47 protein-coding genes and 3 pseudogenes are annotated in these 49,754 nt (G+C 32.6%); 30 read left to right on the forward strand and 20 right to left on the reverse strand.

Annotated elements, in window-relative coordinates; all coding sequences use genetic code 11:
• Nucleotides 1-338 precede the first annotated feature (338 nt).
• The 6 genes from H602_RS0108260 to H602_RS0108285 all read left to right on the forward strand — a co-directional run bounded on the left by H602_RS0108260 (nt 339) and on the right by H602_RS0108285 (nt 7,371).
• The gene (locus H602_RS0108260; RefSeq protein ID WP_026977594.1) at nt 339-734 is read left to right on the forward strand and encodes a hypothetical protein; all 396 of its coding nucleotides are present in this window, start codon (nt 339-341) and stop codon (nt 732-734) included.
• 367 nt (nt 735-1,101) lie between these two features.
• A complete protein-coding gene (locus H602_RS18420) occupies nt 1,102-2,226 on the forward strand; it encodes a cysteine desulfurase family protein (RefSeq protein WP_035759213.1) in 1,125 nt (374 codons plus the stop codon).
• 1 nt (nt 2,227) lies between these two features.
• Entirely contained in the window at nt 2,228-4,444 is a 2,217-nt protein-coding gene (locus H602_RS0108270) for a DEAD/DEAH box helicase family protein (RefSeq protein WP_026977595.1), read from the forward strand.
• A gap of 10 nt (nt 4,445-4,454) precedes the next feature.
• The gene (locus H602_RS0108275; RefSeq protein ID WP_026977596.1) at nt 4,455-4,688 is read left to right on the forward strand and encodes a hypothetical protein; all 234 of its coding nucleotides are present in this window, start codon (nt 4,455-4,457) and stop codon (nt 4,686-4,688) included.
• Nucleotides 4,685-6,832, forward strand: coding sequence for an AAA family ATPase (locus H602_RS0108280; protein ID WP_026977597.1), 2,148 nt, complete (start codon nt 4,685-4,687; stop codon nt 6,830-6,832). Before H602_RS0108275 ends, H602_RS0108280 begins: the two co-directional genes overlap by 4 nt.
• Nucleotides 6,833-6,834: 2 nt before the next feature.
• Nucleotides 6,835-7,371 carry a hypothetical protein gene (locus H602_RS0108285; RefSeq protein ID WP_026977598.1) on the forward strand — a complete coding sequence of 179 codons (537 nt, stop codon included), beginning with the start codon at nt 6,835-6,837 and terminating at the stop codon, nt 7,369-7,371.
• Between the two features lie 114 nt (nt 7,372-7,485).
• Here the strand turns inward: H602_RS0108285 and H602_RS0108295 are convergent, their stop codons facing one another.
• Nucleotides 7,486-7,668, reverse strand: a complete 183-nt coding sequence (locus tag H602_RS0108295; RefSeq protein ID WP_026977599.1) for a hypothetical protein — start codon at nt 7,666-7,668, stop codon at nt 7,486-7,488.
• A 57-nt stretch (nt 7,669-7,725) separates the two neighbouring features.
• Between H602_RS0108295 and H602_RS18425 the strand changes: the two genes are divergently transcribed.
• A complete protein-coding gene (locus tag H602_RS18425) occupies nt 7,726-8,190 on the forward strand; it encodes a hypothetical protein (protein WP_035759217.1) in 465 nt (154 codons plus the stop codon).
• 149 nt (nt 8,191-8,339) lie between these two features.
• Here the strand turns inward: H602_RS18425 and H602_RS0108310 are convergent, their stop codons facing one another.
• The 9 genes from H602_RS0108310 to H602_RS0108355 all read right to left on the reverse strand — a co-directional run bounded on the left by H602_RS0108310 (nt 8,340) and on the right by H602_RS0108355 (nt 21,860).
• Nucleotides 8,340-10,307 (reverse strand): ParB N-terminal domain-containing protein, encoded by a 1,968-nt coding sequence (locus H602_RS0108310; RefSeq protein ID WP_026977600.1) that lies wholly within the window; start codon nt 10,305-10,307, stop codon nt 8,340-8,342.
• On the reverse strand, nt 10,307-10,900 hold the full coding sequence (locus H602_RS0108315; protein WP_026977601.1) for a GIY-YIG nuclease family protein: 594 nt from the start codon (nt 10,898-10,900) through the stop codon (nt 10,307-10,309). The genes H602_RS0108310 and H602_RS0108315 overlap by 1 nt, the downstream gene beginning before the upstream one ends.
• Nucleotides 10,901-12,028, reverse strand: a complete 1,128-nt coding sequence (locus H602_RS0108320; RefSeq protein ID WP_026977602.1) for a phosphoadenosine phosphosulfate reductase family protein — start codon at nt 12,026-12,028, stop codon at nt 10,901-10,903.
• Complete coding sequence (locus H602_RS0108325) at nt 12,025-15,255, reverse strand: P-loop NTPase family protein (RefSeq protein WP_026977603.1); 3,231 nt, start codon at nt 15,253-15,255, stop codon at nt 12,025-12,027. Before H602_RS0108325 ends, H602_RS0108320 begins: the two co-directional genes overlap by 4 nt.
• A complete protein-coding gene (locus H602_RS0108330; protein ID WP_026977604.1) occupies nt 15,245-16,132 on the reverse strand; it encodes a DUF4007 family protein in 888 nt (295 codons plus the stop codon). Before H602_RS0108330 ends, H602_RS0108325 begins: the two co-directional genes overlap by 11 nt.
• Nucleotides 16,133-16,632: 500 nt before the next feature.
• Nucleotides 16,633-17,385: a hypothetical protein gene (locus H602_RS0108335; RefSeq protein ID WP_026977605.1), complete on the reverse strand. Its 753-nt coding sequence runs from the start codon at nt 17,383-17,385 to the stop codon at nt 16,633-16,635.
• A gap of 632 nt (nt 17,386-18,017) precedes the next feature.
• A complete protein-coding gene (locus H602_RS0108345) occupies nt 18,018-18,947 on the reverse strand; it encodes a carbohydrate kinase family protein (RefSeq protein WP_026977607.1) in 930 nt (309 codons plus the stop codon).
• Nucleotides 18,948-19,060: 113 nt separating this feature from the next.
• Nucleotides 19,061-20,386, reverse strand: coding sequence for an MFS transporter (locus H602_RS0108350; RefSeq protein WP_026977608.1), 1,326 nt, complete (start codon nt 20,384-20,386; stop codon nt 19,061-19,063).
• Nucleotides 20,387-20,396: 10 nt separating this feature from the next.
• The gene (locus H602_RS0108355; RefSeq protein ID WP_026977609.1) at nt 20,397-21,860 is read right to left on the reverse strand and encodes a mannitol dehydrogenase family protein; all 1,464 of its coding nucleotides are present in this window, start codon (nt 21,858-21,860) and stop codon (nt 20,397-20,399) included.
• Nucleotides 21,861-22,033: 173 nt separating this feature from the next.
• Between H602_RS0108355 and H602_RS0108360 the strand changes: the two genes are divergently transcribed.
• Nucleotides 22,034-23,056 carry a LacI family DNA-binding transcriptional regulator gene (locus H602_RS0108360; RefSeq protein WP_026977610.1) on the forward strand — a complete coding sequence of 341 codons (1,023 nt, stop codon included), beginning with the start codon at nt 22,034-22,036 and terminating at the stop codon, nt 23,054-23,056.
• 438 nt (nt 23,057-23,494) lie between these two features.
• Here the strand turns inward: H602_RS0108360 and H602_RS0108365 are convergent, their stop codons facing one another.
• The 3 genes from H602_RS0108365 to H602_RS0108375 form a co-directional block, all read right to left on the reverse strand.
• On the reverse strand, nt 23,495-25,108 hold the full coding sequence (locus H602_RS0108365) for a hypothetical protein (RefSeq protein ID WP_026977611.1): 1,614 nt from the start codon (nt 25,106-25,108) through the stop codon (nt 23,495-23,497).
• Nucleotides 25,105-25,737: a hypothetical protein gene (locus H602_RS0108370; RefSeq protein WP_026977612.1), complete on the reverse strand. Its 633-nt coding sequence runs from the start codon at nt 25,735-25,737 to the stop codon at nt 25,105-25,107. The genes H602_RS0108365 and H602_RS0108370 overlap by 4 nt, the downstream gene beginning before the upstream one ends.
• A 69-nt stretch (nt 25,738-25,806) precedes the next feature.
• On the reverse strand, nt 25,807-26,358 hold the full coding sequence (locus H602_RS0108375) for a hypothetical protein (protein WP_026977613.1): 552 nt from the start codon (nt 26,356-26,358) through the stop codon (nt 25,807-25,809).
• 183 nt (nt 26,359-26,541) lie between these two features.
• Between H602_RS0108375 and H602_RS0108380 the strand changes: the two genes are divergently transcribed.
• Nucleotides 26,542-26,949, forward strand: a complete 408-nt coding sequence (locus tag H602_RS0108380) for a helix-turn-helix domain-containing protein (RefSeq protein ID WP_026977614.1) — start codon at nt 26,542-26,544, stop codon at nt 26,947-26,949.
• 110 nt (nt 26,950-27,059) lie between these two features.
• Here H602_RS0108380 and H602_RS20420 read toward each other — a convergent pair whose 3' ends face one another.
• Entirely contained in the window at nt 27,060-27,191 is a 132-nt protein-coding gene (locus H602_RS20420; protein ID WP_281170776.1) for a hypothetical protein, read from the reverse strand.
• Nucleotides 27,192-27,281: 90 nt separating this feature from the next.
• Nucleotides 27,282-27,686: a winged helix-turn-helix transcriptional regulator gene (locus H602_RS18430; protein WP_084404226.1), complete on the reverse strand. Its 405-nt coding sequence runs from the start codon at nt 27,684-27,686 to the stop codon at nt 27,282-27,284.
• A gap of 225 nt (nt 27,687-27,911) precedes the next feature.
• Here H602_RS18430 and nfsB point away from each other — a divergent pair, with 225 nt between their 5' ends.
• From nfsB to H602_RS20465, 5 genes and pseudogenes are all read left to right on the forward strand, one after another.
• A complete protein-coding gene (nfsB, locus tag H602_RS0108400; protein ID WP_026977615.1) occupies nt 27,912-28,571 on the forward strand; it encodes an oxygen-insensitive NAD(P)H nitroreductase in 660 nt (219 codons plus the stop codon).
• Nucleotides 28,572-28,746: 175 nt separating this feature from the next.
• Nucleotides 28,747-29,037, forward strand: coding sequence for a putative quinol monooxygenase (locus H602_RS0108405; protein ID WP_026977616.1), 291 nt, complete (start codon nt 28,747-28,749; stop codon nt 29,035-29,037).
• A gap of 287 nt (nt 29,038-29,324) precedes the next feature.
• The gene (locus H602_RS18435) at nt 29,325-29,672 is read left to right on the forward strand and encodes a hypothetical protein (protein ID WP_211224060.1); all 348 of its coding nucleotides are present in this window, start codon (nt 29,325-29,327) and stop codon (nt 29,670-29,672) included.
• Nucleotides 29,673-29,850: 178 nt separating this feature from the next.
• A pseudogene (gene ribB / locus H602_RS18440) lies at nt 29,851-30,517 on the forward strand (3,4-dihydroxy-2-butanone-4-phosphate synthase).
• Nucleotides 30,514-30,807 (forward strand): Crp/Fnr family transcriptional regulator, encoded by a 294-nt coding sequence (locus H602_RS20465; RefSeq protein WP_342663490.1) that lies wholly within the window; start codon nt 30,514-30,516, stop codon nt 30,805-30,807. Before ribB ends, H602_RS20465 begins: the two are co-directional and overlap by 4 nt.
• Nucleotides 30,808-31,216: 409 nt before the next feature.
• Here the strand turns inward: H602_RS20465 and H602_RS0108425 are convergent, their stop codons facing one another.
• Complete coding sequence (locus H602_RS0108425) at nt 31,217-31,636, reverse strand: winged helix-turn-helix transcriptional regulator (RefSeq protein ID WP_026977617.1); 420 nt, start codon at nt 31,634-31,636, stop codon at nt 31,217-31,219.
• An 89-nt stretch (nt 31,637-31,725) separates the two neighbouring features.
• Between H602_RS0108425 and H602_RS0108430 the strand changes: the two genes are divergently transcribed.
• The 3 genes from H602_RS0108430 to H602_RS0108440 all read left to right on the forward strand — a co-directional run bounded on the left by H602_RS0108430 (nt 31,726) and on the right by H602_RS0108440 (nt 34,103).
• Nucleotides 31,726-32,418 carry a hypothetical protein gene (locus H602_RS0108430; RefSeq protein WP_026977618.1) on the forward strand — a complete coding sequence of 231 codons (693 nt, stop codon included), beginning with the start codon at nt 31,726-31,728 and terminating at the stop codon, nt 32,416-32,418.
• A gap of 8 nt (nt 32,419-32,426) precedes the next feature.
• A complete protein-coding gene (locus tag H602_RS0108435; protein ID WP_245574935.1) occupies nt 32,427-33,227 on the forward strand; it encodes a hypothetical protein in 801 nt (266 codons plus the stop codon).
• A gap of 99 nt (nt 33,228-33,326) precedes the next feature.
• Nucleotides 33,327-34,103 carry a hypothetical protein gene (locus H602_RS0108440; RefSeq protein ID WP_026977620.1) on the forward strand — a complete coding sequence of 259 codons (777 nt, stop codon included), beginning with the start codon at nt 33,327-33,329 and terminating at the stop codon, nt 34,101-34,103.
• Nucleotides 34,104-34,190: 87 nt separating this feature from the next.
• Here H602_RS0108440 and H602_RS18450 read toward each other — a convergent pair.
• Nucleotides 34,191-35,420, reverse strand: a pseudogene (locus tag H602_RS18450) (IS4 family transposase).
• A 480-nt stretch (nt 35,421-35,900) separates the two neighbouring features.
• Between H602_RS18450 and H602_RS0108455 the strand changes: the two are divergent.
• The 12 genes from H602_RS0108455 to H602_RS0108510 all read left to right on the forward strand — a co-directional run bounded on the left by H602_RS0108455 (nt 35,901) and on the right by H602_RS0108510 (nt 46,695).
• The gene (locus H602_RS0108455) at nt 35,901-36,212 is read left to right on the forward strand and encodes a hypothetical protein (RefSeq protein ID WP_051224300.1); all 312 of its coding nucleotides are present in this window, start codon (nt 35,901-35,903) and stop codon (nt 36,210-36,212) included.
• Between the two features lie 463 nt (nt 36,213-36,675).
• Nucleotides 36,676-37,434: an MlaE family ABC transporter permease gene (locus H602_RS0108460; protein ID WP_026977624.1), complete on the forward strand. Its 759-nt coding sequence runs from the start codon at nt 36,676-36,678 to the stop codon at nt 37,432-37,434.
• Between the two features lie 3 nt (nt 37,435-37,437).
• The gene (locus H602_RS0108465; RefSeq protein ID WP_026977625.1) at nt 37,438-38,172 is read left to right on the forward strand and encodes an ABC transporter ATP-binding protein; all 735 of its coding nucleotides are present in this window, start codon (nt 37,438-37,440) and stop codon (nt 38,170-38,172) included.
• A gap of 23 nt (nt 38,173-38,195) precedes the next feature.
• Nucleotides 38,196-39,149 (forward strand): MlaD family protein, encoded by a 954-nt coding sequence (locus tag H602_RS19335; RefSeq protein ID WP_051224303.1) that lies wholly within the window; start codon nt 38,196-38,198, stop codon nt 39,147-39,149.
• A gap of 26 nt (nt 39,150-39,175) precedes the next feature.
• Nucleotides 39,176-39,667 carry a hypothetical protein gene (locus H602_RS0108475; protein ID WP_026977626.1) on the forward strand — a complete coding sequence of 164 codons (492 nt, stop codon included), beginning with the start codon at nt 39,176-39,178 and terminating at the stop codon, nt 39,665-39,667.
• 150 nt (nt 39,668-39,817) lie between these two features.
• On the forward strand, nt 39,818-40,078 hold the full coding sequence (locus H602_RS18465; RefSeq protein ID WP_051224306.1) for a hypothetical protein: 261 nt from the start codon (nt 39,818-39,820) through the stop codon (nt 40,076-40,078).
• Nucleotides 40,079-40,322: 244 nt separating this feature from the next.
• A complete protein-coding gene (locus H602_RS0108485; RefSeq protein WP_026977627.1) occupies nt 40,323-40,700 on the forward strand; it encodes a hypothetical protein in 378 nt (125 codons plus the stop codon).
• A gap of 139 nt (nt 40,701-40,839) precedes the next feature.
• Nucleotides 40,840-41,907 (forward strand): mechanosensitive ion channel family protein, encoded by a 1,068-nt coding sequence (locus H602_RS0108490; RefSeq protein WP_035759224.1) that lies wholly within the window; start codon nt 40,840-40,842, stop codon nt 41,905-41,907.
• A complete protein-coding gene (locus tag H602_RS19340; protein ID WP_051224308.1) occupies nt 41,900-43,930 on the forward strand; it encodes a sensor histidine kinase in 2,031 nt (676 codons plus the stop codon). The genes H602_RS0108490 and H602_RS19340 overlap by 8 nt, the downstream gene beginning before the upstream one ends.
• Nucleotides 43,923-44,993, forward strand: a complete 1,071-nt coding sequence (locus tag H602_RS0108500) for a response regulator (protein ID WP_026977629.1) — start codon at nt 43,923-43,925, stop codon at nt 44,991-44,993. The genes H602_RS19340 and H602_RS0108500 overlap by 8 nt, the downstream gene beginning before the upstream one ends.
• A gap of 490 nt (nt 44,994-45,483) precedes the next feature.
• Entirely contained in the window at nt 45,484-46,248 is a 765-nt protein-coding gene (locus H602_RS0108505) for a sigma-70 family RNA polymerase sigma factor (RefSeq protein WP_026977630.1), read from the forward strand.
• Between the two features lie 87 nt (nt 46,249-46,335).
• The gene (locus tag H602_RS0108510) at nt 46,336-46,695 is read left to right on the forward strand and encodes a hypothetical protein (protein WP_026977631.1); all 360 of its coding nucleotides are present in this window, start codon (nt 46,336-46,338) and stop codon (nt 46,693-46,695) included.
• 85 nt (nt 46,696-46,780) lie between these two features.
• Here H602_RS0108510 and H602_RS18475 read toward each other — a convergent pair.
• From H602_RS18475 to H602_RS0108525, 3 genes and pseudogenes are all read right to left on the reverse strand, one after another.
• Nucleotides 46,781-47,677, reverse strand: a pseudogene (locus H602_RS18475) (3-hydroxyacyl-CoA dehydrogenase).
• 89 nt (nt 47,678-47,766) lie between these two features.
• Nucleotides 47,767-48,435 (reverse strand): BON domain-containing protein, encoded by a 669-nt coding sequence (locus H602_RS0108520; protein WP_084404227.1) that lies wholly within the window; start codon nt 48,433-48,435, stop codon nt 47,767-47,769.
• Nucleotides 48,436-48,668: 233 nt separating this feature from the next.
• Nucleotides 48,669-49,145: a Dps family protein gene (locus H602_RS0108525; protein ID WP_026977633.1), complete on the reverse strand. Its 477-nt coding sequence runs from the start codon at nt 49,143-49,145 to the stop codon at nt 48,669-48,671.
• Nucleotides 49,146-49,544: 399 nt separating this feature from the next.
• On the opposite strand from H602_RS0108525, the gene H602_RS18480 reads away from it, so the two are divergent.
• Nucleotides 49,545-49,754: transposase (locus H602_RS18480; RefSeq protein WP_035759226.1), on the forward strand; the 210-nt coding region annotated here is incomplete at its 3' end.

Genomic DNA, 49,754 nt, shown 5'->3' on the forward strand with positions numbered 1-49,754 from the left:
CGATATTGGTTTTTGATACCAGAGGTCCACCGGCTTGGTATCTTGGCGTTAGCCAAAAGGCAAAGTCCCACCAAAATTAACTTGGAATGGGTAAGGGCACTGTGCTCAAAAGTGAAGGTAAACACTAAAAAATGATCCAGATTTTACTGCATAAAAAAAGAGGATCATCTAATCCTCTTGATATTCTTCAAAACGCTTTACGATAACTCCATAAGTGTTGACGGCATGTAATCGGTTCCGTTCAACACAGGTTTCATTGTTCGTTCTCCGAACGCAACGAAACCTTAGCTGGCAGCCGAAGCGTTTGGACGGGATTATCCACTCCTTCTGGTACTCAATTGCTTACTGATTTTTTATTTACACCCAAGCAGGATGTGTTTTCGCTTTTTGATGGTGTTCCTGTAGTGTCTGATTTTGGTGGAAGGTGTGATTTTACTGGTTTTCAATTGAATGCCCGTGCGTTTAAGAAGTCGGCTACTCATGTGGTGCTTACTTATTTTGTGGTGGATTATACTATCGATACTTTGGAATTTGTTCGCTATGTCGCACCGGAGCTTAGTGTTGCCAAAGCCAATTTGCCGGTTGCATTAGGTGCTTTTGAGGTTGCAAGCTTACCTCCTGCTTCTTCGTTTCGGATGGCTTATTTGGCGGTGCAGTTTTATCAACAGGGTAATGGTGGATTAGTGGTGTTAAAAGAACAGGGCATGACGGGGTTAAGGGGGTTGGGGGTTTGAGGGTTGTAGGTTTTGGGTAAAAGGTGTGAGGTGGAAGGTTTGGAACGCGGATTTGGCGGATGATGTTGGTTGGGTAGATTTTTGAAGGTTGTGGTTTATAATTGTTTTTTTTACGGCTCAGATAAGTCTTATTAAAAAATGACTACTTTACTTTTTACCCAAAAAATTATTGCTGTTTTAATTTTTTTTGGAATTTTACGTTTCATGTAAATTATATATTAGCATTTTGTACAGCTAATTGGGGAGTATTTATCGGGCGTGACACAGTAAGTACTATACATATATTTTTTATAGTTGTCTTTTTACGGTTTCCCGTATAAATTATTGATTTGCTTTCTGTATTATTGTAATCACAAAAATTAAATTAATGTCTCATCATTATTTCGATAACGCAAGTACAACAAAAGTAGATTCTAGAGTTCTAGAAGTTATGTTGCCCTATTTCACAGAGTTTTATGGCAATGCTTCTAGTAACCATGATTTTGGTAAGATATCCAAAAATGCTATAGACAAAGCACGAGTTCAAGTTTCGGAACTGATAAATGCAAATGAGAACGAAGTTATATTTACCTCAGGAGCTACTGAATCTATCAACTTTGCCCTAAAAGGATTTGTTGAGTCCAATTTTGAAAAGGGAAATCATATTATTACTGTAAAAACTGAACACAAAGCTGTCTTAGCCACTTGTGAATACTTAGAAACAAAAGGAATTGAAGTCACTTACTTAAATGTTGATAAAGAAGGTTTAATTTCTTTGAGTGAATTACAAAATGCCATTCGACCTGATACATTTCTGATTTCCGTAATGTATGCAAATAATGAAACGGGAGTTTTACAATCTATAAATGAAATTGGTAACATTGCAAAGGACAATGGTATTACGTTTTTCTGCGATGCCACACAGGCAGTTGGAAAGATTAAAGTTGATGTTGAAGCAGACCACATAGATATGTTGTGTTTTAGTGGACATAAGGTAAATGGTCCTAAAGGCATTGGTATTTTATTTAAAAAACAAAAAATTGAATTGACTCCTTTAATTCATGGTGGTGGACAAGAAATGGGTTTACGAGCTGGTACTTACAATACTCCATTAATCGTAGGACTAGGAAAAGCTTGTGAAATTGCTAAAAATGAATTTGAAAGCAATAATGATACAATAGAAAGCAGAAGTAAATTATTACTTCAAGAATTGAAGAGTATCAAAGGTGCTTCTATCATCGGTAATGAAAGTTCTAAAGTTGAAAATATTATTGATGTTATATTACCTGGTTTAGATTCCAATATATTTATATCTAAAGTTAACGATTTTGCCTTAAGTAATGGTTCTGCATGTACTTCTCAGATTATAGAAAGTTCACATGTCTTAAAAGCAATGGGATTAATTGAAAGTGAATGTAATCAATCGATTAGAATTTCATTTAATAAAGATGTAAGTGAAGGAAGTATTAAATTACTTATAGAAAATATTAAAGCCAAACTAAAAAACATGTAGTATGTTGAAGGATGTTAATTGGGCAGACCATAGAAATTATAAGACAGGTAGTGACAACGAACCGCTTCAGTTTTATCTAGATGCGTTATGCAGTAGTAAGTCATTTGATTTACTATTAGGTTATTTTAGCTCTTCAGCTATTAATGTTTTATCGTTAGGTTTTGCGAACTTCATTTATTCTGGAGGAAAAATGAGAGCAGTTATAAATAATGTAATATCTGAGCAGGATAAAAAAGCCATAACTAAAGGTCAAGAAAAAGAAGCATTTTCGACCTTATATGATTTTAATAATATAAGAGAGTTAAAAAATTCATTAGATGAATATGGCCTTCATTTTTTTGAATGTTTTGCATGGTTAATAGCCAATGATAAAATTGATTTGAAAATTATAAAACCGAAAAATGGGGTAGGAATTGCTCACTATAAATCAGGGGTTTTTAGTGATGGTGAAAATGCGGTCAGTTATAAATCGTCATGCAACTTTACTTACTATGGCTTTATTGAAAATCTTGAGGAATTAGAATGTCGGTTATCTTGGGAAGATGCTAGCTCTAAAAGATCGGTGGAAAATCAAGTTAGAGATTTTGAAACCATCTTTTCCGGTAATTCTGAGAATGTTGAATATTTAAATATTGTTGACATAAAGGCCGCGATTCTAAATAAATTTGGAGATAAAAATATTCACGACTTATTAATCCAAGAAAAAAGTCTTTTAAATAAAAGGGATGCGATTTTTAGTAATTCTAAAATCAAAAAATCTATTAAATTTGCTATTCAGAAGATAAACAAGTTTGATAAAATAGAAAAGACACCTAAGTTTCCCTACTCAGAAGGCCCAAGACCTTACCAAATTGAAGCTTATGATAAATGGACTGCAAATGGTAAAAAAGGCATTTTTGCTATGGCGACCGGAACTGGAAAAACACTAACATCATTAAATTGCCTCTTAAATCAGTATAAAGAATATAACTCATACAAAGCTGTAATTGTAGTTCCAACTATTGCGTTACTAAATCAATGGAAAGACGAATGCCGGAAATTTAACTTCAACAATGTTATTACGGTTAGTTCTCAAGAAAAATGGCCTCAAAACATTTCATTTCTTAATTCAGCTAGTAACTTTATAGATGTTTCATTTGTAATTATTGTGACTTATGCATCTTTTTATAGAAGTAATTTTCAAAGCCATTTTCAAAATTTACCGCAAGAGACATTACTAATTGCTGACGAAGCTCATAATTTAGGTTCATTAAATATTGCTAAGGTTTTACCTAAAATTCATTTAAGAAAAAGAATTGGACTATCAGCAACGCCTGACAGAAAATTTGATGAAATAGGAAACAAAAGTATTGAAGAGTTTTTTAATGATAAACCCCCATTTGTTTATAGTTATTCAATGGAAGAAGCAATGAAGATGGGGTGGTTATGTAAATATAAATATTACCCTCATATTGTTAAATTAACCGACATCGAGCTAGCCGAATATGTAAAAAAATCAAAACAGTTAATTAAATATTTTGACAATAAGACTAAGCGCTACAAAGAATGTAAGGAAGTAGAGATGTTATTATTGGAAAGAAAAAGAATAATTCATAAAGCACACAATAAATTAGATATTTTTAAAAAAATACTAGAAGACGAATTTGCTAGAAAAGGCAACTTAAAATATACTCTAGTTTATGTTCCCGAAGGTATTGAAGCTAATTATGATAGTATAGATGAATATGTAGAAGATCAGGAAGACATTAAATTAATAAATGAATATACTAGAGCGGTAAGCAGTACGGATAGTTCGATAATGGTTAAACAATATACCTCGAATACTAGTGATAGAAATGATGTGATTTTGGGGTTTCAAAAGGGGAAAATAGATGTTTTAACTTCAATGAAATGCTTAGATGAAGGAGTTGATGTTCCACGTTCTGAATTAGCCATATTTTGCGCAAGTACAGGAAATCCTCGGCAGTTTATTCAAAGACGAGGAAGAGTCCTTAGAAATCACCCTGACAAAATGTATGCTGTTATTCATGATTTAGTAGTCGTTCCAAATATTGATGATGAATCAACTTATGAAATGGAAAAAAATATGATTAAAAAAGAATTAGAAAGAGTAGTAGATTTTTCTGTTTTGGCAATCAATAAAATTGACACCTATGATGAATTAAAACCGATTCTTAATCATTACAATTTAAATTTATACAACACACCAAACGACTAATTACATTCAAATGGCAAGAAAAGACGAAATTTTTAATAGCTTTATTAAGCATGAACTCATAGCGGATAAATACAGTCTAACTGTCGACCAGATTCCTACTAGTTTAAAAGAAGGGCTTAAGTCAAATCATACAATCATAAAAACAATTGCGTTAATAGTAGAAAATTCTGAAGGAATTAGTCCAACTTCTGACAGAGCACTATATACTATGATTACTCAATTTTTAAGCGAAGCAACAACATGATAATAAAAGAAGTAATCATCGAAAATTATTTATGCTATTATGGTGTAAAAAAGTTCAGTTTGTCTAATGGACTAAATATTATTTTAGGAGAAAATGGAGAAGGCAAAACTAAATTCTTTGAAGCATTAGAATGGTTATTAAATGGCGACAATAATAATCTTGACCATTTGGTATCTAAAAAAGCACTTTCTGAAGTCGAAATTGATAAATCATTCAGAGTAAGGGTTGAAATTGTCGTTGAACAATATAATGAGATTAAAATACTTTCTAAACAATTTACAGTTAAGAAAAAGGAAGAAAACAGATGTAGTGTTGGAAACAGCATCCTCGCTGGAACTGAAGAGTCTAGTAATGGTGAACGGAATACTGTTGACGGACGAGAATTATTAGAGCAGATATTTCCTAGTCAAATTAGGAGATATTCTATGTTTAAAGGTGAAGAGGAATTAAATATTTTCGATAATGCTGATGCATTAATTAACCTCATTAACTTATTTTCGGAAGCAAAACACTATGAAAAATATGAATCGAAAGGAGAAAGTCTAAAGGTTTCTGCTGAAAAAGCTGTAGAACAAGCTTCCAGAAATAATAACAAGAATCAAGAACAATACAATAAACTCGATTTTGACATAAAATCACTTGAGTTTAGAAAACATGATAAGCTAACCTTTTTAGAAGTTACTAATAGCAACATTGAAAAAACTACTAAAAATATTCAAGAGGTTGAAAAATACATTAACAACGCTGAAGCTTTAGATATAATCAATTCGAGGATAAAAAAAATTGAGTCTGAAATTTCAAAAACCGAGCAACTCATTACAGAGAATTATACAACATCTTTATTTGATGAAGGCTGGATGCTAATGAACTTCGAAACAATACATAAGGAATTTGCAGATAAAGTAACGAATTTAAGTAAAGAAAGACGAACATTACAATCAGAATACGACAAACAAATTGGAATTAAAGAAGGTGAAAACCGAGTTAAATTATCGCTTTTGAACGATTTAGTTCCCCTTCCTATTGGAACGCCTTCTAAGGCAATTATGGAAGAAATGATTAAAGAGCATATTTGCAAAGTTTGTAATAGAGAAGCTGAGGAAGGTTCTGAAGCTTTGAAGTTTATGAATGAAAGATTGCAGCAATATCTTCAATCACAGAGCGATGACATTCCAAATGAAGAAATACCGGAAAAGCTTTATAAGCATAACTACATCAATAGACTAATAAATTTAAGCACAAATCAAGAAGACAATTTGTTCAAAATCAGAACTATTAATTCTGAGATTGAAGAATTATTTAAATTTAACCAAGCTAGAAAAGATGATTTAGTAGAATTTAAACATAAGTTAGAAAAAGAGCTCATTGATAGAGAAAGAATAATTGGTAATTCTGCAATTGGTTCAGAAAAATTAAGCGTTGTTCTTAAAGACTATAATAGTTGGCAAAGAGATATTAAGAACCTTAACATTGATCTAAATGGACTACAACTTGAAATTGATAAAATATCTTTACAGTTAAAAGATTTACAAGAACAGAAAGAGAAAATCGATTTGACCAATGTAAATAATTTCTTGATTAATACGCGAAACATTTTAAGAGATATTGATACCATTTTTAAAGATACAAAGACTAGAAAATTTGATGAATTCATTAGTCAATTAGCAGAAAAATCAAATCAAATATTTTCTAGGATAAATATTGATGCTTTCACTGGAACAATCGACTTTCGATTAATCAAAACAGAAACACGCGTTAGAGTTAAAATTCAACTATTAGATGAAAATGACTTTCCGTTTCCTGAAAACAAGTCACTTGAAACTTCAAAGCATATATCTGTTTTGTTGGCGATATCTGAGTTAACGAAAGAAGTGAAAGCAGAAAAATATCCTTTAATTTTTGATGCTCCAACTTCTTCATTTGGTGAAAGCAAAATGACTGAGTTTTTAAACCTAATTTATGAGGCAGAAAACCAGACCATTATTTTGATTAAAGATTATATCGCGAAGGATGAAAACAAAAACCTTTACATCAAGCCAGAATTTGAAAAAGTAAAACGAAATAAAGCATTTTGGGTTAGATTGGAAAGGCCATTTGACGAAAAAAACTTAAAGACTATTAATACCGAAAGAATAGAACTATAATTATGGAAAATTTATTTGACAAATGGAAAACCAAAATTCCTAAATATAGTGAGGAATTCAAAGAAACTTTATTTAAATCTTTATCAGAAAAATATGGAGCGGAAGGAGATAAAAAAGTAAGTCTCGGAAAACACTTTAGTACCAACTACGAGTTATACACTTATGCTTTCTTTTTAGGCCTTTACAGCAAGGAATATTCTCCAATACCTAACGGCGTGAAGAAAGTTGATTTTAGCCACCATATTCAACATTGGGGAAGCAAGACAACTGTGTCAGTTCGAAAAGATTTTACTAAACTACAAGAGTATATTTTTGCGGCTTTAATTGCTAAATCAGACGTTAATTTTATTGCTCTTGATAAAGGAGAAATATCGGAGGACGAGGTTGTAAAAGAATTGATTAGTACAATGGAAGCATATACCCACGGTGGATTGACTTTGATTAAAGAAAAACTAGATGATAATTCAGGCTATTTTTTAAATCCAACTTCTTTTTTAGATATGATTGTAAAATCAAAGCATGAAGAAACTGCCGAATAAAAAATGGTTAACCTCTAAAGAAACAAAATCCCTTTTAAAAATAAGTGATTGTAAACTAATGCACTTACGTTTAGAAGGGAATCAATTTTTTAAAGAAGTTGGAAAGTGAAATAATTACTTTTGTCGCTTTCTAACGAAATCAATAGCTTTTTCATCCATAAAAATAAAGCTTACACCATCTATTAAGACCAAAGTAAGCTCCTTGTTTTCAACTAATTTATAGACATGTTGACGGCTTAGTCCTTTAAGTAAAGCGAAGTTTGAAACGGTTAAAAGTTTTTCAGTATTTATATTCATATTTAGATTATGTTTGTTAATTTTATATTACATTTGTAATATAAAATTAACAACGTCATGAGTGAAACTATTTCTTACACCGCACAAAGCTACAAAAGAACAATCGACTACAATTCAAATTTTGTTTTAATTGGAAATAATATTGACGGTAGCGTAGATGTTGATCTAATAAGGTTTAATAATTTTGAAGAAGTAAAGTTAAAATTGAAAAGTATTCTTGTGAACCTTGAGTGTTTTGGGGAGTGGGACTTAAAATTATATCAAGTGCAGAAAAACTTTAAAATATCAAAGAAGTATGGTTATTATAAAGTTCCACGTTCAGGCAAACTAATCTTACGGCATAGCTATATGGACTACCAAATAAAAAGTTTAGACTTTTTCAATCACAAATTAGAAATTGTAGGTTCGCATATGGAAATAATTGAAAACTGGAACGCAAAGAGTAATGAAGATTTTTTAAATTATAAAATAGATATTGAAGTTATAACAATCCACTTTAATGAGCATGCAAAAACAGCCTAGCAAAAAATGGTTAACTTCTAAAGAAACAAAATCCCTTCTAAAAATAAGTGATTGTAAATTAATGCACTTACGTTTAGAAGGGAAAATAGAATTTAAAAAAGATGGAAGATCCTTTTTGTATTATCTTGATTCTTATGAAATAATATAAATTATAAATTTTGTTCTATTAAATTTTTTAAAGCAATTAACTTTGTTTTCCAAATAATAGAAGCAATTTCTCCAACTCTTTCTGTTTCATAATCTGGATACTGTTGTTGTATTTTTCTTTTTACCTTTGAAAAGCCGTAAGAAATATTAGTCCAAATTGAATCATCTGGAAATATTATTTCATCGTCAACTTTTTTTATTGGATAACATTTGTATAAATAATTTATTAGACCAACAAATGCTTCTATGCCTTGATTATTATATATGATATTTTGTTCATTATAAATGATGCCCTGCCAAAAGCTTGATGCGATTAATCCAAACTCTGAAATTTTATTATCATTAAGGATCTTTGCATTAATTGTGAATTTTTGGTCATTACTAAATAAATGTGTGTTTTCTAATTTTTCTATAATTAAATTAATAGTTTTTAGCCAAAGACTTGTAAATTCTGAAACTGTGGCTTCACTGACTTGATTTGATTGCAAGTGACTAAGAAGTTCTTTGTAATAATGTCTAAAAAATGCCTTTTGCCCAAGTACAGTAAAGCATAAATAATATTTATCATCTAATTGCTTAACCATTTCAGCTCGAAGATTATCCATTAGAACTTTCTCTTCTAAAATCCATTTTTTTGGATTTTTAACTATAATTCTATTTCTTTTGTCTTCACAATCAAAGATGGAATTATCTTTTAAAATTGTAATTGCTTTACTGTATGGATGAAATTCATTGAAAAACTTCACCATGCTTTTTGAATATATTGCTTCAAATGAATCTCTTGCAACATTCAGAACATTATAGTCCATATTAAATAATAAATCCTCTTTATCTTCAATATCTATTTGTTTTTCTATTAACTCTTTATATTTATCATGTGATACCTTTAACAATTCAATACCTTCATACTTTGTTTTAGTAGATATATTATTATCAACTAAAAACCTTGAGTTTAATGTATTTACAAATTGTCCAACTTTTTTAGCATCACGGAGATCTAAAATGGAAGCTAGATTTGATCCTTGTAAAAAATTATCTTCTATTAATTGTTGTAAAACTAAGACTCCTGTTAATAATGGAAAAGAATGTTTTAAATTTTCTGAATGCCAATCTACTAATTGTGGTGCTAAAAATTTTTCTTTTCTATTATTATTAGGATCATCATCATTTACGAGGCTCTGTACTATTAAAGAAGAAAGATCCTTGTCATCCATTAACGTTCTTCTAGCATTAGTAACAGGTTTAGCATTATAATTGATATCAATAAAAATTCTCCTAATAGCTTCCACTGGACTTCTACCTTCTTTATTTGCTTTCTTTGAAAGGTCCAAAAAAACTACATCTTGAGTGTGCTTTCCAATGAGCACTTTTTTTGACATCGCATATTTTAATGCTTCTAATCGATGTTGCCCATCTATTACGATTGCATAGATTTTTTCCTTGTCCCAACATAAAGGAAGTTGTCCTAGCCCTTGAAACCAGTCAAGTACATAAAATCCTTTTAAATCGCTTAAATTTTTAGAATTAATAAAATTTTTGTTTAGTTTCTCATTATACCCTCCTATGTTTCTTATGTGCTCTTTCTTTGTGTTATCAGTATCTGCAGAAATAGCAAATTCTTTAGATATTTCTTCGGATGACTCTCTTGGAACAATTGCAACGACTATAGGTGGGAAATATTTAACGTTATTAGATTGCATAAGAATAAAATTTTCAGCTATATCTTTTACTCTTTTTTCGTCAACATCTCTTTGAATGATAGAACTAACAGGCCATGATTTGTCTTCTGTCAATTTTTCAAAAACTTCAATATCGTTACACAATTGCGAAACATAAGCAGAACCTAAATATGTTTCAACACCTTCAAAATCAAATCCGCCTTTAATCACTTTGTATATGTTAGAAAAAATAACTCCATCGTTCGTTTGTGAAGATAAATCTTCGTTTAATAAATTTTCAATGTCTTCCATTATCCTGGTCTTTTTGTTAATCCTGGTTTTAATATTCTTTGAGCAATTTCTTCAAATATAGTATTTATATTATCTTCTAAATTAGATTCGATTACTTCATATGCAATTAAAACATCTGTTTGCTCGATTTTTAATTCACTTAAATGATTTAATATTTCAGAATTTTGTTCTTTAAAATGTTGCAATAAGCGTGTTTGTAAATTATTAGCCTTACCAATATAGAAAGGCTTTGTTAGAATAATATTTTTTAAATAATTAAGAAAATATTCCCTATTTGTTTGGCTTTCTTTTAAATATGCCAGCAATACTGTAGATTTATTGTTATTCAAACCTAAAACTTCACAATCTAAGCCTCTCTCCCTAACTTCAACAGAAAATTTGTATCCAGTTTTTGCAGATTCAGGTAAATTCAAGTTTATCGAACTGAAGTATTTAATCTTTTCTACAAAAAGATTAAAATTTTTATCTTCTAGATAAAAGCCTTTAAAAGGCCAGAAAAACCAATAGTAAACTCCGCTTTTTGTAGGTATATCAGTATAAAACTGAATATAATATTCTAATGTGTTTTTATTTGTAATATTATTAATATTCATCTATATGAAGCAACTAGCACAACCTTCTCCTTCAGCTTGCAAGATTTCATCTTGCCAGCTTGTGGTGGTTTTTGCGTTAGTTTTGTTTTTATGCATTCGTAAATAATGTTCTTTTTTGATAGCGTTTACACGTTCTGCTTTTTTTAGTTCTTGTAAAGGTTCAATTGTCCATGTATAACCTTCTTTTTCGTATTCGATAGCTTTTTCATATAGTGTTGGATGTTGTTCCAACAGCCAAACCCATTCTATTTTTTGTTGAAAGAAACAGAAGAAACATCCAGAACGACTTCTTGCATAGGATCCTTTTTTAACGTCGCCATCAATTTCAACTTGATATTCGATCGGTAAATAATAGGCTGGAATTCCTACTCCAGAATCATCTAATATTTTAAAAATATCATCAATACCTAACACCTCATCGTTATCAATCAATGAAAAGCTTTCTAATTTACCAACAGGATAATCAGTAGTTTTTAAAAACTCAAAAACAACTTTATTAAATAGTTTTACATCAGTATCTAATAAAGCATTCACTTTTTGTTTTTGCGTGAAACGTAGGGATATAGGTTGTTCAACATATTGAAGAATCATTTCTAATTGTCCTTTTGGAGCAATCAATTCATAGTGTTGCTTTACGAAATCCATATTAGAATTTGCAAGAAACTTCTTCATTACATCTTCGCTCCAAATATTCTTTCTAAATGGAAAAATAGACTGAATGTTTTCTTTCTTGGAAATATACCCTTCCCTATTTTCATCACCACGAATACCAACATAAGATATTGTTGGTGTATTACCAATTTCATTTTCGAAAGGCTCTAGCTTCATTTTTCCCGTACACCAACGAGCAGTTGCAGAAGGTAAATAACCTCCATACATCGCTAAAAAGTGGTCGAATGGATTTTTTTCAGGAGAATTTAATTCATCAATTGATTTATAAAGTCGAATGTTTTTACCTAAAACAGAGTTCAATTTATTTATTAAATCATACGTTTCTGTAAGTTCTTTTCCAGTATCGCAAGTATAGTATTCTACATCCACATCAGGATGTTTTCGGCTCATGTAAATTGCCAAAGCAGCACTGTCTTTTCCTCCAGAAATCCCTAATACATGTTTTATTTCACTCATCTCTTTAAATCTTCATTTAGTACTGTTGATAGTAACTCCATAAGTAATTGCTTTCGCTTATGAACATCTAAAGTAACTAATTTTTCTTTCAATTCTACTCTTACGCTTTCTAATTCTTTATTATAAGCATTGGAAATTATTATCTTTTCATTAATCATTGCTCCATTGTTTCCAAACAAACTTACTGAAACCATCTTTCTATCGTCGCCGGTATTAAACTCATGCAGTTCAGAAGCATTTATTAAACCTAATAAATAACTTTCTAAATTAGTCACTAGTAAACCTTCCTCCTCATCAATCATTTTATCAATGGACTTTCCAAGTGCAGCATCAGCAACTGATTTCAGCCAAGAAGCTCTATCATCTAAAGGAGAAACCAATCTTTTATAAAATATAGACTGTTCTTTGCCTAACAAACTTAAGTTTATACTATTTAACCTACCTTGGATTTCTAATTTGTAGGTTTCAAAGTCCTTCGACTCACAATGAAATTCTTGAATTATTTTATCTTCAATTCTATCTAGCAATGCATCATAAGCAGATCGTATTTCCCGAATAGCGTCTTGAATATGAAAAGTATAGGATTTTAAAATTTCTTCATCATCATTAACGGAAATAGAATGAAAACCTAAAGCACTAGGAAATTGATTAAATAAGGCGTCTTCTGGATCTTTGGCGGTCTTTATGGCTTCTCTTAAACTGATTGCTTTTGGAGAAAGTCTTTTTGTGTTTATAGTGTAATCATTCAATCCTCTAAAAAAACGCAAGAAGTTTCCAAAAATGGATAAAAACGTACTTTTATTTCCCAATTCATTGTCACCCACCTGCACAAGCTCCTTATAGCTTTCTAAAAGATTTACTTTTAATCCAGAAACATCGTAACTTTTGATAGAATAGTTTGTTGGTGACTTATGTATTAAATCTAGAACATCATCCGTTAAATAAGGGATAAACCCATTTGCTTCATGAAATAATGCAAAATCCTCTTTATGAATAATTAAAAAGGTCGGAATCCAAAAGTCAGTAAATCCTTTTTTTAATTTGAAAGGTGCCTTACTCAAAATCTCATAGAGTTCCCCTAAATTTCTCTTAGAGGAACTTGCCGAGTTGATAAATGCTATGCTTTCCTCCCATAAAGGAATAAATGATTTGTCAGTAGGCTTTTTAAATTCAAAGTGATTCAGTTTCGCATTTTTTGTATGAATCTCAGTATCTTTCAACAAAGTAAGATAAATTGACTTTTCAGGAGGAAATTTATCGCTTGGAAAACCTAAATTCTCTACGCTTTGGTAATTTAATAAATGACGTATAAAGGATTTTCTTGCTGTACTAATTTGAGAACTTACAAATTCCTTGTTAACCAACTCGTTTTTGAAATGAGGTGTTTTGCTATACTCGAAATTACATATTCTCGATAAATTTTCATTTAAGGCTTTTTTAGATTTTATATTTATGACAGCACCATTGTAGAACCATACATTTTGATCATTTGAAACAAATAAATTTTCTAATACAAAACTTTCTAACTGTTGCTTATGAAATTCTTGTTCTTTCAGCAACAATTTTTTTGCAACTATATCTTCGCCATGCTTATTTATCAGAAATTGTAATTTATTGATAGTAAATATTTCTTTGTATATTTCTTTTGAATTTTTATAAATAACAAATAAATTACTTCCTGCATTTTCAGATGCTTTTTTTATCTCTTTCTCTTTAAAAGTTGAATCAAAAACCAAGTTAATATATCCATCTAAAACACCTACTGCTGCTGCAATATTATTTAAGTCGGTTACAATTTTAAACTCAAAAAACCTTGGAGTTCCCCGTTCGAAAGAATTTTTCTTTACTAAAATAACTGGAAAATCAACTAAATCCGAAATTGCATCTGTAATTGAAAAATCGTGATTAATCTCTTTTAGAACATTTGCCAGTTCCTGATCAATATCTAAATCTGTTCCTTCTAAAAAATTAATCTTGTTACTGTGATTATAGAAACGAACAATACCTGCTTTATAAAGTTTATCGATAGAATTTTCTACTTCTAAATTAGTAAACTCCCCCGTGTGATGCAAGTATAATGAAATTGTATTCTCGTCAAAAAGACTACCTGATTTGGTAAATATATTTACTAAACAGATTGTTTTTAGTAATTCTTTTCCTAAATCATAATTGAGGCCATTTACAAGCTGTATTCTCTCTAAAGCTGCGAAACAAGTTTGCCATTGTGCTCTATGGGGATTGTTAAAACTGTATATTTCACTACCCAAAGTAGCAACTAAATAATCAAATACATTTGATACGGAATAGAATTTCCCTTTAAACGAATTTATTGAAATCGCACTATTGTCATTTAAGAAAGTAAATAGAGAACGCTCGTTTTGCCCATATCTTTGCAGCGCATTCACTAAAATATTAGCTGACAACCAATCTAGAGGGTATAACGATTTAGCTAAGTTTGTCGAACTAGAATCATTAAAATTAACGAGATTACTTTTCTGAATAGTTTTATTAAGTAGACTTAAATTTTGTTCTAATTTTTTAGGCAGCTCAAATTGCTGAAGACTTTCACTAGCAAAAAACAGTAATTGCTCAACGGGTTCATTAAAAAACAACTCAACAAAACGACCTTTAATTTTCTCCCACTCCAATTTTTCAGCTATATCAAGCGAAGCTGAGTAGGATATGAAGTTTTGATGTAAAGAAATAATGAAAAACACATTTTTAGCATCATCATTGGCCCATTCAGAAATTAATTGTAGTAAGTATAAATCATTACTTTCTTTATTCTTTCCTAAAAACTCTAAAAACTTTCCAAACTCGTCAATAATTAGTACTAAACCCTTATTGTTTTTAGCGGAGCTTAACCTTCTCTTTTCAAGCTCTTCAAGTATTTCTTTTGACGAACCTTGTTTTAATTTTAAGGTTCTTAATAGTGCTTCTGTAAGCGAAATATTATCCCCGACTAACTTTATAAAATCAAATGATTTTTTTTGTGACTCTAACGTATTGCTAAAATATATTTTCTCTCTTAAAAGATTTTTTTCTAAAGCCCATAGAAATGTTGATTTACCCGTTCCGTAATTCCCAATTATTGTAAATGATTTACTGCTTTTAAAATCACTATTAACTATTCTCTCATAAATTTGAACAGCATTTGGCGTAACAACATAATTCAAATCCTTTGATTCGTCTCTTAGAATATTAGTTGATATATTATTATATTTCATAGTAATTTCTCAGTAGGTTAGCTTGAAAGTTTTCCGTTATTCCTTTTATTTGAATTTGCCTAATGCCTGCATCACTCTTGTATACAAACTCAGGAAAAATTTCACACATTTGTATTATCATTTTATCCAGACCATCATTTGACAGACAAAAATATGACCCTAGCGTTTTTCTAATTCTATCATAGCTTATATCTTTACTTTCTTCTAATAAATCCAGTAAACAATAGGTAAATATTTCTATAGGCACATTGTTTCTAGTATCTCTATTTAACCTGTATACCGTTTCGCCAAAACTATTTTTTGCAGATAACTGCGATATCAAATTCAACTCTAAAAGCGGAGCGTTAAAATCATCTTCAATTGTCTTCAACGTTTTTACAGGAGCTGCATAAGATTTTACAAATGATTTGAAATCAGAAGCCAAAGTATTTCTACTTACCTCTCTTTCATTGTTATTTCGAAGTTTATTTTCAATAAATTGAATAATCTGAGATTCTGAGAATTCAAGACTTATTTTGTCATTAAAGTATTCAGAAAATATCAAGTAAAAAATACTGGCGTACTGCGTTTTGCAAATTTTATATTGCAGTAACCATAAGGTACCTTCGTCTTCGAGATATGAATCAAAAGGATTATCACCTAAAAACATTTCTTTTGTGAAGTCTAACAATTCATGATTCTCGTTTACTAAATCAAATGCCTTAAGCCAATGTTGTATAGATTGAACCATATTTTTCCCAACACCTAATTTCGAGATAGCCAAATCCGGCTTATTTAGCACGCTATACCCTTCAATATCAATTAGTTTAACACCTTTCAACAACCACTGTTGTCTACAGTGAAAAGTATCGTGCCCCGAAAATTTGAAGTGATTCATAAGTTACAATTTAGTAGTGCAATTTACAAAATGGGTGAAGTTATCCAATGGAAAAAGAACAAATTCGTAAAAAAACATAAAGTGCTAATATTTAGATACTTATGTACGGTGTAATGTTTTATATTTTAAACTATTTTACTCAAGTAAAAATAAATTTACATATTTGGTTAAATATTATAAAATGCGACCGCGCCGTATCATCCCCAATCCCCATTTCCCACCACCAACCAACTCACATAAACCACCCAAAATTCAATCTCGTATTTCAAGCAGCTGTTACACAAATTCGGATCTTTACCCAAACCCTATTCTTTGTTATGACCAATAAGCATTACACTCGATTCAAGTACAAAAAAAATGAGCCGATTAGTGCATCTAATCGGCTCAAAATATTTTGTGTGATGTGTTTTATTTGATAGTTCTTTGTTGCGCTTAAATAATGGTTTACACTATTCATGCACATCATTTAAGATGCTTTGAAGTCAAGTCATTAGACGCAATTACTTGCAATTGGCTTCGTAATCTTTCACCATTTCCATCGCTGCATTGGCCAGAGGTTCTCCTTGAAGCATGGCGTCTTTGATTAAAGATTTTAGACCTTTCACGGGTTTTTTGATGTATTCCTTGTTCTCGTATTTTTTAACAACGACTGGACAACTTTTAAAAAACTTTTTCAGATTCACAGATTCAAATGATTTTGCTTTTTCGCTGCCGTTTTCAATAAGAATGTCGTACGTGGTTTTGCATTTTTCTACAAAATCATCGTAAGCGTTTATTTGTGCATTACCCGCCGAAGCACTGAATCCTGGAGGCGAGCTGTAAAATCTGTACACCGAAATGGCTCCTTCGTGGTACAGTTCAGCAAAGTGTTTTGTTTTTGTTAGACTTCTAATCATCCCAATCGTTTCGTTTAATCCGTTGTTATCCGCTTGGTTGCTGTCTACATACTCAACAGGTTTAAACTTTCTGTCGCCTATTCCGTATTCCAATAGGTCGGTTGGTTTGTACTTGGTTTTGTCTTTGCGTTTGGCTTTGCCTTCCTCTAAAATCGATTTATCAAAAAACGAAATCGTTCCTTGAAAAGACCAAGGATGTGTGGCATTTGAAACTTCAATAATGCCTTCCGTTCTTGCGCCGTCATTTGTAATCACATACCCTTCAAATTGGTCAGGGCTTAACTTCTCTTGCGCTTGGCACAGTTGAGCGAAAATTAATAATGCAAATAGATTCATTTTAAAAAAAGTTGAAATCATAGGTAGTCGTATTTAATAATTGGTTTTTTACTAATCTTCAAGACGGTCAATCCCTATTTCTGGACCGACAGTAGCCACATTCTCCGTTAGCTTGCACGATTTCGGCTTGCCAACTTCTAGTCGCTTTTGCGTTAATTTTGTTTTTGTGTATGTACACGTTTTGGTTTTCTTAACACTTGTAAAGTTATCTAAAAAACAGAATTTTACACTAATTTTGATAAAATTAATTCTATTTGATGCAAAATTTTGTGACAATGCGAATTTATACAGATTCTTGCTACCGTAAACCAACCTAAAACAACCGCCTCACCTCATCTTTCCTGTTTTCAAAATTCCCCCCCGTATCCAACTCTATTTGACTTTAAACAAATTCGAATGGTACAATCGCAAATCAATTTTATGGATTATTGCACGTATATCTGCTACCTCTTTTTATTTGCAAATTACGCTCCATTCCGCTTCTCAAAGTGATATAGAACCCTTTTAAGTCGACCAATTAAAATAGCTTAAAAACTGAATCCGTATCCATGTCAGCAGCACTATTTACAACTTGACTGATGACGAAACTGGACATAAAAAAAGTCCAACAAACGATACGTTGTTGGACTTTACTTTATCTGTAACAAACTTATTTACATCAATGTGTCGACGGCTTTTTGGGATGCAAGAAACGCCTCGAAATCACTTTTTTGATACGAAGGACACGCTCCGTTTTGAGCGGTGATGAATGCACCTAAGCCCACAGCCGTTTGCATCATTGGTTCTGGTAACGCATTTTGAATCCGTTTCGAAATAAATCCTGCTAAAAACGCATCGCCACTTCCCACGGTGTCTGCTACTTCAATTGGAAAAGCAGGTGTGAAATAGTCGTTTTGTTCATTGAAATACAAAGCACCCTTACTGCCTTTTGAAATTAGGACTTCCTTTAGTTGAAAATGCTCTTGAATCCATCGCACGGCATCGTGTTCATTGGTGAATGGAACGTGAAGAAATTCGAGTAAACGTATCATTTCAGCCTTGTTCATTTTCACAATATCGGACTGGTGCATTAGGGTTTGAATGATTTCGAAATCGCAGTATGGTTCCCTTAAATTGACGTCAAATATTTTAAGTTGTGCTACTTCTAACAGACTTAACAAGGTTTGACGTGATTTTGGTCCTCTTGCAATCAGACTTCCAAAGACAAATGCATCTGCCGAACGTACTTCATCCAAAAGTTCTTTGGAACATTCGATGAAATCATACGCCACGGGATAGACAATGTCATAATGTGCTTCGTTTTGGTCATCAAAAGTAGCTTGAACCGTACCCGTTGGGTTGTTGGCATCTTTTTGAATGTACGCATCGGGAAAGCCCCAACCTTTGACCAGATTTTGAAGCGAAACGCCCAACTCGTCGGTACCTACCCGGCTTATCGCACGCGAATCTACACCCAATTTGCGTAAGTTATAGGCGACATTAAAGGGTGCTCCGCCGGCTTTGGCTCCACTTGGAAAAATATCCCAAAGTACTTCGCCAAAACAGAAAACGATGGGATTGGATTTTATTTCTTGGGTATTCATCTGATTGTTCTGTTTTTAAATTGATTCAACTTATAAAGTAACTGTTGTAAAAAATATCGCGGATGGAAATGGCTGATTTTAATCGTAAACCTTTCCTTTAAAAAAATGGTTCCTTAATTTACAAGAACGTCTTTTTCTCGGATTCGTGAACCGAAAAGTGCATAGAAGAGAATCACCAATTCACATACCACGGTAATCGTCCATGTCCACCGCCACGATCCCAATGCATCGGCCATCATTCCTTGTACAATCGTGAAAACGGCTCCTCCAAAGACAGCTGATATGAACACGCCTGACGCCTTAGAGGTATATTTGTATAAATTTTTAGTCGCAAGTGAGAAAATACAGCTCCACATTGTAGAATGTAGTAAACCAATTGCTACCAAAAACCAAAGATTTTGCGTAAGCATTGCAACAATTGCCAGTACTACAGCTAGAACAGAAGCTACAGTCAATTGTGTTCGCGCAGAAATGGCACTGAAAAAGCTAGAAACAAACCGTCCTACAAGAAATCCTCCCCAGTAAAGAGTGGATAATAATGCGTGGATGCCTAGATCCATACCTCCTATTATAATGTCTGTTTTTCCAAAGAAGGAAATAGGATGACCAGCGTCCATTAATTCAAAAGCATAGAGATTGATGTTGGCTCCAATCGCTACTTCTGTACCCACATAACAAAAAATGGCTAAAACTCCGAGAGCAAAATGCTTGAACGACCAGATACTTCGCAGTTGCTTCTCCCCTTTTTCAAAACGGGTATGGGCGATGTCTGGTAAATCTAGATTGTGTGTAATTAGGGTAACTAATAACACGCTAATCATTAATATGACCAAGGGTAAAAAGAGTTGTTCGATTTTAATGAATTCTATGGAAATACCACCGAACATAATTAAAGTGACAAAAAATGGAGCTGATGTTGTACCGATTGAATTTACCGCTGTGGTGATGTTTAAACGTTGTACTGGTTGGGTTCCTGGCAAATTATAAGAAGCAATGTACGGATTGACCACCACTTGAATGACTGCAGCGGCCGTACCCATTAAATACGAACCGATTAAGAAGATAAAGAAACCATACGCCACTTCTGCTGTACCCAATATCGCTACCCATTCCGGATATTTTTCGCCAATCCATGCCGCAGTCAAATACATTCCTAAACCAAAAACCATGAAAATCAAGCCGCGAACAATGGTACGTTTGTACCCCACTTTGTTGACCCATTTACTTGCTAATGTTCCGTTTAACAGGTATCCCAAGAAAAAGAAAAAGGAGATTAGCGTTGTAAAAGTGTTTTTTAAATTACCGGCATTTTCCAAGAAAGTAAATTTCAGTGGCGCTTGCAACTGCTCGTTTACTGTGGTTAAAAATCCAACGATAAAGTAAATAAACGTTACTATTGCAAACGGAAATAAGGCACTACTGTTTTTAGATGTTGTCATGATCGGCCGATTAATTGGTGGAACAAGTTGCTTCTGCAGGTTGCAACAAGGAATCTAAAGTTGGCGCTACTCCTTGTACTTTAACTTCTTCCACAAAATTAAGGTATTGTTCTAAAAAGGAAGCTGAACTATTCCAATTTACACTCACGAAAGGCGATATTTTTAAGAATTCCGCTGCATCATCGCTGTCAATTAATTGTACCTCTTGTTTGGTCAACCAAGGTTCTGTCAGCGTGTACCTTGTACCTTGGTCGTCTTGTTGGTATTTCAAATAATGACGGTACACTGCTAGTAAAAATGCAATGCGTTTCATTTCCTTATTTGTTTGCAACATCTTGGTAGCCACGGGTACGATATAAACCGGAAACTTCGAAATTCCATCGGCACACAAACGGCTTACTTGGTCGCTTACCGCTTTATTCGCAAAACGTTCTAGTAAAGTTTGTTTGTAGACTTCTAAATCGATTCCCTTTGGAATTTCAACAAAAGGCGTCACATCAAGATTCATAAAATCCCGCAGTAATTGCACAATGGACGTGTCTTGCATCGCGACATCTACGGCACGATGGCCTTTCAAAAAAGCGGGATAGGATAGTAAGGTATGTGACGCATTCAATAAGCTCAACTTCATGTTTTCATACGCCGTAACATCCTCTGTAAATTCTACACCCACCCGTTCCCAAGCCGGTCGACCTGCAATAAAATTATCTTCAATCACCCATTGGATAAAATCTTCGGAATATACGGGCGCTAAATCATCAATTCCACTGTTAATGTTTAAGCGTATTAAGTCTTGTTTGGTTGTTGCTGGAGTGATTCGGTCCACCATACTGTTGGGAAAAGTCACGTTGTGTGCCACCCATTCTGCCAAAGCAGGATCTTGTGCAGCAATAAAAGTAGTAAATGCTTTTTTGGCTGTATCTCCATTGTGTTGCAAATTATCGCAGGAAAGGATGGTCACGCCGCCGCTTCCGTACATTCTTCGCGCTCTTAATCCCTCTGCTACAAAACCGAACACGGTTGTAGGTGTGTGCTTGTTTTTTAAGTCGTGCTGGATTGCTTCTTGCTGCAAATCAAATGCACCTGTGTTTTTATCGATGTTGTAGCCGCCTTCAGTGATGGTCAATGAAATGATTTTAGTGGAAGGCGAACCCATTTTAGCAATTACCGCTTCTGGAAATTCATAGCCTGCAACTATTTCTTTTAACGCACCTATTTTGTGCACCGTATCGTTTCCATATCTTCCGCATACTGTCAATGTATAGTCAAATTGTTGTTGTCGCAATCGATCCACTGTATTTTTATCTGAAGCTAATAAACTTGCCCCACAAATTCCCCACGTATTTTGATCGGGAAATGCCAGCAATTGGTTGGTATAAAACGCCTGATGTGCTCTGTGGAAATTACCCACTCCGATATGCACGATACCTGAAGTGATTTTATCTTTGTCGTAGTTGTATTTTATGGTAATCATATTATATTGTGTTTTTCTTTACTAAAATCTATTTTAAAGCCTAAACTTAAGGTAATAACACAAGTGCTATATCGTTTTCGTAGTTAAAACGCTATTGGGAACGTTCCCAAAATGCCGGGAACGTTCCCATTACGAATTGGATTAAATTGTTTACTTTTGATCAAATTTTAGTGATGAAGCGTACCACCCTAAAAGATCTTTCCCAGTATTTGTCTGTCTCGACTTCAACGATTTCGCGTGCTTTGCTGGATGATAAAGATGTGCATCCCGATACCCGAAAGAAAGTGTTAGAAGCGGCTGAAAAGTTGGGATATAAACCCAATCTTGCAGCGGTAAACTTGAAATACGGTAAAACAAAAAACATCGGATTTGTGGTTCCTGAAATGGTGACTCCTTTTGCTGCAGCAGTATTGAGTGGTGTTCAAAAAGTACTTTATCCTTTGGGTTACAAAGTCATTGTTTTGCAATCTGATGAAAATCATTTGTATGAAAAAGACAATTTGTTGTTGCTGCAAGATTTTAATGTTGATGGAATCCTTCTCAATTTGTGCCATGAAACAGCGAACATAGATGTATTTAAACAAATTATGGAAGCTGGAATTCCGCTTGTTTTCTTTGACCGAATTCCTCCTACTTCCCTTGATGCTTCCCATGTCATTGTCAACGACAGCATCAAAGCCGCGCTTATGGTGGAACATTTAATCAGTTGTGGTTGTCAAAAAATCGCACACCTCCAAGGACCTTCGACCGTAAGAAATGCGGTAGAACGCGCCAATGGATACCGTCGTATTATGAATAAACACAACTTGTTCCAATCGCAGTTGGTGGTGCAAACAAGCGGAACTTCATTCGCAGACGGCAAAAGTGCCGTTGCATCATTATTGGAGCAAGAAATTGAATTTGACAGTATTTTCGCTTATACCGATACGCTTGCCATTGGTGCGATGAATTATTTGCTTGAGAGAAAAGTACGCATCCCAGAGGATGTGGCCATCGCTAGTTTTTCAGGAACACAACTCTCTGAAAATGTATTTCCGCAAATCACTACGGTTGAACAGCCTTTATTCCAAATGGGGGAAACTGCCGCTTCATTATTACTTGAAAAAATTACAAATCCTCTTGCAGCAAGCCAAACCATTGTATTGGATGCTCAAATGAAATACCGTGGTTCAACTGTTAACAAAAATACAGATTAAAATTGCGGTGTAGATTCAGAAATTAAGTCCTAATCTCTATTTTAAAGTTTTCGAAAAAAATCCGTATCGGTTGAATACAAAGCTTTTATAGAGACAATCAAAGAAGTCAGGTATCGATTTGGTGACGGTGCTTATTGCTTTGCTTATCAACGTGTTTCCAGAGTTCAGGATATAATGTAATGAATATAAAAATTGGGTTCTATAACCGCGTAAAGCCGAAATTGCTGACATTAGAAATTTTTAACTGATGCATATTGTTAGGCTATAAATTTAACAATATAATTATTTCATTTTATCAAATAAAAAAAACATTGGAGAAACTACATTTCTCATAAATGATTTTCCATTCCCTTACGATCAACATGACACTTTTATTCCCTCTCTAACTTGTCAGTTTTTTAACTGATGCTTATTTCATAAAAATGTTTACTCACGTGTTTAACCTTCCTCAAAGTCTAATAATTTACCTTCAATGACCAAATTATGCAATTCATACATCAGCTTCTCAACAATTATATTCATCTGCCCAACTTCTTCCTTATCAAGATTTGACAACTTATGATGAAGGATCCTATGTCTATCCAAATAAGGAAAGAAATTCGTCCAGAACTGCTCAATCAAATATTCATATTTTCGAATATCTGAATCTGCATAAAGGCATAATTGCCATAGTGATTGACTGGACAGATAATTAGGTAAGTAGTAGGTTTTTACAAAAATGTATGTCCTGCAGAAGGATAGAAAAAATAATGAAAAAAGATATTCTACCCCTTGATAGTTTTCTTTAGTATTATTGGCAATCTCAAAGAACTGGAAAGCACTGTTCTTTGTTGATTTATAGTGAAAGTACAAATCTGCGTGACAAGGATCGTGAGGAACTTCCCAATGAAATTCTGGGTGGTATGGGCTAGATGAATACATGAGGCATTTCTCTTGAATGATATTTGCAAAGAAACTCTGAGTATGATAGAGATTTTTTTGAATCCAGCAACGGCTATGGCTTATCAAAACAAAATCATATTTTTCATTCATTCTACTTTTAAGGGATTGGCTTATAAGCATTAATTTTTCATTGCCAGCCCCTTCAGATATAAGCATCAGGTAATACATTATTTTCTCTCCATATGTAACTTGATGAAATAGATAAACCTGTTCGGCTTTTACAAAACTCAGTATGGTTTCAATAGCGTTTTCAAGAACTGCATCTTTCGGCTTTTCCTCAGACTTAATTACAGTTTTTCGCATTTGAAATGATTGTTTTTTTATCATTCTCTTTAATTCATCAAACCGTTTTTTAATAAGTTGGTACAGATTGTCTTCGGCAATTCCAACCGCTTCATACATCTCGTTTTGATATATTGCATCATCATTGGCAGTGGCTTCTTTCGCCTTTAAAAACAGGTCAGTGAGATAATATCTATTACCACTATTTTTGACAAAGTATTTTTGAACCTCTGGAACATATTCGATCAGATTGTTAATCCTTTCGTCCAAACTCAGCGAATTAAAATTATTTCCGGAAAAAAGTTCTTCCAAATATTCAAGATCGTATTCTATCAATCTTGCATAGGATGTAAAAACACTGTTTGAAGAACCTTCTGAAATAAGACTTTGGACTTGTGACTTATGAAGATCGTGATCGTGATAAAATCTCTCTTGAAAGTCATTGAATTTTTTCTTATATTTTTTCCAGCCCTTTGCAATGATTGGCGAATCTCCCGACTCTACATTTTGGTAGAAAAGAGTCGAAGGCTGACAGCAGAATTCAATGAAGGGATGTCCTAAAGAAAATTTATGTTGAATCTTTACGGTGTCGATGAAATAGACCTCTATCTTATATTGATTTCTAATTTTCTTTACCCATATGTTTTGCTGTAACTCTTGCGCATCACTATTATTATCGATATGGATAATCAGATGCGACAATACAGATGAGGTGTTTTTAGTAAAAAACATCTGAATGACATTATGCTTATTGACCAATTGTCTGAGTATGTTTTCCAGATACTCGTTTTCAAGTTTTGGAAATGTGATTTTTTTTGAAGTTTTCATAATGCAGTTTTATTAGGATTATTATCTGGTACATTGAAATAAGTATAGACCGATTCTAAAAACAGGCGAGCTAATGCAAACCAAGCCATAAGATCAACGTGTTCCTGCAATTCAGGATCATTTTCAAGACCTTTTGCGCTTTCTAAGCTTAAATCTAAATCCTGAATTTTATGTTGGAACTTTTCGTAATAGTCTATCCCTACAACCGATACGATTATAATTAGCAGGTCGTGTACAAATTTGCCGGAACTGATCGAACGCAAAATATACCTGAGACTGTCATAACGGTTATCAATGGGATTTGGATTTTCCTTAAGCTCATAACAAAAATGTATCAGCAACTGAAGACAGCAAAGAAGTCCTGCTGTCTTTACATCGCTTGTTTCAGCATCAGGAATTTCGAGTTCGCCTGAAAGGAGCTGTTCCAGTTCGTATTCTTGCAAAAGTTCGGGATACCTGTCCAGCAATACATCGAGCTTGGGATTTTTTAATTTATCCAGAAGCTCCGAAATTCCTTTTTCGAGATTAAATTTTTCTGAATTCTGCAGTAAAATATTCAATGCTGTCTTTGCCTGCTGTACCGATTTTATAAGGTTTTTCCCTTTCTTAAAGTTTTCATTATTTTCCATATCATAAAAATTTAGCTTTGGTAAAGTTGGGAATGCACAAAGGGATATTCTAATCCATTACTGGATATATTATTCTGAAGGGAGGATATGCTTTTTGATCTTTTCAATACCACTTTCACGCATCATCTGGCTTGCATCAAGCATTTTGACCAAATGGATATAGTCCGTAATCAGGTCATAATCAAATTCCACGACATTAGGGGAAAGTGATAGATGTATGATCTCACAAAGAAAAAAGTCGAATTCATCTAATGAATTGTCTGCAAATGCACTTTGGAATACGGTAAACTGATTTGCATACTCTTCCTTTGTCAATGAACCTTGATGGAAAATCGATTTACAATCAGATGCCTGTTTGACTTTCCACTTTTTTATTTTGTATTGCAGGCAAAAACAAGTCTTAAGAAAAGATCGAAGGGTGGTATAGAAAACAAATACCTGTCCTGGATACTCTTTTTTGTAGACTTCCTGCTTATTGATATAAAGAACGGCTTCTACCCATCTCTGCTTATAGTCTTTAAGATCTGCATAATCAAAAAAAGCATCAATTACCTCAAAAGGATTTTCTACCTCATAGGCATACCAAAAATTCGTTTCAAAAGACATTTTCTTTTTTTTCATAATTGGAAATTTTAAATATTGATTATCCAAGTTCTATCATTTCGGAAGGATAATCTATGCTATATGCGGATATAATATCTGATAAAATGAATATTTTACAGTATATTTTTTTTTACCTTTGAAATTCAGATTTTTTAATCCAAATGGCTTTATCTTTGAACCTTTAGAAAAATGACACTCGTTATGGAACAGAAAATACATCAGGGAAGAAATGTAAAACGCTTCAGAGAAATGCTTGGAATCAAACAGGAAGCATTGGCTTATGATCTGGGAAAAGACTGGAATCAGAAGAAAATTTCTATGCTGGAGCAGAAAGATGTAATCGAGGATGATCTTCTGAAACAAATCTCTACTTCATTAAATATTCCTGTAGAGGCTTTTCAAAATTTTGATGAGGAACAGGCAATAAATATCATTTCTAATACATTTGATAACGGAGCTTTCCTAAATACAGGTCATACAGCGACATTTAATGTTAATCCAATTGAAAAATTGGTTTCACTTCACGAAGAAAAAATTGCTTTGTTCGAACGTATGTTGAAAGAGAAAGATGAAATGATGGCAAGGCTTGAAAAGTTAATCAATACATAATTTAGGAATAATTCTTAATTCATAAAAGGCTCAACTGATCAGTTGAGCCTTTTTTAACATCTAATAAGGATAATTTGAATATCTTAAAATTTCATTTACTTTAATGCCAATTAGAGTTGAGAAATAAAGGAACTCTCCATTCCTCTGAATTTTTCGGCTACTTTCTCCATATCTTTTCCCACTTTCTCGTTCAATATCTTTACATAGATTTGCGTAGTTGCAATATTGTTATGTCCCATCATTTTGCTAAGGCTTTCATTGCATACACTATTGGAAGGTAAGGAACTACCAATCCATTATGTGAAAGACCTTCATATTTGCCGATAATCATTTTAGGAAAATCCAACAGCATTACATTGGATGACGTAGCTGTTTTTCTCCTGCTTTACCTTGAGGTATATTAATTTTGAATAATTTTCAACGGCAAAGACGCCCCAATTTGCAATAGATTGAACTACTGGAATTAAGGTTTTACCAAAATCCGTTAACGAATATTCTACTTTTAACGGAGGTTTTGAAGTGTACACCTTCCTTTTGATGATTCCATCTTCTTCCAGCGTTTTTAACTGCAGACTTAATGTGCGTTCGGTAACCGTGGGCATTTCTTTTCTTAATTCACTGTAACGGAGTTTTCCGTCTATCAAATGAAATAAAATGACTGTTTTCCACTTCCCTCCTATTAAGCCCATCGTTAAACTGGCACAACACGGGTATGCTGTTCCTTTAAATATATGCATGCTATTTATCTGGTTATCATTTTAATTGAAGTGCAAATATAGGATGCTATAATTACTTATACAACTATACTTTTTATAGTAAATTTAACAATTACTTACTAATCACTCAATCAGCTGTTTAAGTGTTCAAATGTAGTACTATCCTTTTTGACCGTTATTGTGCATGTAAAATACTGTACTTACTTTTGTCGCTATAAAAATGATCGTATAATTAGATATTAAAAAATGAATTTACAAGAAACATTAAACTGGAGATACACCACTAAAGAATTTGATACTACCAAAAAAATATCAGAGGAAGATATGGCGCAGGTTAAAAACTTATTGAGAATGAGTCCATCAAGTGTAAACCTTCAACCTTGGCACTTTATTGTTGCTGAAAGTACCGAAGGAAAAGCACGCATGGCAAAGGGAGCTCAAGGATTTTTTCATTTTAATGCACCAAAAATAACGAATGCTTCAGCAGTAGTTTTGTTTTGTTCAAAAATTGATGCTGACGATGCCTATTTCAATCACATTGCAACAACAGACGATATAAATGGCCGATTCCCAAATGAGGATATTAAAAATGGTTTTTTAGGAGCTGTAAAAGCATTTGCAGATATTCACAAATACGATTTAAAAGATCTTCAACATTGGATGGAAAAACAAGTCTACCTTAACATTGGAAGTTTTTTATTAGGAGTTACCACTTTAGGTATCGATGCAACGCCCATGGAAGGAATTGACGTTAAAGCTTTAGATGAAGAGTTTGGATTAAGAGCAAAAGGATATACTTCATTAGTCGCTGTTTCTTTAGGATACAGAGCCGAATCTGATTTTAATTCGACGGATAAAACACCAAAATCTAGATTGGAAGAAAGTGAAATTATTACTGTTGTATAATCTATAAAAATTACGAAAAGGAATGTAATAGATTGTATGCAAGATACATTGTTCGCTTTGTTACTTATGACAAATAGAAAGTAATTGCCGAGTATATGGTATATGTTTATCACTTGCAGAAGTTTCTAAATCCATTCAATTACTGTAATTTTGTTACCATAAAAATAGACAGATCATGAGTAAAATAACTGTTGTGGCTAAAATTGTAGCCAAAGAAGAAAATAGAGCATTGGTTAAAGCAGAATTACTAAAACTAGTTGGCAGTAGTGTTCAAGAAGCAGGTTGTATCAACTACAACTGCCTTCAAGACAATGACGACGCCAATACATTTACAATGTATGAGAACTGGAAAGATGCTGAGGCACTTACTTTACACGCTGCAACGCCTCATTACGTAGCGTTCCAAACTGTAGCCAAAGATGCAATTGCCGAATTTGCTGTCAACAAAATGACTATGCTTGCATAACTAATACACCATTTAATTTGAAAATGGAGCTTTTGCGACTGATGTGAGAACATGGTGCAAGAGCTCTTTTTTTTTTTTGCAGTTAACAATTTAGTTGCTAATAATTTTGATTGTTTGAGACCACTATAGTACTACAAAATGCGAATTGTGTATCAAAGTGAAACCTTTTATGTTATTGTTTTTTATTGATGCGGTGAATAATTTAATTATTCACCGCATTTAAGAATTAGCACCTCAAGGAAAGATTACAACTTAACGAAAAAACGATAGTTACAATTCTCAATCAAATGAAAAAAGCAAGTATTCCTACTCCAAAAGCCGATGACAAGTGGTTGTTGACCATTTTTCTTAAACACGATCAAAGCATGAAGTTGAATGAGATCGAAAAGATTAGAATCGAACAAGGTTTTTATAAAAATTTCCCACCCGAAGGAGTTTCTGTAGTTAACTGGTATGTGGTTATGGGGATTGGGCAAACGGTGGTCTTAGAACTTCCTGCTTCCAAATTAGCCGCAGTGAATCTAGCCATTGAAAGAACCGCTTGGAAGGCTTTTAAAACCGAAATCTATCCAACCTACAACTTGTACCGTACTGTAGAACCTAAGTTGGAAAATAAAGCGAAAGTAGCTTACTAAAAAAGAAGCAAAAAATAAGATAGTGCAAATGTGAGTTTGTACTATCTTATTTTATTATCTGTTTATGATATTGTTTTTCTAACCAATTTAGGTTCGAAATTTCTGTTATAAAAAAAGTATTATTCTTTGACTTAAGTCAAAGAATTTGAAACCTAACTATACTAGACTTGCACAAAAAATGATAGTTATAGTAGCAAGTCCATTGGACATTTTAAGTTACACAAGTATAGAACGTGTACATAAAGCCTTGAATCATCTTCAAAAAGGTAAAGGAGTTATCCTAATAGATGATGAAGACAGAGAGAATGAAGGAGAATTAATTTTTTCAGCACATACTATGTCTCTAGCCCATATGGCATTGATGATTAGAGAGTGTAGCGGCATTGTGTGTCTTTGTCTAAGTAATGAAAAAAGCATACATGCTCCAACTACCCTATATGGTAAAGGAAAACACAAGTACTTTCCAAACTCCCTTCACTATTTCGATAGAGGCAAAAGAAGGAATAAACACTGGTGTTTCAGCATCTGATAGATTAAAAACGATTCAAATGGCTTGCAATATAAATGTAGTGAGTACTGACATATCAAGGCCAGGACATATTTTTCCGTTAAGAGGGAAAGATAATGGAGTACTTGAGCGAAAAGGACATACTGAAGGTAGTATCGATTTAATGAAATTAGCAGATTTGGAACCAGAAGCGGTACTTTGTTAATTGATGAATCCCGACGGAACCATGGCTCAAATTAATACTATTATAGCATTTGCCGAAGAACATGATTTGATTGTATTATGTATAGATGATATCGTTCAATATCGTAAATTTGTAGAGATTATAAATAAATGAACGATACCCACAGCCTTACTACTTTCCTCAAAAAACAAGTTGATTTTACAGAAGATGAATTACAAATAATACTTCTTTATTTTAAAATTATTGAAACAAAAAAGAAAGAAATTCTATTTTCGCAAGGTCAAATTAGTAAATTCAGTTATTTTGTCAACAAAGGCTGCTTAAGAATTTTTTTTATAAATGGCGAAGACAAAGACATTACAAGATATATTGCTTTCGAAAATCAATTTGCTACTGCACTTGTCAGTTTTATTACAAAGGAACCCGCAGAAGAAAACATTTAAGCCATAGAAAACTGTGAACTTTTAAGTATCAGTCACGAGGATTTTAGACAACTTTTATTAGATGTCCCAAAATGGAAGGATTTTTACAATATCTACTTAGAAAAAGCATATGTAAACAATTTAAAGCGATTAATGTCCTTTACTACACTTGACGCAAAAGAGAGATATGGCCAATTATTCCATATAAATCCAAATATTGTTAGAAGATTACCTAATAAGATTGTGGCTTCCTATTTAAATATTTCGCAAGAAACATTGAGCAGAGTAAAATCTAAAATCTTGAAATAATATTTCAATAATAAGACGAGAGTTACATTTAGATCATTAGGACATTTTTCTACTCAGCATATGTTTATGATGTTATTAATCATTTCTATTAAAGCTATATTAAAAGTAACTTGAAAACACTTTAACGAAGAGTAGTCACCATAGCACTATAACTATCCTGCACTGATCTTATAATATCCGACTTGTCTAAATTTAGTCCGTCGATATCATCAATGGTAGTGAACTCTCTCATATTATCAGTTCCCCACAAACTGAATTCTACAATAATCGGCGTTAAACTAATGCCTTTTGGGGTCAACAAATAAATATTCTCCTTCTTATTCTCAGGAAGTTTTATTTTGAATATTAGCTTATAGGTTTCTAATAATTTTAGTCGTGCAGATAAAATGCTGGGTGCAATTTTCTCATCAGAATCTGATATTTCTTTGAACGTCTTTTTGTGTTTAACGAGCATATCTCTTATAATTAACAAAGACCATTTGTCGCCTACAACATCAAGTGTAGAGGAGATTGGACAGCCTGAACGAAATTCTTTTTCCATATTTTTTCAAATTATCACTATTGATTCGATAGTAATTATTACTTTTGCTTTCGATTCGATAGCAAAAATACAAAATTTATACAACAAATATGTTAGCAGGACATTTCACAACAGCATTAATAGCGAAGCAAAAGTATCCAAAAGGAGCTTTAATCTATTTTTTAATCCTATCACAATTGCAGGATTTACTCTGGTTTACCTTTCATTATCTTGGATTAGAAACCACTACACCAAGTGATGCCTTTGATGCCACATTAAGCAATATGGCGGTTGACATGTTATACAGTCACGATTTGTTACCACTATTGTTTTGGTTGGCTATTGTTTTCATCATCGGGAAATTAATATTCAAAAGTACCCAAATAGGAATAGTCAGTATGTTTCTAATCGGAATTCATTTTGTTTTGGATTTCTTCTCTGGTCATATGCATCATGTATTTGGCGCAGGCACTACTGAGGCAGGTCTTGGTTTGTATGCCGCTTCGCCATACATTGCGATTTTAATAGAAGCCATTTTTAGTGCTGTTGCACTCTGGTATTTCTTTACTAAAGAAACGAAAAAAGGCATTACACGAACTGCTACCAACAAAATAGCGATTATTGCTGTTTTCGGCTACGGATTAATCTTCATGCTACTCATCGCCACACGCTCTTTTAGAGAATTATTGGGTATTCCAGAATTTGATTTGGGTTTTAATACCAATATGCCAACCTTAATTTTGACTTATGGCGCGATGCTATACTGTTTGAATTATTTTGTACCGAGATTCAAAATTGCCTAAACAACTGCATGATGCTAGAAGGATTTATAGGTTTAATAAAAGAATTAAAAGTGCGTAACGACGCCTTGTTTTACTTTGGTTTGTTCTGCTTACTACTTTCAGTACTTTGTATTGTATTAACTAAAACAACAGCAACACAAATTCACGGAGTAAATGCTTGGTTTAAACCTTTCAAATTTGCAGTCTCATTGGGATTGTACTCTTGGACTATGGCTTGGTACTGCCATTATCTATCAGATTTTAATACTTCCCCTTTTAGCTGGACAGTAATTATATTGTTTGGTTTTGAACTGTTGTATATTATTTTTCAAGCATCAAAAGGGCAATTATCGCATTACAATAGTAGCACACCAACCTATTCGCTGCTGTACTCACTAATGGGTTTAGTGGCCGCAGTGGTTACCTTGTACACTGCTTATATTGGATTGTTGTTTTTTACGCAGTCTTTCCCAAATTTACCATCCTATTATGTTTGGTCCATTCGTTTAGGAATTTTAATTTTTGTGGTTTTTTCATTCGAAGGAGGTTTAATGGGTTCTCGCATGAATCATAGTGTCGGGGCAATCAATGATAATTCGAATATGTGGCTCATTGGTTGGAGTAAAACGGTGGGCGATTTGAGAGTTTCTCACTTTATAGGCATGCATGCTTTACAGCTACTTCCGCTACTTTCCTTTTATATTTTTAAAAGCACCAAAGCAACAGTAGTTGTTTCAATTCTATATGGACTTCTTGCAGTGTCAACATTAGTACAGGCGTTAAATGGCAAACCGCTTATTACTGAAAAGAAAATAGAGGAACTGAAATAAAAGGGCATCAATTTTGTATAAAAGCAATATCAGTTTAGATTTAAACATTAAGCATTATAAAAGCATTTATCAAACTAACAATACATAATAAATTATACTATGAGACATTTTATAAGTTTAGCCATACTAATTAGCTTCTTTTCCTGTAAAAATTCAGAAAACGAAAATAATAGTACTCAGACGGAAACCAAATTAACTCAAAAAGAGACTAAGTTCGATTCGAAAACAAAAGAGATCAGCGTAGAAGAACAAATGCTAAAACTCAATTCAGAAGTGGAGAATACTATTATCTACTGCGAAAATGAAAAGTTCATTATAAAAATCGACAATCTCAAAAATGGAGATTTAAGATACAGCTCTTGGGATAAACCAAAATCAATCGCTGCCAAGCCAACCCTTGTCCTTTACGACGGAAAAGTTGAAAAACAAGGAACAAGTGGAGGATACCATTATATATTTAAAAGTGACAACTGGAGTTATATCATAGAAAATAAATTTGTGGGAGAAACTGCAGAAGCAACGGGCGTTTTTCTAAAGTTGATTAATAACGGGAAACAACAGGAATATTCTAAAATGATAAATTTGACTGTCGAAAAAGATTATGATCTGAAGTCTTACACGAAAAGCAATTTAATTGGAAATTGGTTTACACCACATAGTGCAGTAAGAAAAGTGAGCTTTTTCGATAATGGCACATTTATATTCGATGAGGGAGATGGAAAAAAAATTGAAGGAAAATTTAAATTAATTGAAAAATCAGTAACCCTAGATTTCGATAATGGAACTGTTAAAACATTGAAAATTGGAAGAGGAAGAGAAAATACAAGCTTAACTTTAGTTGGTGAAGGAGAGAATTTTTCTAAAGAAAGGAAGTGATAAAAATATTTTCATTGCTATCCGAAAGTTTTACTAAACCCTCAAAGAACATTTGTGATAGCCTACAAACAGGTTAATTTCAAAAAATTATCCTAAAAATAAGTCAGAACTAAATTCTAATTTGGGTTCTGACCTTATTTTTTTAGCTCCATTTCCAATTTCATTGCATACATAATCTAAACTTAAATAATAAACTAGACAGATTCTGATTTTTTCAACCAAATTAGTGAACGATTTTATCTTCTTTGCTATCGTTCTATTGATCAATTCTAGTAATAAATAACTTATCAAAGCAATATAAATTTGCGATTTAACCGCGTTTTCACTTGTACCTAAGAATGTTTTTATTTGCAGATTTTGTTTCATTGCTTTGAAAAACAGCTCGATATCCCATCGCTTTTTATACAAATCAGCAATCGTCCTTGCTGACCATTCTAAATTGTTGGTTATGATCTCAATAACCTTGTTTTCATCTTCTTTATAGACGTGAACTAATCGTAAATGCTCTTCGCTAATACCAATCTCTACCGCTTTATTGCTAATTAAAACTATAATTTCGTCTTTTAAAATATCCTCATCTTTCTTTTCAGGCAAGTCCAATTCTTGGACAGTTTTATACAATGTATTGGTCTTAATTCGAGTAACAAAAACATTTTGGGCTTGAATCCGATGTAACATCAATGTGAAATCAAAATAAGCCCTGTCTTCAATAACAATTGTTCCTTTTGGGAAAATTAACTGACCAATACCGTATCGGTCGTGCGTTTTTGCAGGGGTTATATTTACCAAGTCTGGAATCTGCAAATTGTCATCCCAACACGTGTGTATTTTTAAACCGCCTTTTGCTGTCCGAAACTTTGCCCAGTCAAACATATTTAAACATAGACTAATTGTGGTACTATCAATGAGTTTTATCGTTTGTTCTTTAATTTCGGCAAAACTACTACGTTGAGACTCACTTTTTAAAACTCTTTCGTAATGCGTTAAAACCTTGTAATACAAGGATTAAAATACTCTCCAATCCCGTTTTTTATTGCCGTCACTCATCGTGGATCTTGCGGGACTTTGGTTTAAACCTAAATCGTTAATAAAAGTCTCGCTAACCCCAATTCCAGTAGAAATATCGTTTAATGTGTAGCATTTATTTAGCTGTCCGTAAGTTAAAGCGACAAAATGGTCGTAAGTCTTGTATTTACTACATCCCTTGTCTGATTTGTGCTTTTTTGCACAAGATTCAATCATCCAACGAGGAACTAGGTCGATAATTTGTCGGATAACTAGTTTTTTAATATTTTTGTTTCGCCTGAAGAGTCCCATAAAATTATTTTATTTTTCGCAAAACAAAAATAAGGGAATCTCAGGCACTTTTTATTTTAGACTTTCGGATGGCAGTGTAAATAAACAATTTGATTAAACCGTCTCAATAGTATTTTGAGGCGGTTTTTTTGTTCGTCCTAATTACTACTATTCTACATCGCCATTGAAAAACATGGCTATTGGTTTTTTCTCAAGAACAGAAACACAAAATTTATAATCGAAATATATAGTAACATTCTTGCTTTGCACAGGCAAAATACCTAATAAAAGAACAAGCAATTTAACAGCGATAAAATTTATTCTTTTTATTATCACAAATCTTTATGCTAACTGATCAAGATCATTTTCAATTTCAAAGTATTTGCTCAACTTTGAAGGATGATCAACACTTACAACATCAGTTATACAAGTAGTAAAAAAAACGATTCGTAATAAGGTAGTTCGTAAATGAAAATTGGAAGAAGTAAAAATTAATTTATCATGGAAAAAATAAAAATGGATAGTTTAATAACAGTATTAGCCTATGTAGAAAAGTTAGGATTTACATCTCAATTTGAAGTAAATGGAGACCTATTAACTTCGCTTAAAACAAAGAAAAATTATAAGCCTAAGCAAATAAAAATAGTACATTTTTATCGCTTTGAAGGAGCGTCAAGGCAAGACGATAGTTCTATTATGTATGCAATTGAAACTGATGATAATGAAAAAGGGACCTTGGTAGATGGTTACGGAACTACTTCTGATAGCGCTACTGCTGATTTCATGCGTGTTGTAAATGAGATTCATAAATAACAAAACCAAAAAAATATAATACTTACTACTGCCTATAAGTTGGTTTGTTGCAAAATTCAATGGCTAATTTTTTAAAAGGTTTCTTTTACTTTTATTCTAAAATCACTATTTAATTTATCACTGCTATTCACATCCTCTTCTGTAAAATAACATTGCTTACAGTAATACAAAAGCGGTATTAAAATCTAATTGTAAAAATCAAAATTATTATGGTTTTAAAATGTGACTCTCATCACAAAATGACATGACCTAGGTCATTTTATAACATAATTCAGTAAAGTACTTTTACTACATGATACTGCAAGCTTGATACTATATAACAAATAAATGCATTTGGTCATGAGAAGAAATTTCACCTTTTAAGTCTGCTTTAAGGTCCTAACTGGAATGCATTTTTATAAAAAAATGTAGTGTTCTAAAAAAAAAGCCGCTTTGTATTTTATAAAAATCAATACTTAAAATAATGATAGCCTACCTCAAAAAAAATTTCTATGAAGCGGGCAAGCTCTCTATGTTTGCTGGAAGGTTCTTTCGGGAAATATTTACACGACCGTTTTATAGTAATGAATTTATTCGTCAGTGCTATGCAATAGGTTTTAAGTCATTGCCTTTAGTTTCCATTACAGGATTTATAATGGGATTAGTGCTTACTATTCAGTCTAGACCTACTATGACCAAATTTGGAGCCGAATCTTGGTTACCCAGTATGGTTTCGTTATCGTTAATTAGAGAAATTGCACCCGTAATTACAGCGCTTATTTGTGCTGGGAAGATAGCTTCCGGAATTGGTGCTGAACTTGGTTCTATGAAAGTAACTGAACAAATAGATGCTATGGAAGTTTCGGCTATAAACCCTTATAAATATTTAGTCAACACGCGTATACTTGCAACAACTATTATGATCCCAATTTTAGTATTCTATGCTGATTTCATTGGGATTTTTGGCGGTTACATTGGTTACAATGTACACGGGAGTTTGGGACTGTTCCGCTACTTTTCTGAAGTTATTGAACACCTTGATTTTTTGGATTTATTACCGGCTACGATAAAAACATTCTTTTTTGGATTCTTTATTGGACTAATAGGTTGCTATAAAGGTTTCAATGCTAAAAAAGGAACTGCTAGCGTAGGTATGGCTGCAAATTCGGCCGTGGTTTTATCATCGCTTATCATTTTTATTATCGATATGCTTGCCGTTCAAATAACTGATTTATTTTTCTAAAAGATGCAAAAAGAACCTGTCATAGTAATTAAAAACCTCCACAAGTCATTTGGTAAAAACAAAGTCTTGAGAGGCATTAATCTCACCGTAAATAAGGGAGAAGATCTAGTGATACTCGGTCGCTCTGGTTCTGGGAAATCAGTTACCATTAAATGCCTAGTTGGACTCATTGATGCTGATGAGGGAGAGTTAAACATTTTTGGGAATGATATTGCTAAAATGAACTATAAAGAACTAAATGCAATTCGGTTACGCATTGGATTCCTCTTTCAAAGTGGCGCCTTATATGACTCCATGTCGGTGAGAGATAACTTGGCTTTTACATTAAAACACCACACTCCTCATCTTAAAAATGAAGAAGTAGATGCACAAATTTTAGAAGTACTTGAAAACGTAGGCTTAGAAGAAGCTATTGATAGCATGCCATCAGAATTATCTGGCGGAATGGTGAAACGAATAGGTCTAGCAAGAACCCTCATTATAAAGCCTGAAATCATTTTATATGATGAGCCTACTGCGGGACTGGATACAATAACAGCAAGAGAAATTGATGAATTAATCTTATCTGTACAAAAAAAATACAAGACTACTTCCATCATCATTACGCATGATATTGCTTGCGCAAAAATGACAGGGAATCGCATTATGATTTTGAAAGATGGCGTAATTCATACTGAAGGTTCCTATGAAGAATTAGAAAACAGTGCTGATGATTGGGTACGTTCCTTTTTTAATTAAAAAACAGTAATAAAATTACCACCATGAAGAAAAGAAATTCAAACTATATCTGGAAATTAGGAATGTTCGTCATTATAGGACTCCTAGTCTTTTTTGCGACTTTATATTTTATTGGCAGCAGCCAAAACCTTTTTGGTTCTACATTCCAATTAAAAACAAAATTTAAAAATGTAAGCGGTCTTAAGGTAGATAACAACGTGCTACTCTCAGGTATAAATATAGGTTCTATTAAGGAAATCGAATTTATATCTGACTCTTCTGTTGTGGTCGTTATGGTTATCAAAAATGAAGTTCGACAATATATTAAAACCGACGCATTAGCGAGTATTGGTTCTGATGGGTTGATGGGAGACAAAGTGGTTACTATTTCTCCAGGAAATAAATCAGATAGAGTGGTTGAAGACGATAGCTATATTGCGTCAATCGAAGAGGTTGAACTACAGGATTTGATGTCAGGCCTTAAAAAAAGTATTGATAACGCTGAGGTTATTACAAAAGAGTTATCTGAATTTAGTTATAAAATTAATAATGGTGAAGGCATGTTATCAAAGATTTTGACAGATCCACAATTAGCCAAAAGTGTCCAAAAATCCATGCTAAATTTAGAAGAAGGATCCGATCAATTTGTACTTTTTACAAAAAAAATGAATGATAAAAACGGTACATTCTCCAAGCTCATGACCGACCCGTACTATACCAATAGCATCAAGAAATCATTGTCTGGTTTAGAAAAAAGCACCGCTGATATTAATACTTTCACCGCTACTCTTAATAACGGAAATGGAATTGTTTCTAAATTATTAACTGATGCAAAATTAGCAAAATCATTAGATTCTACCATGACTAACTTACAAACTGGTACCAAAAAATTAAACGAATTAGAAGAAGCAGCGAAGCATAATTTTCTTTTAAGAGGCTTTTTTAGAAAACAAGAAAAAGAAAAAAAGAAAATTGAGGACGCAAAATCAAATAAATAAAACTTCTTTATTAAAAATAAAACAACATGAAACACATCCTAATTTACATTCTTTTTATTGTAACAGCTGCATTAGTATTGCTTAACCGTTATACGTCACTCTATATCAATAGTTCCATCTTACACTTTATAGTGTTATTTATTGCTGCAGCAACATTTGTAATAATTATAGGCCACTTGTTTGGTAAATTACGAACTGATAAATCAATATTAATCACTTTTTTAATTATTGGAGGCATCACTTTAGGAAAGGCTTTTTTTACTTGGGAAGGAGATTGGAAAACACAGACAGTTATTTATAAAAATATTCAAAACGGAAACAAAACAATTGAGTTTCAACTGAAAGCCAGTAGGTTTGCTTTTGGGTATAGAGAGCGCGTAGTAGAACGCTTTAAAGTCGTACCACTTATAGATTGGACAACCGCTGTAGATACAACTACCTTAGATAAATCAACATGGAAAAAAGTAAATATCCATATAAACGAGATGAACTTACCTGATGTACCTGCTAAGCAGTAGTTTTCAATTTTCTAGCTAAGCTGTTTTAAATCAATTTTATAACTGATCTAGGTCATTTCGTTGTTCGTTATAAAGTTGGAAATTAGCTTTTATTATCAATTAAGTCTTATCTCAAAATAATCCTGATAATTACAAACTAAAAATAATATCATGAAAGCAAAATCTAAAAAAATGACGGGCGAAATTTCTGCCGCTCTTACTAATGCAATTCTAGCAAAGGCTGGCACTAAGAAAATAATAAAGAAAATTGATTCGGCAGCTAAAAAATTAGCAAAAAAAATCAATAAGGAGACTAAAGGAACAATCACCAAAATTAAAAAAAAGAGTGCTAAAAAAGTCAAGAAAGTCAAAAAGGAGTTAAAAAAAGAAATCCTGAAAAACGAACCCATTCTTGAAGGTGCAGTTCTTTAATAAAGCATTAGTAGACCTTAGCATCATTGTAGCTTGATAATCGAGGATGCATCATAGCAGTACAAAACAGAATCTTTGTTTTATACTCTAATGTAATTCTTGAATTTTCAATTTTAAGAAAAATGCTTTGGCAACAGCCAAAAACAGTTGTTTATGAAATCAGCATTTAGCAAGCAATCAACCTGATAACAGTATAAAAAAACGAACTGTACCACTACCCTATTATTAATTAATAAAAAATAAAATGGAACTACATAAAAACTTAGGCATTTGGATGGATCATGAAAAAGCATATTTAATTGATTTACATGATAAAGAAAACCTCCATACGATCGTTTCTAACTTTACTTTTGAGACTAAAGAAGCAGCTTTGAGTGACAGCGAAAAAGGAATGCACAACAAGCGTCAGCAAATGCATGAGGCGTATTACAAAGAAATTGCCAAAGCGATATCAAACTATGATCATGTGCTGTTATTTGGTCCTACCAATGCAAAAACAGAACTACATAATTTCTTAAATGAAGATTTACATTATAAGGATATTCAAATCGATATAGTACCAGCCGATAAAATGACTGATAACGAAAAAGATACTTTTGTGAGAAATCATTTTAAAAAATAGAGAAATACTAGTTTAAAATAGTATTAAAAAAACAAAAACCTCCAATCTCAATTGATTTTGGAGGTTTTTTGAAATAAATAGAAAAGATGACCAATGTCATTTTTTAGGTTTAAACATTACTTTATTTTTGTTATGCTTTATGAATTTAAACCAAATTATAAATTCTTTTTCTCTTAAGCCCATTATTACTTATAGCATAGTAATTTTAGGCTGTATTTTATTGGGGTTATTACTAAGGTGGGGGTTATTTTGGCTTCTTACATTTTCTAACACTAAGAAACCAACCGTTTTAAAAGCACAATTACTCAAGCATTTAAAAAAACCAGCTAAATTCCTGTTACCATTTCTATTTATCTACAGCTCTTTTAGTATTATTGGATTAGCATCTTACTGGCAAACAATCGTTGAAAGTTTAATCATTATCAACTTCTCATGGATATTGATTGCATTATTGAATGCAGCCGAAGAAATTGTACAACAAAAATTTACTGTTGATGGCTTCCATCAAGCCAAAGAAAGAAAAGTCTTGACGCAACTGCGCTTCATGAAAAGTTTTTCAATTATCATTATTATCACTATTGCCATTGCTGTTGTTTTATGGAATATTCCTGCAGCAAGAAAATTAGGCACAACCATACTAACTTCGGCAGGTGTAATTGGTATCATTGCGGGTGTTGCCGCCCAAAAATCAATTGCCAATCTTATTACGGGTTTTCAAATAGCCTTTACTCAGCCTATAAAAATTGATGATGAAGTTGTTATTCAAGGGGAGTTTGGTACTGTCGAAGATATCACACTTACCTATGTTGTGATCAAAACTTGGGATTGGAGGCGACTCGTTGTTCCTCTTAATTTTTTTAGTGACAACTCATTTGTAAACTGGACTTTTAGTTCTAGAGAATTAATTGGTAGTGTTTTTATTTCTGTAGATTATACTTTTCCTGTTGCTAAACTAAGAACAAAACTAATAGCACTTTTAAATGACAACCTGCTATGGGATAAAAAAGTTGGGGAACTATTAGTTACTAAAAGCGATGATCGAGCAATGGAATTGCGTTGTACGTTTAGTGCTAAAAACGCCTCAGATGTTTGGACCTTACGCTGTCAAATGAGAGAACAACTCATAGGTTTTATACAAGAAAACTATCCTGATTCTTTACCAAAATTAAGACAAGTAGACGAATTTAAAAAAAGTAAAAATGAGTGATAGCGCCAAAGAAAACCTGCTTTTTAAAAATATTTTTCACTCCTCTGTGGAAGGAATTTTAGTCATTGATGGCAATGGATTAATAATTAAAGCAAATCCAGCTGGTGAGCAAATGTTTGGTTACAGTTCACAAGAATTAATTCATGAAGATGTAGAGAATCTTATTCCTTCTCGCTTTAAAAACAACCACCATTCTCATAGAGCTAACTATAATTCAAAACCCAAGGCAAGACGCATGGGACATGATTTGGATTTATGGGGATTAAAAAAAGATGGTTCTCAATTTCAATTAGAAATAAGCTTGAGCCCTACAGAAATAGATAATAAAAAAGTAGTAATTGCTTTTATTATTGATGTTACAGAGCGTATGGCTGCAAAACATGCCTTAATCGTTAGTGAAAGCCGAATGGCTGAAGCCCAGCAAATTGCACATGTAGGTAACTGGTATTGGAACTTACAAACAAATGAACGAAGCTGGTCAAACGAGTTCTATAGAATTTACGGTCTTGAACCTGGTGATGTGCGACTCAATAAAGACACTTTAAGTAGTTTTATTCATCCAGATGAAAGAGAAAATACTTTAAAAATAGTGGCTCTTGCTATCAAAAATCAAACAGATTATCAATACGAAAAAACAATTATTAGACCCGATGGTTCTTTAAGAAATGTTTTAACCAAAGGGAAAATTGTATCTGATGCGAATAGTAATACAAAAGAAATGTATGGTACTATTCAAGATATTACTAAGCAAAAAAAAGCCGAAGAACAACTAAAAGATAGTGAAGAAAATTTACGGAATTACACCATTGAATTAAAAGAGAAAGTAACAGAACGCACTACTGAGCTCAATGCTATTGTTCAAAAATTAACCAAATTAAATGTAAATCTCAATAACCAAATTCATGTCACCAAAGAGGCCGAAAGAAAAGCCTTAAACAGCAAGCAATTGCTAGATAATGTTTCTCATAATTTCCCTAAAGGATTTATTGCCGTTGTTGATTCTAAATTGAGGATTGTATTTGTCGAAGGGGAAGAGGTTATAGCATTGGGTTTTGATAATTTGGTAAAAAACAAAACCGTACTTGGCGATGTTGTTGGTGTCTCAGATGAAATAAAGAAAATCTCCAGAGAAAAAATAGTAAAAACGCTTGAAGGGGAACATCTCTCCTATGAAATCGAATTTAGAGACAATCACTACCTAGTTAATACCACCCCATTGTACAATGAGAATAATACTATTGAACAAGTTTTATTAGTTTATAATAATATCACTTTGCAAAAGAAGGCTGAATTTGAAATGTTTAGTACCTTAAAAAAAGAACAAGAATTGAGCGAGTTAAAATCGCGTTTTATTTCTATGGCTTCGCATGAGTTTAGGACTCCTTTGAGCGCCATTTTATCTTCGGCTATTTTAATCGAAAAACAAAATGGTGTTGGAAAAGAAGCTAAAAGAATAAATTATGTGTCTAAAATAAGATCGAATGTGAAGAATTTGGTCGTAATTCTAAATGATTTTCTATCCCTGAGCAAACTACAAGAAGGAAAAATAATTGCTCAGCCTGTATTATTTGATTTGGTTACATTCACAAAATCATTACTCGAAGAATTAGAGGACATCAAAAAAAAGGGACAAATTATAAGGCTACAGTCTGAAAATTCAATAATTGAAGCTTTTTTAGATTTAAAATTAGTCAAGCATATCATTTATAATCTTGTTTCTAATGCTATAAAATATTCAGAAGAAAATAAAGAAATAATTATCAAAATAAAAAGTAATAATGAGCATGTAAACATTGAAATAATTGACCAAGGAATAGGAATTCCTATCGAAGATCAAAGCAATATATTTCAAAGGTTTTATCGTGCCAACAACGCTTCAAATATTCAAGGAACTGGTTTAGGTCTCAATATTGTGAAACAGTATACTGAATTAATGGGTGGTACTATTACTTTTAAAAGTGAATTAAAAGAAGGCGCTACTTTTTATATTGAATTTCCATTAGATACTAAAAAAAATGAGTAAAATACTTATAATTGAAGACAATCAGGACGTACGAGAAAATACTGCAGAAATTCTTGAACTAGAGAATTACGTTGTTATTACTGCCGAAAACGGTAAAATTGGTATTCAAAAAGCCCTAGAGCATATTCCTGATATTATTATCTGTGATATTATGATGCCTGAAATAGATGGGTATGGTGTATATGATGCTTTAAGCAAAAACACGATAACTGCTCCTATTCCCTTTATATTTCTCACCGCTAAATCTGGACAAGCAGAGATCAGAAAAGGGATGAATTTGGGTGTAGACGATTATCTAATCAAACCATTTGAAGAGGAAGATTTATTAGGAGCAATTGCATGTCGCATTAAGAAAAAGAAATTTTTAGATAAGGAATATTCAAAAAGTATTCATGGTGTAAGTGAGTTTCTTAATGAAGCATCTGCTTACTTAAACCTTGTGGAACTTTCTAAAAACCGAGTCTTAAAGAAATATAAAAATAAAGAAAATGTTTTTACAGAAGGTAGTGCTGCTCATCACTTATATTTTCTTGATAGTGGTAATGTAAAAACATACCGAACGACCGAAAACGGGAAAGAATTTGTGACGGGAATGTATGGACCGGGTGATTTTATTGGTCAGTTGTCTCTTCTTAATTCTACTGGCTCTTACATAGAAACAGCTAGCGCGCTAGGAGATGCTTCAATTTGTGCTATTCCAAGAGCCGATTTTGTACAACTCTTATATAGTAATAAAGAAGTCTCTAATAAATTTATAAATATGATCTCTAACAATGCAATTGGCTTGCAAGATCAATTAGTAAACATGGCATTTTCGACCGTACGTCAACGCACTGCCAAAGCACTATTAGACCTTGATGACAAAGGAATGATGAAGGATGAAAACCATAAGGGAATGTCTATTTGTAGAGAAGATTTTGCGGGACTTATTGGAACTGCTACTGAGACAGCTATTAGAATGTTGACGGAATTTAAAAACGAAGGACTGATTGCTGTAGAACCAAACAAAAGACTAGTTTTAAAAGATAAAAATAGATTAAAACAAATTGCAGAAAATTATTAATAAACTAATGTTCTAATTGTAAATTATTTTGGTTCTATACTACATTTATATAAAAAAAGGAACTAAGACAACCATTAGCCTTAGTTCCTTTAAAGATAGTAGTCCTACTTTATAATTGCTGCTCTTAATTAAGAACAACAAATAGCCAAAAACATTAATAACATAGCAATTACAAACAACTTCTACTACCTGCAAGATTTTCAATACCACAGTGAAAATCTATATTTTTAAACAACAATTTTCTTTCTTTATACCACAAAAATAATAACTGATTGCCATCTTCTAAATGACCTACATCAGTTTTATATTATTTTATGCTCTTGTTTCTAATGAACTTTTTCTTGAAATCATCTTATCTTAAGATAATGCTCCTATTTTACAGTTAAAATTTAAGTGAACAACCTAATCAATTTTAACAGACTGACCTGCGTCATTTTAGAAAAAAAATCAAGTACCTATCTTTACTATAAACTTATTAAAGTAATCACTCATGCAAACAAATATTTCTTATTATCAAGACAAAAAAGAGTTCCGTTTATTCGTAAGCAATACGTATCCGGATCTTATTAAACTAAAAAAAGAAGACGATAAACCTTCTTTTAATGCATTGGTGTTAAAAATAATGCCTGAAATAAAAAAGTATGTAAACGGGCAACTCAATATTGCAATTAAAAAAGGGCACTTCCCAAAAAACAAAATCAAAGCTGACGATATTATTGACCAACTTTTCATCGAAATCTATGATCACATTGATGAGGTAAAACAAGAGAAGGATTTTTATCTCTGGTTGTTTAAAAAAACCAATGAACTTCTAGAAGATAGCACTGTAGAAGAAGAGTTTGATGAATTATTCTTTAAAAACATAGATGATTATTCTAAGCCAGAATGGGATGCCATGCAAGAAAATTTTAGCACCGATGGAGATGGACATCTCTTGATGATAGAAGAACTTGATGATATTTCATATAACCATAACGACTATACTTTAAATCATGTATTTATAGAAGACAATCAAAAAGCGTTGATCGAAAAAATAGACAAAGAATTAAGTGCCGAAGAAATTCAAAATCACATTCAAATGGTACTCTACAATTTGCCTTATTCCATGCGCAATGTATTTGAATTGTTCGCTATTGAACAACTAGAATTAGAAGAAATTGCCAAAATTAGAAACAATACACGAAAAGAAGTTTCCCAACTTTTGAATGACGCTATAAAAGCATTACAGGCAAGTTTCCTTAAAAGATATGCTTAAATTCTAATGTTGATGGCTCAAGTCATAAAAAATATAGTGCAGCAGTATATAAAATCTCATTACATAATAATCTAGAAACTACAATCCATGGAACTATTACTATACAAGAGAAAATACAAAGTAAATAACAATATTCAAAATTTCATGCATTTTTACAATGCTAAAAATATGAAACATTTGGCTAGTGATTTATTAGATAAGGGATTATCGCCTGATCAAATTTCTAATGCATTTACAACAGCTATTAAAGTCGCAAATGTTTCAGGAATTGAAGTCGAAAAACATTTTATGCCTATTTATAGCGGCATTAATAACGAAATAATTCAAGATTGCAAACTGTCTGATTTAGGTTATGGTTTGGTATTAATGAACGCCGATTCCAATTTATCTACTGTCGGTGCAATCCAAATAGATATTTTAAAAGGATATCTTAAAAAACGTTCCTAACTCTTTAAATTAAAAGAGGATAAACAGCATTAAATCTGTTTATCCTCTTTTTTTACTTCAATTAGTACGCTTAAATTAAATAAACCTACTTCAAAAAATCAGGATTTTCATATGCTGGATTAGGGTATTTATAAAACCCCTCACCTGTAGCAACACCTAGTTTATTTTTATCAATAAAATGCTCTTTTAAGTATTTTACCGTTTTTATTTTTAACGCATCTTGTGTTTTCTCCGCTGCAATTACATTGACATTATATGCCGTTGTAATGCCTATAACATCAAGAATTCCAAAAGGTCCTACAGGTGCACCCGTTGCTTTTATCCATGTTTTATCTATCGTCTCCACATCAGCAACTTCGTTCACTAGCAAGTTAGTCGCAGCACTCAATAAAGGTACTAATAAAGAGTTAAGAATGTATCCAGGTTGTTCTTTAAGCACAGGCAAAGCGAGCATACCAATAGCCTTAGCAAAAAGCACGACATCTTTAAAAACGTTAGGATCTGTTCCGGCATGTCCCATGATTTCGGCAGTGTTGTGAATCCAAATCGTATTTGCAAAATGTAACGCCAAAAACTTTGCTGGTCTTCCTGTAGCGTCTGCAAAATCACTTGGTAAAAGCGTTGATGAATTGGGCTAATAAATTGTTTTTTCGGGAGCAACTTTGGCCAATTTATGGTAAAAATCAATTTTTATCGCTGGACTTTCTGGAACCGCTTCAATCAGTAAGTCGGCATTTGCAACTGCAGCTCCTAAATCTGCATTATAACTCAAGTTTTTAAAGGTTTGATCCAACTGTTCTTGTGTTGCCTTCAAATCTTTTTTATAGGATTCACTTAAGTCTTTGAATTTTGCTTTAGCTTTTTCTAATACAGCATCATTGATGTCATAAACGGTCACATTAAATCCATGAAATGCGGTTTGAAAAGCAATTTGGTATCCTAAAACACCACTTCCTGCTACGGTAATATTTTTATAAGTCATATCTATAAGTTTTAATTCTTTTCTATCGTGCTATATTTTTTTGTTCATTCTTAAGTAGCACGACGTTTTTCTTTACTAATTTCTTGTTTTTACAGGTAAATAGGATCGTATTCTACCTGTATTTCATTCTTTACATTAGTAATTCCTTCTGCCAAATAAGCCGCAATAAGTGCGTCATCTTTTTCTTTAATTGAGTTTACTTTACCTTGTAAGATTGCAGTATTGCCTTCAATAATGACTGTGATTTTTTTGGAATCAATGCTGGCGGAACGTTCAAAAGCTTTATTAATATTTTCCTTAATGTTAGTAGGTGTTACATTTTCAGAAGTTATGCTAATCGTATTGGTAATACTTTTAACACCATCAATATATTGTAAACATTTTTCGGATTCACTTTTTTGATAGGCCCACTTTACGCTACCTGATAAAAAAACATTTCCCTGTTCTACTTTTACACTAATTTCTTCTTGAGGCACAGATGCATTCCATTTTAAATCAGAATTAATTTTTTCAGTAAGGTCTTCATCACTAAAATTATTTTTGATTTTAACTTCAATTTCATCCACAACATCTATAACGCCAATTATTTTCTTTACGGCCTTTTTTGCAACTACTTTCTCAGCCAAATTACTAACAATACCTCTTAGCCAAACGACTCCTTCTTTAACCTCAACAATTAATTGTGTTTCATTGATAATTGGTTGCCAAGCTAATTCAGCGACTACATCTATTTTTATTTCTACATCTGTTCTCATCATTTATATTATTTAAATTATGAATAATTATAGAACAAATATATAACGACTATAAAGTACTAACACTGATCTACATCAAAGCATTGATAATTTATAAAACTTTAACAAAAGATGAAAATCATTGGACATTATTCTATTATCGAATATAAAACTAGCCTATCAAAAAACAAAAACCCAAACAGAGTAAATCCATTTGGGTAAAAAAAAATTAATTAGTAAGCATTAATACAGCCTTTTTAATTTAAATGAGAACGCAACATCCAAGCTGTTTTTTCATGTTGTTCCATTAATCCTGTGATATAATCGCTAATTCCATCAGCCTTCATTTTATCAGCAATGGGTTTTATCTCTTCTCTGATAAATACAATAATGCTTTCGTGATCTTGTAATAGCTCAGCAAAGATACTTTGGCTATCATTTTTACCCTTCGTTTCTTCCGTAAGATGCGTTAATTCTAAATATTTCTTCAAAGTGGCAGGTACATAATGACCTAACGCACGTATTTTTTCGGCTACGGTATCAACAGTTTCTTGTTGTTCTTGGTATAAGGTTTCTAAATATAAGTGTACAGAGTGAAAATCAGCTCCTTCAATATTCCAGTGGAAATTAAGTGTTTTTGAATACAATATAAATTCATCTGCCAATATCTTTGACAATTGGTCTGCGATTGCTTGTCTGTTTTCAGTTGAAATTCCGATGTTTGGAGTTTTCATTATTTTTCGTTTTAAATTTATAATTATTCAAAGGTATTACTGTTCTAAAACAATTAAAATGACCTAGATCAGTATCCCCTATTTTATATTTTTTTATAAAAACAACTACGCAAAACTTACCCTATAAATATTTCTCAGCTAACTACTATTGACGTATTCACCAAAGTTTTATTCTATTATTATAAAACACTCCCTTGCATTTAAAATTAAAATCGGCATAATTATCACTGTTTACGTTATTTCACATTGTCTTTAAAAAGATCTTTTAAAGCAGTACCTAATTCATCCATATCATGAGTGAACTCTCTCTCAAATTCTTGTTCCTTTTCTTTGGTTGATTGGAGTGTCTACCTTTGCTGAGACGAATTTATTGAGCCCATAAAATAGTATATTTGAATTATGGCAAAAGTTTATGAACAAGAATTTAAGGTTATGTTGGTTGAACTATTAAATTCGGGACGAAAAGTACAGGAAGTAAGTGATGAGTATGGCTTGAATGGCAATATGCTGCGTCGTTGGAGACGTGAATATGAAGCTAAATCAGGTGATTTCTCTAAGAAGCGAGACGTCTCGCCAGAGGAACAAGAACTTAAGGCATTGAGGAAGGAA

The sequence above is a fragment of the Flavobacterium tegetincola DSM 22377 genome, assembly GCF_000425485.1.
GTDB lineage: Bacteria > Bacteroidota > Bacteroidia > Flavobacteriales > Flavobacteriaceae > Flavobacterium > Flavobacterium tegetincola.

What these genes read in the sequence shown, in the direction of transcription:
- H602_RS18420 (WP_035759213.1), top strand. Translation starts at nt 1,102, where the DNA reads ATGTCTCATCATTATTTCGATAACGCAAGTACAACAAAAGTAGATTCT.
- H602_RS0108270 (WP_026977595.1), top strand. Translation starts at nt 2,228, where the DNA reads ATGTTGAAGGATGTTAATTGGGCAGACCATAGAAATTATAAGACAGGT.
- H602_RS0108275 (WP_026977596.1), top strand. Translation starts at nt 4,455, where the DNA reads ATGGCAAGAAAAGACGAAATTTTTAATAGCTTTATTAAGCATGAACTC.
- H602_RS0108280 (WP_026977597.1), top strand. Translation starts at nt 4,685, where the DNA reads ATGATAATAAAAGAAGTAATCATCGAAAATTATTTATGCTATTATGGT.
- H602_RS0108285 (WP_026977598.1), top strand. Translation starts at nt 6,835, where the DNA reads ATGGAAAATTTATTTGACAAATGGAAAACCAAAATTCCTAAATATAGT.
- H602_RS0108295 (WP_026977599.1), bottom strand. Translation starts at nt 7,668, where the DNA reads ATGAATATAAATACTGAAAAACTTTTAACCGTTTCAAACTTCGCTTTA.
- H602_RS18425 (WP_035759217.1), top strand. Translation starts at nt 7,726, where the DNA reads ATGAGTGAAACTATTTCTTACACCGCACAAAGCTACAAAAGAACAATC.
- H602_RS0108310 (WP_026977600.1), bottom strand. Translation starts at nt 10,307, where the DNA reads ATGGAAGACATTGAAAATTTATTAAACGAAGATTTATCTTCACAAACG.
- H602_RS0108315 (WP_026977601.1), bottom strand. Translation starts at nt 10,900, where the DNA reads ATGAATATTAATAATATTACAAATAAAAACACATTAGAATATTATATT.
- H602_RS0108320 (WP_026977602.1), bottom strand. Translation starts at nt 12,028, where the DNA reads ATGAGTGAAATAAAACATGTATTAGGGATTTCTGGAGGAAAAGACAGT.
- H602_RS0108325 (WP_026977603.1), bottom strand. Translation starts at nt 15,255, where the DNA reads ATGAAATATAATAATATATCAACTAATATTCTAAGAGACGAATCAAAG.
- H602_RS0108330 (WP_026977604.1), bottom strand. Translation starts at nt 16,132, where the DNA reads ATGAATCACTTCAAATTTTCGGGGCACGATACTTTTCACTGTAGACAA.
- H602_RS0108335 (WP_026977605.1), bottom strand. Translation starts at nt 17,385, where the DNA reads ATGATTTCAACTTTTTTTAAAATGAATCTATTTGCATTATTAATTTTC.
- H602_RS0108345 (WP_026977607.1), bottom strand. Translation starts at nt 18,947, where the DNA reads ATGAATACCCAAGAAATAAAATCCAATCCCATCGTTTTCTGTTTTGGC.
- H602_RS0108350 (WP_026977608.1), bottom strand. Translation starts at nt 20,386, where the DNA reads ATGACAACATCTAAAAACAGTAGTGCCTTATTTCCGTTTGCAATAGTA.
- H602_RS0108355 (WP_026977609.1), bottom strand. Translation starts at nt 21,860, where the DNA reads ATGATTACCATAAAATACAACTACGACAAAGATAAAATCACTTCAGGT.
- H602_RS0108360 (WP_026977610.1), top strand. Translation starts at nt 22,034, where the DNA reads ATGAAGCGTACCACCCTAAAAGATCTTTCCCAGTATTTGTCTGTCTCG.
- H602_RS0108365 (WP_026977611.1), bottom strand. Translation starts at nt 25,108, where the DNA reads ATGAAAACTTCAAAAAAAATCACATTTCCAAAACTTGAAAACGAGTAT.
- H602_RS0108370 (WP_026977612.1), bottom strand. Translation starts at nt 25,737, where the DNA reads ATGGAAAATAATGAAAACTTTAAGAAAGGGAAAAACCTTATAAAATCG.
- H602_RS0108375 (WP_026977613.1), bottom strand. Translation starts at nt 26,358, where the DNA reads ATGAAAAAAAAGAAAATGTCTTTTGAAACGAATTTTTGGTATGCCTAT.
- H602_RS0108380 (WP_026977614.1), top strand. Translation starts at nt 26,542, where the DNA reads ATGGAACAGAAAATACATCAGGGAAGAAATGTAAAACGCTTCAGAGAA.
- H602_RS20420 (WP_281170776.1), bottom strand. Translation starts at nt 27,191, where the DNA reads ATGATGGGACATAACAATATTGCAACTACGCAAATCTATGTAAAGATA.
- H602_RS18430 (WP_084404226.1), bottom strand. Translation starts at nt 27,686, where the DNA reads ATGCATATATTTAAAGGAACAGCATACCCGTGTTGTGCCAGTTTAACG.
- nfsB (WP_026977615.1), top strand. Translation starts at nt 27,912, where the DNA reads ATGAATTTACAAGAAACATTAAACTGGAGATACACCACTAAAGAATTT.
- H602_RS0108405 (WP_026977616.1), top strand. Translation starts at nt 28,747, where the DNA reads ATGAGTAAAATAACTGTTGTGGCTAAAATTGTAGCCAAAGAAGAAAAT.
- H602_RS18435 (WP_211224060.1), top strand. Translation starts at nt 29,325, where the DNA reads ATGAAAAAAGCAAGTATTCCTACTCCAAAAGCCGATGACAAGTGGTTG.
- H602_RS20465 (WP_342663490.1), top strand. Translation starts at nt 30,514, where the DNA reads ATGAACGATACCCACAGCCTTACTACTTTCCTCAAAAAACAAGTTGAT.
- H602_RS0108425 (WP_026977617.1), bottom strand. Translation starts at nt 31,636, where the DNA reads ATGGAAAAAGAATTTCGTTCAGGCTGTCCAATCTCCTCTACACTTGAT.
- H602_RS0108430 (WP_026977618.1), top strand. Translation starts at nt 31,726, where the DNA reads ATGTTAGCAGGACATTTCACAACAGCATTAATAGCGAAGCAAAAGTAT.
- H602_RS0108435 (WP_245574935.1), top strand. Translation starts at nt 32,427, where the DNA reads ATGATGCTAGAAGGATTTATAGGTTTAATAAAAGAATTAAAAGTGCGT.
- H602_RS0108440 (WP_026977620.1), top strand. Translation starts at nt 33,327, where the DNA reads ATGAGACATTTTATAAGTTTAGCCATACTAATTAGCTTCTTTTCCTGT.
- H602_RS0108455 (WP_051224300.1), top strand. Translation starts at nt 35,901, where the DNA reads ATGGAAAAAATAAAAATGGATAGTTTAATAACAGTATTAGCCTATGTA.
- H602_RS0108460 (WP_026977624.1), top strand. Translation starts at nt 36,676, where the DNA reads ATGATAGCCTACCTCAAAAAAAATTTCTATGAAGCGGGCAAGCTCTCT.
- H602_RS0108465 (WP_026977625.1), top strand. Translation starts at nt 37,438, where the DNA reads ATGCAAAAAGAACCTGTCATAGTAATTAAAAACCTCCACAAGTCATTT.
- H602_RS19335 (WP_051224303.1), top strand. Translation starts at nt 38,196, where the DNA reads ATGAAGAAAAGAAATTCAAACTATATCTGGAAATTAGGAATGTTCGTC.
- H602_RS0108475 (WP_026977626.1), top strand. Translation starts at nt 39,176, where the DNA reads ATGAAACACATCCTAATTTACATTCTTTTTATTGTAACAGCTGCATTA.
- H602_RS18465 (WP_051224306.1), top strand. Translation starts at nt 39,818, where the DNA reads ATGAAAGCAAAATCTAAAAAAATGACGGGCGAAATTTCTGCCGCTCTT.
- H602_RS0108485 (WP_026977627.1), top strand. Translation starts at nt 40,323, where the DNA reads ATGGAACTACATAAAAACTTAGGCATTTGGATGGATCATGAAAAAGCA.
- H602_RS0108490 (WP_035759224.1), top strand. Translation starts at nt 40,840, where the DNA reads ATGAATTTAAACCAAATTATAAATTCTTTTTCTCTTAAGCCCATTATT.
- H602_RS19340 (WP_051224308.1), top strand. Translation starts at nt 41,900, where the DNA reads ATGAGTGATAGCGCCAAAGAAAACCTGCTTTTTAAAAATATTTTTCAC.
- H602_RS0108500 (WP_026977629.1), top strand. Translation starts at nt 43,923, where the DNA reads ATGAGTAAAATACTTATAATTGAAGACAATCAGGACGTACGAGAAAAT.
- H602_RS0108505 (WP_026977630.1), top strand. Translation starts at nt 45,484, where the DNA reads ATGCAAACAAATATTTCTTATTATCAAGACAAAAAAGAGTTCCGTTTA.
- H602_RS0108510 (WP_026977631.1), top strand. Translation starts at nt 46,336, where the DNA reads ATGGAACTATTACTATACAAGAGAAAATACAAAGTAAATAACAATATT.
- H602_RS0108520 (WP_084404227.1), bottom strand. Translation starts at nt 48,435, where the DNA reads ATGATGAGAACAGATGTAGAAATAAAAATAGATGTAGTCGCTGAATTA.
- H602_RS0108525 (WP_026977633.1), bottom strand. Translation starts at nt 49,145, where the DNA reads ATGAAAACTCCAAACATCGGAATTTCAACTGAAAACAGACAAGCAATC.